Origin of the sequence: Paraburkholderia sp. MM5496-R1, from assembly GCF_050436205.1 — a bacterium.
Lineage (GTDB): Bacteria > Pseudomonadota > Gammaproteobacteria > Burkholderiales > Burkholderiaceae > Paraburkholderia > Paraburkholderia tuberum.
Genome location: NZ_JBNDLT010000001.1, coordinates 854,234 through 910,878, shown reverse-complemented (window position 1 = coordinate 910,878; position 56,645 = coordinate 854,234). Strand labels below are relative to the sequence as shown.

General features: G+C 63.1%; 51 protein-coding genes and 7 pseudogenes (1 of these 58 cut by a window edge). 36 read left to right on the top strand and 22 right to left on the bottom strand.

The window, feature by feature from the left end:
• Positions 1–40: 40 nt before the first annotated feature.
• On the top strand, positions 41–640 hold the full coding sequence (locus OKW38_RS04610) for an NUDIX domain-containing protein (protein ID WP_429360207.1): 600 nt from the start codon (positions 41–43) through the stop codon (positions 638–640).
• On the opposite strand, the gene OKW38_RS04605 is transcribed toward OKW38_RS04610, so the two are convergent.
• Positions 623–1,357 carry a haloacid dehalogenase type II gene (locus OKW38_RS04605; RefSeq protein ID WP_429360205.1) on the bottom strand — a complete coding sequence of 245 codons (735 nt, stop codon included), beginning with the start codon at positions 1,355–1,357 and terminating at the stop codon, positions 623–625. The genes OKW38_RS04610 and OKW38_RS04605 overlap by 18 nt on opposite strands.
• Before the next feature lie 83 nt (positions 1,358–1,440).
• Between OKW38_RS04605 and OKW38_RS04600 the strand changes: the two are divergent.
• Positions 1,441–1,560: pseudogene (locus OKW38_RS04600) on the top strand (IS5/IS1182 family transposase); the annotation flags it as partial.
• Positions 1,561–1,596: 36 nt separating this feature from the next.
• Here the strand turns inward: OKW38_RS04600 and OKW38_RS04595 are convergent.
• Together OKW38_RS04595 and OKW38_RS04590 are read right to left on the bottom strand one after the other, a co-directional pair.
• Positions 1,597–2,751 carry an acyltransferase family protein gene (locus tag OKW38_RS04595; RefSeq protein WP_429360203.1) on the bottom strand — a complete coding sequence of 385 codons (1,155 nt, stop codon included), beginning with the start codon at positions 2,749–2,751 and terminating at the stop codon, positions 1,597–1,599.
• Entirely contained in the window at positions 2,751–3,611 is an 861-nt protein-coding gene (locus OKW38_RS04590) for a sterol desaturase family protein (protein ID WP_429360202.1), read from the bottom strand. The genes OKW38_RS04595 and OKW38_RS04590 overlap by 1 nt, the downstream gene beginning before the upstream one ends.
• A gap of 281 nt (positions 3,612–3,892) precedes the next feature.
• Between OKW38_RS04590 and OKW38_RS04585 the strand changes: the two are divergent.
• A pseudogene (locus OKW38_RS04585) lies at positions 3,893–4,258 on the top strand (transposase); the annotation flags it as partial.
• Between the two features lie 347 nt (positions 4,259–4,605).
• Positions 4,606–5,052: an SRPBCC family protein gene (locus OKW38_RS04580; protein ID WP_429360200.1), complete on the top strand. Its 447-nt coding sequence runs from the start codon at positions 4,606–4,608 to the stop codon at positions 5,050–5,052.
• Between the two features lie 117 nt (positions 5,053–5,169).
• Here the strand turns inward: OKW38_RS04580 and OKW38_RS04575 are convergent, their stop codons facing one another.
• Complete coding sequence (locus OKW38_RS04575; RefSeq protein WP_429360198.1) at positions 5,170–6,804, bottom strand: NADP-dependent glyceraldehyde-3-phosphate dehydrogenase; 1,635 nt, start codon at positions 6,802–6,804, stop codon at positions 5,170–5,172.
• Positions 6,805–7,818: 1,014 nt separating this feature from the next.
• On the opposite strand from OKW38_RS04575, the gene OKW38_RS04570 reads away from it, so the two are divergent.
• The 3 genes from OKW38_RS04570 to OKW38_RS04560 all read left to right on the top strand — a co-directional run bounded on the left by OKW38_RS04570 (position 7,819) and on the right by OKW38_RS04560 (position 9,785).
• Complete coding sequence (locus OKW38_RS04570) at positions 7,819–8,259, top strand: hypothetical protein (RefSeq protein ID WP_429360196.1); 441 nt, start codon at positions 7,819–7,821, stop codon at positions 8,257–8,259.
• Positions 8,260–8,281: 22 nt separating this feature from the next.
• Positions 8,282–9,370, top strand: coding sequence for a hypothetical protein (locus OKW38_RS04565; RefSeq protein WP_429360195.1), 1,089 nt, complete (start codon positions 8,282–8,284; stop codon positions 9,368–9,370).
• A 109-nt stretch (positions 9,371–9,479) separates the two neighbouring features.
• Positions 9,480–9,785: an acylphosphatase gene (locus OKW38_RS04560; RefSeq protein WP_187612321.1), complete on the top strand. Its 306-nt coding sequence runs from the start codon at positions 9,480–9,482 to the stop codon at positions 9,783–9,785.
• A gap of 24 nt (positions 9,786–9,809) precedes the next feature.
• On the opposite strand, the gene OKW38_RS04555 is transcribed toward OKW38_RS04560, so the two are convergent.
• Entirely contained in the window at positions 9,810–10,625 is an 816-nt protein-coding gene (locus OKW38_RS04555) for a class I SAM-dependent methyltransferase (protein ID WP_429360193.1), read from the bottom strand.
• Between the two features lie 300 nt (positions 10,626–10,925).
• Here OKW38_RS04555 and OKW38_RS04550 point away from each other — a divergent pair, with 300 nt between their 5' ends.
• Positions 10,926–11,198, top strand: coding sequence for a hypothetical protein (locus tag OKW38_RS04550; RefSeq protein ID WP_184045046.1), 273 nt, complete (start codon positions 10,926–10,928; stop codon positions 11,196–11,198).
• A gap of 9 nt (positions 11,199–11,207) precedes the next feature.
• Here OKW38_RS04550 and OKW38_RS04545 read toward each other — a convergent pair.
• The 3 genes and pseudogenes from OKW38_RS04545 to OKW38_RS04535 form a co-directional block, all read right to left on the bottom strand.
• A pseudogene (locus OKW38_RS04545) lies at positions 11,208–11,918 on the bottom strand (cation diffusion facilitator family transporter); the annotation flags it as partial.
• A 62-nt stretch (positions 11,919–11,980) separates the two neighbouring features.
• A complete protein-coding gene (locus tag OKW38_RS04540) occupies positions 11,981–12,427 on the bottom strand; it encodes a type II 3-dehydroquinate dehydratase (RefSeq protein WP_429360192.1) in 447 nt (148 codons plus the stop codon).
• 4 nt (positions 12,428–12,431) lie between these two features.
• Positions 12,432–13,775 (bottom strand): MFS transporter, encoded by a 1,344-nt coding sequence (locus OKW38_RS04535; RefSeq protein WP_429360190.1) that lies wholly within the window; start codon positions 13,773–13,775, stop codon positions 12,432–12,434.
• A 127-nt stretch (positions 13,776–13,902) separates the two neighbouring features.
• Here OKW38_RS04535 and OKW38_RS04530 point away from each other — a divergent pair, with 127 nt between their 5' ends.
• Positions 13,903–14,688, top strand: a complete 786-nt coding sequence (locus OKW38_RS04530) for an IclR family transcriptional regulator (RefSeq protein ID WP_018422624.1) — start codon at positions 13,903–13,905, stop codon at positions 14,686–14,688.
• 315 nt (positions 14,689–15,003) lie between these two features.
• Here OKW38_RS04530 and OKW38_RS04525 read toward each other — a convergent pair whose 3' ends face one another.
• Both OKW38_RS04525 and OKW38_RS04520 read right to left on the bottom strand, forming a co-directional pair.
• Positions 15,004–15,291: a high-potential iron-sulfur protein gene (locus OKW38_RS04525; RefSeq protein ID WP_429360689.1), complete on the bottom strand. Its 288-nt coding sequence runs from the start codon at positions 15,289–15,291 to the stop codon at positions 15,004–15,006.
• A 445-nt stretch (positions 15,292–15,736) separates the two neighbouring features.
• A complete protein-coding gene (locus OKW38_RS04520; protein ID WP_429360188.1) occupies positions 15,737–16,087 on the bottom strand; it encodes a BON domain-containing protein in 351 nt (116 codons plus the stop codon).
• A gap of 208 nt (positions 16,088–16,295) precedes the next feature.
• On the opposite strand from OKW38_RS04520, the pseudogene OKW38_RS04515 reads away from it, so the two are divergent.
• The 4 genes and pseudogenes from OKW38_RS04515 to OKW38_RS04500 all read left to right on the top strand — a co-directional run.
• Positions 16,296–16,622 (top strand): annotated as a pseudogene (locus tag OKW38_RS04515) (maleylacetate reductase); the annotation flags it as partial.
• Positions 16,623–16,667: 45 nt separating this feature from the next.
• A complete protein-coding gene (locus OKW38_RS04510; RefSeq protein WP_429360186.1) occupies positions 16,668–17,540 on the top strand; it encodes an intradiol ring-cleavage dioxygenase in 873 nt (290 codons plus the stop codon).
• Positions 17,541–17,545: 5 nt separating this feature from the next.
• A complete protein-coding gene (locus OKW38_RS04505) occupies positions 17,546–17,857 on the top strand; it encodes a YciI family protein (RefSeq protein ID WP_429360184.1) in 312 nt (103 codons plus the stop codon).
• 3 nt (positions 17,858–17,860) lie between these two features.
• A pseudogene (locus OKW38_RS04500) lies at positions 17,861–18,083 on the top strand (Rieske (2Fe-2S) protein); the annotation flags it as partial.
• Positions 18,084–18,152: 69 nt separating this feature from the next.
• Here OKW38_RS04500 and OKW38_RS04495 read toward each other — a convergent pair.
• From OKW38_RS04495 to OKW38_RS04475, 5 genes are all read right to left on the bottom strand, one after another.
• A complete protein-coding gene (locus tag OKW38_RS04495) occupies positions 18,153–18,920 on the bottom strand; it encodes an ABC transporter ATP-binding protein (protein ID WP_429360182.1) in 768 nt (255 codons plus the stop codon).
• Positions 18,921–18,957: 37 nt separating this feature from the next.
• Complete coding sequence (locus OKW38_RS04490; protein ID WP_090810803.1) at positions 18,958–19,671, bottom strand: ABC transporter permease; 714 nt, start codon at positions 19,669–19,671, stop codon at positions 18,958–18,960.
• Positions 19,668–20,357, bottom strand: a complete 690-nt coding sequence (locus OKW38_RS04485; RefSeq protein ID WP_429360180.1) for an ABC transporter permease — start codon at positions 20,355–20,357, stop codon at positions 19,668–19,670. Before OKW38_RS04485 ends, OKW38_RS04490 begins: the two co-directional genes overlap by 4 nt.
• An 83-nt stretch (positions 20,358–20,440) precedes the next feature.
• Positions 20,441–21,214, bottom strand: a complete 774-nt coding sequence (locus OKW38_RS04480) for an ABC transporter substrate-binding protein (RefSeq protein ID WP_184069458.1) — start codon at positions 21,212–21,214, stop codon at positions 20,441–20,443.
• Positions 21,215–21,500: 286 nt separating this feature from the next.
• Complete coding sequence (locus tag OKW38_RS04475) at positions 21,501–22,418, bottom strand: LysR family transcriptional regulator (RefSeq protein WP_090810809.1); 918 nt, start codon at positions 22,416–22,418, stop codon at positions 21,501–21,503.
• 467 nt (positions 22,419–22,885) lie between these two features.
• Between OKW38_RS04475 and benA the strand changes: the two genes are divergently transcribed.
• Genes benA through OKW38_RS04450 form a run of 5 tightly spaced genes read left to right on the top strand, consistent with a single transcriptional unit; the run spans position 22,886 to position 27,820 of the window.
• The gene (gene benA / locus OKW38_RS04470; protein ID WP_187626927.1) at positions 22,886–24,253 is read left to right on the top strand and encodes a benzoate 1,2-dioxygenase large subunit; all 1,368 of its coding nucleotides are present in this window, start codon (positions 22,886–22,888) and stop codon (positions 24,251–24,253) included.
• Positions 24,250–24,741: a benzoate 1,2-dioxygenase small subunit gene (gene benB / locus OKW38_RS04465; RefSeq protein WP_184061809.1), complete on the top strand. Its 492-nt coding sequence runs from the start codon at positions 24,250–24,252 to the stop codon at positions 24,739–24,741. The genes benA and benB overlap by 4 nt, the downstream gene beginning before the upstream one ends.
• 25 nt (positions 24,742–24,766) lie before the next feature.
• Positions 24,767–25,789, top strand: a complete 1,023-nt coding sequence (gene benC, locus OKW38_RS04460; protein WP_429360178.1) for a benzoate 1,2-dioxygenase electron transfer component BenC — start codon at positions 24,767–24,769, stop codon at positions 25,787–25,789.
• The gene (locus OKW38_RS04455; protein WP_429360176.1) at positions 25,786–26,577 is read left to right on the top strand and encodes a 1,6-dihydroxycyclohexa-2,4-diene-1-carboxylate dehydrogenase; all 792 of its coding nucleotides are present in this window, start codon (positions 25,786–25,788) and stop codon (positions 26,575–26,577) included. Before benC ends, OKW38_RS04455 begins: the two co-directional genes overlap by 4 nt.
• Positions 26,578–26,602: 25 nt before the next feature.
• A complete protein-coding gene (locus tag OKW38_RS04450; RefSeq protein WP_429360174.1) occupies positions 26,603–27,820 on the top strand; it encodes a benzoate/H(+) symporter BenE family transporter in 1,218 nt (405 codons plus the stop codon).
• A gap of 13 nt (positions 27,821–27,833) precedes the next feature.
• Here the strand turns inward: OKW38_RS04450 and OKW38_RS04445 are convergent, their stop codons facing one another.
• The 5 genes from OKW38_RS04445 to OKW38_RS04425 all read right to left on the bottom strand — a co-directional run bounded on the left by OKW38_RS04445 (position 27,834) and on the right by OKW38_RS04425 (position 33,155).
• Positions 27,834–29,291 carry an efflux transporter outer membrane subunit gene (locus tag OKW38_RS04445; protein ID WP_429360172.1) on the bottom strand — a complete coding sequence of 486 codons (1,458 nt, stop codon included), beginning with the start codon at positions 29,289–29,291 and terminating at the stop codon, positions 27,834–27,836.
• 81 nt (positions 29,292–29,372) lie between these two features.
• Positions 29,373–30,488, bottom strand: a complete 1,116-nt coding sequence (locus OKW38_RS04440; RefSeq protein WP_429360171.1) for an ABC transporter permease — start codon at positions 30,486–30,488, stop codon at positions 29,373–29,375.
• Between the two features lie 32 nt (positions 30,489–30,520).
• Positions 30,521–31,501 carry an ABC transporter ATP-binding protein gene (locus OKW38_RS04435; protein WP_429360170.1) on the bottom strand — a complete coding sequence of 327 codons (981 nt, stop codon included), beginning with the start codon at positions 31,499–31,501 and terminating at the stop codon, positions 30,521–30,523.
• Positions 31,498–32,463 (bottom strand): HlyD family secretion protein, encoded by a 966-nt coding sequence (locus OKW38_RS04430; RefSeq protein ID WP_429360169.1) that lies wholly within the window; start codon positions 32,461–32,463, stop codon positions 31,498–31,500. Before OKW38_RS04430 ends, OKW38_RS04435 begins: the two co-directional genes overlap by 4 nt.
• Positions 32,460–33,155: a TetR/AcrR family transcriptional regulator gene (locus tag OKW38_RS04425; RefSeq protein ID WP_429360167.1), complete on the bottom strand. Its 696-nt coding sequence runs from the start codon at positions 33,153–33,155 to the stop codon at positions 32,460–32,462. Before OKW38_RS04425 ends, OKW38_RS04430 begins: the two co-directional genes overlap by 4 nt.
• 403 nt (positions 33,156–33,558) lie before the next feature.
• On the opposite strand from OKW38_RS04425, the gene OKW38_RS04420 reads away from it, so the two are divergent.
• The 13 genes from OKW38_RS04420 to OKW38_RS04360 all read left to right on the top strand — a co-directional run bounded on the left by OKW38_RS04420 (position 33,559) and on the right by OKW38_RS04360 (position 50,356).
• Positions 33,559–35,475 (top strand): potassium transporter Kup, encoded by a 1,917-nt coding sequence (locus OKW38_RS04420; protein WP_429332648.1) that lies wholly within the window; start codon positions 33,559–33,561, stop codon positions 35,473–35,475.
• A gap of 276 nt (positions 35,476–35,751) precedes the next feature.
• Positions 35,752–37,248, top strand: coding sequence for an alkaline phosphatase family protein (locus OKW38_RS04415; RefSeq protein ID WP_429360165.1), 1,497 nt, complete (start codon positions 35,752–35,754; stop codon positions 37,246–37,248).
• Between the two features lie 284 nt (positions 37,249–37,532).
• Positions 37,533–39,410 (top strand): alpha,alpha-trehalase TreA, encoded by a 1,878-nt coding sequence (gene treA / locus OKW38_RS04410; protein WP_429360163.1) that lies wholly within the window; start codon positions 37,533–37,535, stop codon positions 39,408–39,410.
• A 148-nt stretch (positions 39,411–39,558) separates the two neighbouring features.
• On the top strand, positions 39,559–40,854 hold the full coding sequence (locus OKW38_RS04405) for an MFS transporter (RefSeq protein WP_429360161.1): 1,296 nt from the start codon (positions 39,559–39,561) through the stop codon (positions 40,852–40,854).
• 261 nt (positions 40,855–41,115) lie between these two features.
• Positions 41,116–41,979 (top strand): ABC transporter permease, encoded by an 864-nt coding sequence (locus OKW38_RS04400; RefSeq protein ID WP_429360160.1) that lies wholly within the window; start codon positions 41,116–41,118, stop codon positions 41,977–41,979.
• A gap of 2 nt (positions 41,980–41,981) precedes the next feature.
• Positions 41,982–43,034 carry an ABC transporter ATP-binding protein gene (locus OKW38_RS04395; protein WP_429360158.1) on the top strand — a complete coding sequence of 351 codons (1,053 nt, stop codon included), beginning with the start codon at positions 41,982–41,984 and terminating at the stop codon, positions 43,032–43,034.
• An 11-nt stretch (positions 43,035–43,045) separates the two neighbouring features.
• Positions 43,046–44,107 carry an extracellular solute-binding protein gene (locus OKW38_RS04390; RefSeq protein WP_429360156.1) on the top strand — a complete coding sequence of 354 codons (1,062 nt, stop codon included), beginning with the start codon at positions 43,046–43,048 and terminating at the stop codon, positions 44,105–44,107.
• 3 nt (positions 44,108–44,110) lie between these two features.
• Positions 44,111–44,998: an ABC transporter permease gene (locus tag OKW38_RS04385; RefSeq protein ID WP_184005523.1), complete on the top strand. Its 888-nt coding sequence runs from the start codon at positions 44,111–44,113 to the stop codon at positions 44,996–44,998.
• 73 nt (positions 44,999–45,071) lie between these two features.
• A complete protein-coding gene (locus OKW38_RS04380; RefSeq protein ID WP_429360154.1) occupies positions 45,072–46,262 on the top strand; it encodes a M24 family metallopeptidase in 1,191 nt (396 codons plus the stop codon).
• Positions 46,263–46,328: 66 nt separating this feature from the next.
• Positions 46,329–47,576: a metal-dependent hydrolase family protein gene (locus OKW38_RS04375; protein WP_090810841.1), complete on the top strand. Its 1,248-nt coding sequence runs from the start codon at positions 46,329–46,331 to the stop codon at positions 47,574–47,576.
• A gap of 74 nt (positions 47,577–47,650) precedes the next feature.
• Entirely contained in the window at positions 47,651–48,571 is a 921-nt protein-coding gene (locus OKW38_RS04370; protein WP_429360153.1) for a LysR substrate-binding domain-containing protein, read from the top strand.
• Between the two features lie 52 nt (positions 48,572–48,623).
• Positions 48,624–49,337: an ABC transporter substrate-binding protein gene (locus tag OKW38_RS04365; RefSeq protein ID WP_429360152.1), complete on the top strand. Its 714-nt coding sequence runs from the start codon at positions 48,624–48,626 to the stop codon at positions 49,335–49,337.
• A gap of 41 nt (positions 49,338–49,378) precedes the next feature.
• A complete protein-coding gene (locus tag OKW38_RS04360) occupies positions 49,379–50,356 on the top strand; it encodes a N(4)-(beta-N-acetylglucosaminyl)-L-asparaginase (protein ID WP_429360150.1) in 978 nt (325 codons plus the stop codon).
• A 44-nt stretch (positions 50,357–50,400) separates the two neighbouring features.
• Here OKW38_RS04360 and OKW38_RS04355 read toward each other — a convergent pair whose 3' ends face one another.
• Positions 50,401–51,111 (bottom strand): FadR/GntR family transcriptional regulator, encoded by a 711-nt coding sequence (locus OKW38_RS04355; protein WP_090810849.1) that lies wholly within the window; start codon positions 51,109–51,111, stop codon positions 50,401–50,403.
• A gap of 326 nt (positions 51,112–51,437) precedes the next feature.
• Between OKW38_RS04355 and OKW38_RS04350 the strand changes: the two are divergent.
• From OKW38_RS04350 to OKW38_RS04330, 5 genes and pseudogenes are all read left to right on the top strand, one after another.
• Positions 51,438–51,593: pseudogene (locus tag OKW38_RS04350) on the top strand (mannitol dehydrogenase family protein); the annotation flags it as partial.
• A 131-nt stretch (positions 51,594–51,724) separates the two neighbouring features.
• Positions 51,725–53,014: an MFS transporter gene (locus OKW38_RS04345; RefSeq protein WP_429360148.1), complete on the top strand. Its 1,290-nt coding sequence runs from the start codon at positions 51,725–51,727 to the stop codon at positions 53,012–53,014.
• A gap of 48 nt (positions 53,015–53,062) precedes the next feature.
• Positions 53,063–54,610, top strand: a complete 1,548-nt coding sequence (locus OKW38_RS04340) for a UxaA family hydrolase (RefSeq protein ID WP_429360147.1) — start codon at positions 53,063–53,065, stop codon at positions 54,608–54,610.
• A gap of 224 nt (positions 54,611–54,834) precedes the next feature.
• On the top strand, positions 54,835–56,175 hold the full coding sequence (locus tag OKW38_RS04335; RefSeq protein WP_429360145.1) for an FAD-binding oxidoreductase: 1,341 nt from the start codon (positions 54,835–54,837) through the stop codon (positions 56,173–56,175).
• A gap of 55 nt (positions 56,176–56,230) precedes the next feature.
• Positions 56,231–56,345, top strand: a pseudogene (locus OKW38_RS04330) (RNA polymerase sigma factor); the annotation flags it as partial.
• A gap of 52 nt (positions 56,346–56,397) precedes the next feature.
• On the opposite strand, the gene OKW38_RS04325 reads toward OKW38_RS04330, so the two are convergent.
• Positions 56,398–56,645 carry the 3' portion of a DUF3564 domain-containing protein gene (locus OKW38_RS04325; protein ID WP_429360144.1) on the bottom strand. 127 nt of this gene lie beyond the right edge of the window, so only the last 248 of its 375 coding nucleotides appear in the window; its start codon lies beyond the right edge, outside the window; its stop codon occupies positions 56,398–56,400.

The window sequence follows — 56,645 nt, the reverse complement described above, 5'->3', positions numbered from 1 at the left end:
CGATACCATGAATCATTGTCCATGGTCGACAGGAGGCGCAATGACCGCAACGAAAGACCGGGTTCGCATCGTCGGAACGACCTTGCTATCCGACGACTGGTACACGCTGAAGAAGGTGACGTTCGACTTCCTGCGTCGCGATGGCACATGGCAGCGGCAGAACCGCGAGACCTACGATCGCGGCAACGGCGCGACGATCCTGCTGCACAGTCCGCGCACCGGCAACGTAATACTCACGCGACAATTCCGCATGCCCGCGTTCGTGAACGGTCACGACGGCATGATGATCGAAGCGCCGGGCGGGTTGCTCGACAACGCTTCGCCGGAAGAACGCATCCGGCTCGAAGTCGAGGAGGAAACGGGGTATCGCGTGGGTCAGGTCCACAAGATTTTCGAGGCCTACATGAGCCCGGGATCCGTAACCGAAAAGCTCTACTTCTATGTCGGCGAGTACGATGCGTCGATGCGGGTCAACGACGGCGGCGGCGTCGAGGATGAAGGGGAAGATCTCGAGGTGATCGAAATGCCGTTGCACGCCGCGTTGCGAGCGGTCGACGCAGGGGAAATCGTCGACGGCAAGACGATCATGCTGTTGCAGTACGTCGCCTTGCGTGGGTTTGCGTCAGCGCGCGCAGCCTAGTTGCGTCGCGAGTTCGTGCAGATCGTCGACGATGAAGTCCCACGCCTCGTCCGCCTTCAGATCGCTAGTCTGTTGAGGGCCATGCTCGGTGGGCCGCACGACGAACGCGGTGCTCAAGCCGACGCGCCGGGCAGCGGCGAGATCGTTGTTATGTGCGGCCACGAGGCATAATTCGCGTGGCGCAATGCCGAGAATTTCCGCCGTTTCGCTATAGACCAGCGGCGAGGGTTTATAAGCGCGGACGACTTCGGCACCGAGAATGGCATCCCAAGGCAGACCGGCACGCTTTGCCATGTCCACCATCAGGCGAATGTTGCCGTTGGATAGCGGTGCGATGATGAAGCGCGCCTTCAGGCGCCGCAATGCGTCGACGGCATCGGGCCAGGGGTCCAGCCGATGCCAGGCCAGGTTCAACTCATCGATCTCCGGTTCGGGAACATTGGCGATGCCGAAACGCGCCAGCACTTTGACGAGGTTTTCCCGGTGCAGCACGTCGAGACGCACATACGCTCTGCGTCCGCTACGCACTTCTTCCATCGCGGGCGAATACTCGCGTCGCCATGCGTCCGCGAAGTCAGATGCGTCGAGATTCGGCGCGTGCCGCTGCAGAAACGGTTGCGCTTCGCGCGCGACGCCGCTTCGCCAGTCAACCACGGTTCCGAAGACATCGAACACGAAAGCTTTGATGGCGGTTTGATGTATCGAGTCGATGCCCATGACCTTCCTTTGTGGCTCTGACGGGAACCGCCCATCTTAGATGCGTGTCAGGAACTTCGCGCCAGACCTGGTATCCTGGCGGCATGAAAAAACGCAGGCCCTACCCAACGGATGTATTGGATGAAGAGTGGTATTTCGCTGCTCCGTATCTGACCTTGATGAGCAAAGACGCCCCGCAGCGCCGCTACGAATTGCGCGAGATTGAATCTCTGCGGCTGCCTCTCCCCGCCTTCTGACAATCATTCGAGGGTCGGCGACTTCGTGATTCGGACCGCGGGCGCCGGTACGAGATATCGCCCCCCCGGCACGGCGGCGGCGATATGCAACGCACCGGTTTCGATACGGTCCAGCAAGCCGCGCAGTTTCAGGGCACGCTTTTCGACGCCATGCCAAGACATCATTGCAAAGAGAAGTGTGAGGGCGAGGGAAATCGGAAAATGAACGTACCAGGTGAGGGCGGCCGGGGCAAGCATCGCGGCCACAGTTTGCTGTATCGGGAAACCGTAAAGAAAGATGCCGTATGAGTAGTCACCGCTTGCGACAAAGCGGTGGCGTCTTGGTTGCGTGAGTCCGAGAAAGACGGTCAGATAGGTGGCGGGCAGCGCCGCGAAGTAATCCGCGCCGCGAACGGATAGGCAAATCACTGCGACGAGGCCAGATAGCACACAGAGCCATGAACTCCAGACGATCCGGTTGCGGAACTGGTATGCGCAAACGCCATAGAAGAAACAGAGAACGAGCATCGGTCCGTGTACGGTCATACCAGCCGAACCGGAACGGTGCGCAAGCGCAACGAGTAAGACGTTCGCACCAATCGATGCGGCGAGTAAAAGATGCGGTCGTTGTGCCATGCCGGCATACGACGCAATAGTCAATGCGACGTAACAGGCTAGTTCGAACGGTAACGTCCACAATTGCTGATTGATTGCATCCGGCCAAGGATTGTTGGCGAACATACCTGGCAGCGCGAAATGGACGTCTCCGAGAATGTTCAGGAAGTACGCCCGGAACTCGGGATCAGTGAAATATTGATGAAGTGGAAGCGTGGTAAAGAACGGCCCGATCAGCAATGCGGCGATCAGCGTGTCGACCGCCAATGCGGGTAGCAGCCGCAGTACCCGCAGCCCGCAGAAGGAAACGATCGTGCGGCAACGTTCGAAGCTGCCAGCAACCAGGAAACCGCTCAGAGCGAAGAACATTGGCAAAATTAGCGCGAGCGGTGCTCGTGCAGGCCCGGACCATACTGCTTGAGTGAACTTGTGACCATAACAGACGTTAATGGTGTGGCTCGCGACCACGAGGACGGCGAGCACGAGACGCATGTAGTCGAAACCCGATGGCCTGTTTTTCGCATCGGCAAGCCGCGATCCGAGTGTCGTTGCGAGTGGGGACATCACTCCGTACTCCGTGGGGATGGGTCTTGTACAGCGGTGGCGGGTAGCCTGACGGTGAATGGCATCAGCAGATAATCAACCAGACCGTCAGGTTCATCAGTGTAGTCAAGACCGACATCGGGCCATTCGCCTTTCTTCGGGAAGTGTGCGGTCCCAAACAATACGTCCCATACGGTCACGACTGCAGCGAAATTTCGGTTGTAATGGCGCAACTCGACTGAATGATGAATTCGATGAAATCGATTGTCTGGGAACAGATAGGAAATCGGGCCAAAGCTGATGCGTGTATCGGCGTGCTCGAAGGTGCCCTGAATGAGTATCACCATGCCAATCAACGACCATAGGAAAGGAGGATGGAAGTCGATCAGTAGTGCCATTGGAAGCGTGACAACCAGGGGACGGAGCAACTCCTCCGATACATGCATATTGCAGTTCCACACATTCATCTCGCGAATCGAATGGTGGACCTGGTGGAACCGCCACAAGAAACCGAACGTATGCTGCGCGCGATGGAACCAGTAGTACAGCAAATCACCAATCAGTAACGCCCCAGCGATAGCAAGTGCGATGCCGGTGGCGCGCCAGACTGGCCGCGGCGAATCCAATACGCCGTCAAGCGCTATCGAGAAAAGCGGTCGGATATGCAGTGCGACGATCACAGAATGATAAATTTCGAAGAAAAGCCCACCTATAAACAAATAACAAATGTGAAACAGAATGCCGCGCGCGCGTGATGCAAACGACACCTTGCCATACGGCAGCATTATCTCGACGGCGACGCAGAGAATAGAGGCAACAGCTACGCGCTCTCCCGCACGCAAGGTATGAGCAACATAAGTCAACACATCGAACGTTTGCATCTTTTTCCCCGATTCGAGATGTGGAGGTCTTCGAATGCTGTGCTGCACAACGCTGCTATGAGGATAGTGGGACACGGGTGCTCTCGGGGGCGCATCACACCGTCAGTTTCGGCCATCATTCAGCGGGTATTGCCTATATGTAATACGAATTATGTTTTATGGCCGTACGTAAACGGCGGTTTCAAGGTCGAAGCGCAACGGCGGGTTTAATGCTTAGAGCCTTGAGGTTGAGCTGCTGAAGCAAGTGTTGGGGCAAAGACCTCGAATGGCGAATGGAAGGCGCGTTTGATCGTTTCGTGACGGTCTACGCGGCGAAATATCCGAAGGCAACGGAAACGTTGAAGAAGGACCGGAAAGCCTGCTGGCGTTTTACGACTTCCCGGCTGGAGCACTGGCAGCATTTGCGGACCACGAATGCGATCGAGTCGACGTTCGCGACGGTGCGACACCGTACGACGCGCACGCGCAACTGTGTGTCGCGACCCACCTTCCTTGGTCTGGCATTCAGGCTGATCGAGGAAGCCGAGAAAACCTGGCGCCGCGTCAACGGGCCCGAAAAGATCAAGCTGTTGCTGGAAGGCATTGCCTTCAGGGATGGCGAACCGGTGAAAGACGATCAACCGGTTCAGCAGAAACTCGCCGCCTGAAGTCCCCGCTCATCAAGTTGCCTATACACCATGCATGGACGCCCCCGGCTTGCCAAGTCTCGTTTGCAACGGATTGAGGTAACGATTGCAGCCATGCATCCGGACTTCAATGGCCGGCGTAGGCCGGCGGTCCCTGATGCGTTGCAATCATCGATCATCTAAAAAGGACGGGGACGCTATGGCGACCGGGGACGCTTCGACCGCAACGCAGTCCGTATGGGGCGATGCATCTGCTAAACGAGTGTCAACCGTCTACGGGTTTTGCCTGGTCTCGTGCATGTCGATTCCCGCAACGCGGGCGCGTCGTGACAGTATGTCCAACCCCTCCAGTGAAAGGCACACTCATCATGGCTACCGGAACCGTCAAATTCCACCGTGTTTTGCGCACGACGCCCGAGCATATCTATCGCGCATTCCTCGAACCCGCCGCGATGGCGAAATGGCTACCGCCGTATGGCTTCACCTGCGACGTGCATCAGATGGATGCGCGCGTCGGCGGCACCTACAGGATGTCGTTTCATAACTTCGGCTCGGGCAAGGGGCACTCGTTCGGTGGCGAGTACATCGAACTGGTGCCGTTCGAGAAGATCCGCTATTCGGACCATTTCGACGACCCGAATCTGCCCGGTCAGATGCACACGACCGTTTCGTTGCGGCAGGTGTCGTGCGGGACCGAACTGAACATCGTGCAGGAAGGCATCCCCGAGATGATTCCGGTCGAGATGTGTTACCTCGGCTGGCAGGAGTCGCTCGCGCAACTGGCGAAGCTGGTCGAGCCGGAGATTGCGGACTGACATTCAATAACAGCCGCTTGCTCCCTTTCACTCAACCATGCGCGCGATGCGCTGACCTTTACGGCGTCGCGCGCTGAATCTCCGCACCGGGACTCGAGCTCGATACCCATCGAGCCGCTAAAAGATAAAACCGGTATTCACGAACTTCGAGTGATGATTCGTGACCATCGTATCGAACAGCGTCTTGTTCAGGTCGGTCTCCTTGGCCGCGACCATGGAGCGAATCGAGAACGCGCGCAACGCATCGGTGACCGATAGCGTACCTTCCGCAGAATCCTTGCGGCCGGCAAACGGAAAGACGTCTGGGCCTCGCTGGCACTGGCTGTTGAGATTGACGCGGCACACCTGATTGACGAGCGGGTCGACCAGCGAGCCAATTTGGGCAGCGTCGGTGCCGAAAATGCTGACCTGCTGACCGTGGTCCGAAGTGATGACATACTCGAGTGGTGTATCAATGTCATCGAACGGCACGACTGGGATGATCGGTCCGAACTGCTCCTCACGATAGAGCATCATCCCTTCCTTCACGGGGTACACCACGGCCGGATAGAAAAGAGTTTTGCAGAACACGCCACCCCCTTCGTTCACGACCGCCGCGCCTTTCGCTTTCGCATCGTCAATTGCCTGAGTCATGTAGGCCGTGCGATGCATGCCCGGCAGCGGTGTAATGGACACACCCTGTTCCCACGGCATGCCGACCTTGAGATTTTTGAGCGCTGCGTTAAAGCGCTGAAGAAACGTATCGGCGATCGAGCGGTGCACCATCAATATCTTGAGCGCTGTGCACCGTTGACCATTGAACGACAACGTACCGAGCAGACATTCCTTCACGGCGAGGTCTATGTCGGCGTCAGCCAACACAATCGCGGCGTTTTTGGCGTCAAGGCCGAGAACGGCGCGTAGCCGATGCGACTTTGGGTGCTGTTTTTTCAGGTGGTCTGCAACCTTGCTTGAGCCGATGAGGGCAAGCACGTCGATCTTTCCTGAGGCGAGCATGTGTGGCACCACCACCGCACCGGGTGCATAAATCGTGTTGACGACGCCTTTCGGGAAAGCAGAGCGGAAAGCCTCGAGCAGTGGAAAGAACAGCAGCGTGCCATATTGGGGCGGCTTGAACACGACGGTGTTGCCCATCAGCAATGCGGGAATGAGCGTCGCGAACGTTTCGTTCAGCGGATAGTTGTAAGGCCCCATGCACAGTACGACGCCCAGCGGGGTGCGGCGAATCTGGCCGATGGTGCCCTCGGCGATGACAAAGCGCGAGTTGCTATTGTCTAGCTCCTTTAGCGCCGAGATAGTGTCTTGCATATAGCTGATGGTGCGGTCGAACTCCTTCTGCGAATCGGCAAGGCTCTTGCCGATTTCCCACATGATCAGATTCACAATCTCATGGCGCCTGGCCGCCATGAGACGAATGAAGTCTTGCATGCAGCCGATGCGCTGCGCGACTGTCATCGTTGGCCACTCACCGCGGCCGTGATCGTAGGCTCGCACGGCCGCGTTCAGCGCGGCATCGCTCTCGACCTCGCCCATGACCGGATAACTGCCAATTACGACCTGTTCAGCGTCGCCGGAGGCTTGTCGCACGCAAACTGGCGACTGCACGCTCTTGCAGGCGCCATCCCATGCCTTCAGTTCTCCATCGACGAGCGAGACGCGCTGATGAATCGGCTCCGCGAGGCGGACGGAATCGGGAATATCGTCGGTGACTGGAAACAACTGCCGGAGGTTCTCGAAGTCAATATTTGCCACGTTTCGCTCCTATGTTCGTGCAGTACGCGGTGGTCCGCCAGGTGTTGGGCATTGCTCGAACGCAATCAATGCGACCGTGCCTGCCCGCTGGTGACGTAACGGTACCTGTCGGACCGATCATTGGGTCGTGCGCAAGCGACTGTGCCGGTGTTTGGTGGCTGTGCTTCGCGGCGGGCGCAAGACACAGAGAGAAGCATAGCTAATGGCAGAGAACAGAGTTGAAGACGAACCGTGTTCAACACCTGATAAACGGTGAAGTCGGTTCCGACAGTGATATCACGTGGCGCGGCGCGGCACCGCCGAGCTTGCGGGCGAGCTTAGTCAGTAGCTGCGGAAATGTCCTCGTAACCGGATTCGATTAGATTCGTCATCGTGGTCTGCAGTTCGACCAACGGCGTAGCGGTCACTGCGGTCGCTACCCCGTCGGATTTCGGAAGCAGTCCGGCGAATGCCGCCATTCCCGTCCCGCATGCTGTTAGGAGTATGGTGGCAGCAAGTACGGCTGCACTGCCGCGCAGCGCTTGCTTGGGAGCGAAGTCCGCAAAACATCGCATCATGGCTATCTCCGGTTGACGCAGTTTCTGGACGCAAAGACCGTGCCGACGGAGGGGCTGTCAGGCAAGCGTGCCGCTAACGGGCTGCGTAGGCGTTGAATGCGCGCGTGACAGTGGCGACGTGGACTCGGTGGTGGGACTCGCCCTACACTTTGACCGGGCAGCGACGGTCCGAAACCAACATTTCGCTGCGGAGAATTGCGCCCGCATGTTCCTGAACATTGCCCGGCAAGCGTTCAGGGATTGTCCTGTGCCGCTCGCTTGACCAACCGTATGTGCGAGGCAGCGAGGAACCCGGCGATAGTTCACTTGTTGCGAAGTCCACGTGACACTTCTGCGGCCTACGCACCGATATACTGTTTCCTCCTACCGAACAGCTGTACTAACATCGAGTAACGGTTCGAGCATTGACGACCGGGCGGGCGGGGAGGCGAGTGTGTTTTTCCCTTGGAGAGCCAGGATGAAAGAAAACTCATCTCGTGAAATCGTCGAACTGCTGACAAAAGTGGTCGGACGCAGCGCCACGCATGTACCTAGGGGGCAGAGCCGCCGCAGTGCCTCAAAAGCGATTGACCGGCTTGAAGAGATCAAACGGAACTCCGCGTTTGCTCGCCAATACGAATCAGCACCGGAACCGCTACGCGAATTGGTGATGAGGCGGGCCGTAGAAGTCCACGACCTGGCGATTGCACGAGATTACGCGAGCGCCCTCAGTGCCCTCAGTGCGGTTGTCGATTTCCTCTATCAACATCTTGTAGACGACTCCGGCTCAGCAACGCCGCCGAGCAAACTGGCAAGCATCGATTTGAATGCGGTTCACCGGGCTCTTCAATTCGGAGGTCTTCCGGGACAGTCGCAGCAGGACCCAGATGACGACAACCCACCGCCAGTGCGTCGCTGAACTTGCCAAGGGATAATCTCCGATGCTCTCGGGCCTATCGAAACTGCTGGACAAAGCATTTATCCTCGGCTTCTTTTTGCCGGCCCTGCTTGGCTTTACAGGCTTTCTCGCGGCAAACGCCGATATCCCGGCATTTTGCGATTTGCTACTCAAAGCGACCTCGGACAGCGACAAGGTTGGAAGCCTGTTCTCTTTCCTCATCATCGTATGGGTCCTATCGCTGATCCTGTTGGTATTGAACAACTGGTTTTATCAGGTCCTCGAAGGATACAAATGGCCATTCAATCGCGAGGCCTGGAAGCGCGATGAGCGAAATCGCCGCAATCGTCAACTGGACCTCATAGAACGCCTCCGTACGGAACTCGCTACAGAGAACAGTACAATCGAGCGGCTTAAAGCCTCAAAGGAATCGTTGGAATACAGAAAGGCTGAATCGAACCGAGCCACCGTAAGGGCGAGGCTGTACCGCAACCAGGAGCGGAACGCCCGTGATTTCCCCCGGCATGAAAATCTCGTTCTTCCTACGGCCTTTGGGAACACGTTGCGTGCATTCGAGGGTTACTCGAGCGAAGTCTATAAGGTTGACAGCATATTCGTATGGCCGCGTCTTCTTGCAGTCATCCCAAAGGACTATCAGGCAATCATCGCCGATGCGAGAGCGCCAGTCGACTTTCTGGTCGGACTCGTCGTTCTGGGTACCTTTACGTCCATCTTTACCTTGGTGCGAGCGATTGACATCTGGCTTGCCGACGGACTGGCCGGTAATTACCTGTTGGCGGATCTTTTTCAGAACGCTGCGATTGCGGCCGCCATTGCGGCAATTGCGTATCGGCTTGCGATTCTAGAGGCAAGAAGCTGGGGCGACGTTGTCAAATCAGCGTTTGACCTTTATCTGCCGGCACTCGCTGAGAAATTAGGTTTTGTTCTCCCGACGTCCCAGGCCGCACAGCGGGAGTTCTGGGCGGCATGGAGCACGCAGTTCCGCTTCCATGCACCGGCAAATACCGCGTGGTGGACACGTATCAAGCCGGTGACGCCAGCAGCAACGACGAAGGCGGATTGGGAGGCGACAGACTCGGCAGGCGAAACCGACGAGGTGCGCGGAGGTTGACTGTCGAACCCGCGATTCGTGTCGAGCAGAGCTTTTGTTTGCGGACTGACAGCGACAGCGACCAGAGGCAATTGCGCTGCGTCTTATCCGGCCTGGAGTTACGTGCATCATGACGCCACAGTTCGATACCGATTTACGGACCAGACTGGTCAGGGTATATGGCCACGTGCAGGGGGTAGGTTACCGGCAGGCTTGCATCAACGAGGCCACGGCTCGAGGCATCACGGGTTGGGTGCGCAACCGGATGGACGGTTCGGTCGAGGCTGTGTTGCAAGGACACGCTGAAGAACTCGAGCGAATCTGCCATTGGCTGGTTGACGGTGCCCATGCAGCTCTGGTGGACCGTCTGGAAGTCCAGGAACTATCGCCACCAGTAGCCAGGTTCGATGAATTCAAGCTCGCCGCGACGGTCTAGTTGAGTTGAGTCAACCCGCTCGCCCTAAGGCTTGAGCGCGGAAGCCAGAACGCAGCTCATCGGAAGCCTGAGGTCCCCCCTATCGCTGCGATACGCCTGCGCCTCGTGTGCGACGGCCCGTTCAATAGAAGCTAGCGCGGCCGGCGTCTGCGCGTGTAGCAACGCGGAAACCCGCACGCCACCACGCAGGAGTGCATGAAAAGGTGTAGTGGGAGCACGAAGCACGAGCGTGAGGTCCAACTCCCGCACCTCCGGTTGGACGAACCCGGCATCGAGCAACAGGCGCTTCGATTCCTCCCAATCGCTGAATCGGAAGAAGGGTGGTCCCGGCGGGACGGGTACGTCGGTCGTCCCGTGTTCCTCGATCGCCTTCAACACCATGCCGAAGCCAACCGCCTTGTTCGGTGTCGCCCATACCGTGAAGGCGATTCTGCCGTTAGGTTGCAGTACACGAAACGCCTCCGCGAGTGCGCGCTCGGGGTGCGCAAAGTGCAACATTCCGAAGCTGATCCCCACTGCCGAGAAGCTTGCGTCGGGAAATGGCAAATCCTCCGCGTCGCCGACGCGAAACTCAAGTGCCGGAAAGACGCGTCTCGCCTTGTCGACCATCGCGACCGAAAAATCCACGCCGGCGACATCCGCGCCGCTGCGCGCGGCGGCCGCCGCGAGGTAGCCCGGGCCGCAGGCGACGTCGAGAAAACGGGCTCCCCGCCGAATGCAGAGGGTCTCGAGCATGGCCTGGTTCGACTGGGCGGTCAAATCGCCAAAATACTCATGATAGGCCTGCGCGACCCGCTCCCAACCTTCGTGCTCGAAGGTACTGAAGTCGAGTTGTCCCATGCTTACCCCCACCGGTTTTACACGTTGGCAACCTTTAGCGCATGCCTATGTTCCTCGTAATCCGTATGTCTGGCTATCGGGGAAACAATCAGGCGGCGACAGAGACAGCGAACAAATGTGTGGTGCGACGCACAACCAACGTCGTCTAAAGCCGCCAGACTTTCGCGCGCGTCGGCGCTGGCTGACGCACCCCCACGAACCAATACGCCTGCTTTCTCTCTGGCGCTTCGCATTTCAGCGCCAGGTCGCGAAACGCGTCACTTGCGTTAGACTGGCTCGAGCAACCGGGAGGAGACCTGGATGATACGCAAGACGCTTAATGCCTCGCAGCTTCAGCAGGAGGTCAGTCGGCGAATCCATCGACTGCAGGAAATCGTCGAGGATGGCGTGAAGATTCGCGTGCCGCGGCCGCAATTGCAAGAGGCTGACAAGACAGGCTGCAACTGGAATATGACCCACTTCGGTAACGCGATCGGCTTCGAGCGCGACATCGAGGGCGTACTCAAGGCCATGCGTGCAGAATACAACCTCAGTACCGAAGTGAAGGACACCAACAACCCGTTCGGGGACTAGTCGCGAAAGTTACAACCAGCGCGGCTCGCGCGTGAACGCCACCGTCAGCCAGCGGTCCGGGCCCGATTCGCCGATTGCGCGCGAGATCCTGTCGCGGATCTGATCGAGCTGGCGGACGCCGGCGTGCTCCATCGCCTCGGGCAACACGATATGCACCTCGACGAACAGGCCGCGGCCGACGCGCGTCGCGTAGTGCGAGTGCTTGACGAAGCCGTAGTAGGCGGTCAGTTGTTGCATCAGGTCGCGCAGTCCGCGCTCCAGATCCGGCGGCGTGATCAGCAACACTTCCTTGACCGCGCCGATCACGGTTCCGATCGGCATCGGGATCAGGACGAGCGTCAGTAGTGCGAGCACGCCGGGGTCGATGTACGGTGTCAGGTGGCCGTGCCCGATTCGTTCGAGCAGCCATGCAATCAAAAACGCCAGCAACAGCGCCGCGCTGACGCACGCCGACATCAGCCAGCTCTTGATGTCGAGCCCTATCAGTTCGGAGTCGATCGCGCGATTCACGCGCCGCTCGCGCAAGAACATGACGAAGGCGAACGTGGCAACCACCACTGCGTAGAAGACGCCCCAGCCGAACTCGAGCTCGTGGCCGCCGTCGAGCAGGCCTTTGACCGCGTTGATGAAAGCATAAAAGCACAGCACCGACAGCAGATTGCCGTTGAACACGAGCACGAGCGGCTCGATGTGCCAGAAGCCGTGCTGGAAGCGTCGACTGCTCTCCTGCCGAAGCGGGCTCCATCGAGGAGCCCGCGTGCTTCATGAATAGAGGAGCCGGCTCAGGTCTGGTTGCACCACAGATCGTCAATCGCGCGGATTGCCAGCAAGTATCCGTTTGCGCCAGCCCCGCAAATTACCGCGGTAGCCGCCACCGAAATCGTCGAGTGACGATATTCCTCCGAGCGTCGGTGGATGTTGGTGATATGCAATTCCACTACTGGTCGGCGGATGAGCTTGACTGCGTCGAGCACCGGAATCCGACCGAATGAAAAGCCGGCTGGATTGATGATCAGCGCGGCGTCCTGCAAGAACGCTTCCTGGATCCAGTCGATCAACTCGCTTTCGCTGTTCGTTTGTCGGAATACGCAGTCGAACTCGAGGGCGTCGGCCAGCGCGAGGCAGTTCTGTTCGATGTCCTTTAGCGTAGTGCTGCCATAAAGATGAGGCTCCCGCGCGCCCAGCATGTTCAGGTTGGAGCCATTGAGGATGTAGAGTTTGCGAGTCATGGTGTCAGTGGGTAGAAGAGCGTTCCAGGGCCGTGTCTTTGGTTTCCCGGGATATTGCGATCATCAGGAAGGAGATCAGGTTCAGCGAGCCGCAGACCGCTACGATGGCCCAAGGGGAACCGTTAAAGGCATTGAGCAGCGCCACGGCGACGATTGGCATCGGGCCGCCGGTGAGCAGGTTGGCTCCCGAGTACGACAGTGCGGATCCCGTGTAGCGCGCATCGGTCGGAAATGACTCGGCGAACCACACCGGCTGGATGCCACTCTGGAACTGTGTGAAGCCGAGGAAGGCGCCCATCACGGCCATCGTCATGGCGATCGAGTTCTGGTTCAGAATCGGAAAGTAGATCAGGCAGCAGATCAGCGTGCAGAACGAGCCGATCATCAGCGCACGTTTGCGTCCGATCCGATCGCTCAGATAACCGCCCGCCAGCGCTCCCGCGATGGCACAGACATTCGCAACCATCAGCAGCATGAAACCGGTCTGCTTTGGTACGCCGAGGTGTTTCGTCAGATAGCTGAGCGAGAAAACCACGATCAGATAAAACAGTGCGGCGGGGCCACAGAAGAACAGCGTCAGGCGAAGCGCGGTGCGCCAGTGATATTTGAAAACGGTGCCTAGCGGATTGGCAGCGCGTGTGGGCGAGCCACTCTTCCTGAGCGCCTCGAAGGCCGGTGTCTCGCTAACCTTCCTGCGGATGTAGATGCCCAGCAGCACCAGCACAAAACTTGCGAGGAACGGGACTCGCCATCCCCAGGAGTCGAAATCGTCCGATGAAAGCAACGCGGCCAGTGTAAAGAGCGAGAAGTTGGCGAGAATCTGGCTGAGTGGCGAGCAGATGCCAAGCAGGCCCGAATACCAACCGCGTCGGTTAGCAGACGCATGCTCGACCGCCATCAGTTGCGCGCCCGTCGACTCGCCGCCAAGCGCGAATCCCTGGATGATGCGCAGTGTCACCAGCAACGTCGGCGCGAAGATGCCAACCTGGTGGTAAGTGGGCAACAGCCCCATCAGGAACGATGAAGCTCCCATTACCGACACGGTGATAAGCATCAGTTTGCGGCGTCCCCAACGGTCCCCGAGCATCCCGCAGATCACGGCGCCTAGCGGGCGTGCGGCCAGCCCTGCCCAGAAACTAGCCAACGACGCGAGCAGCGAGGCGGTCGGGTCCAGCGATGGAAAAAACAGCTTTGGAAAGATCGTGGCCGCGACCACACCATACAGCGCGAAGTCGAACCATTCGAGCGCCGTTCCGACGGTTGCGCCTGCCACCGCCCGACGCGCCATCAAGTGAGCCTGCGCGGACTGTTGTTCCGCGGCAAGGGCTGAATCAGCAAAAAATGACATGTTGTCTCCTGAATTCCTCATATGTCGAACCGTTCGTTTCTGGCGACGAACAAGTGCTATTGTTTGCGCTCGGAAAGCGAGGCGTTCCGCACCGGAACTGCATTGCACATAATGAAAATCACGCGAAATGTCGCTCAAAAACGGCCTGAGAATTCTTGATTTCCTGGCGACGCAAGCCGAAGGCGCGGGTCTTCTGGCGATTGCCGACGCTTTGTCCCTGCCCCGCAGCACGTGCCACCGCGTGCTCGCCGAGCTCATCGAAGGCGGCTATGTCAGGCAACTGGTCGATCACAGCCGCTACATTCTGACGATGCGTATGACGTCGAACGGGCTGGAATTCCTGAGCCTGACGGGCATCGCGGATATCGCCCAGCCGATCATCGAACGCGTCGCTGCGCAGACAGGTGAACTGGCGCGGCTGTCGTTGGTGGACGGCGAAGCAATCATCTGGGTGGGGAAGGCGGACGGACAGCGCATCGGCTTTCGCTACGATCCTGACATGGGCCAGGCAGCACGACTTTCATGCACGTCGACCGGACACGCATGGCTGATGACAATGACTGACGAACAGGCGGCGGCACTGGTTTTGAAGCAGGGTTTTGGACAGCCCAATGAGTTTGGACCCAATGCGCCGACGACGCTCAAGGCGCTGCTGGGCTTCCTGCACGCTGCGCGCGTGCGTGGCTACGCGATGATCGACGAGGTGTTTGCCCCGCGCATGTCAGCGGTGGCGGTGCCCGTGGTGAGCGGCTCGCGTTGCGTCGGCGTCATCAGTTTGGCCGGTCCGCGGGTGCGGCTGACGACCGAGAAGATTCACGAGTACTCGATGCTGCTGCGCGAGGCGGCGAATGAACTGGCCCAGCTAAGCAATATGGCGGGATTCCCGAGTCGGCCGCCGCTCGGCAAGGGATGACGAGACACAAGTGCAAAGCCATCCGAGCGGCGAACTTCGTCCGCTTCGCGCCGAACTGCGGTCTCCGATACGTTGGCGCAGATGACCGAACGTCTTCCTGCCGGATGCGCAACTGACGGTCGGGCGCCATGCTGCCATCACACTCGGGCTTCGCCCCAAAACCCGCAAGTGGCCGGACTAGACGGTCGATCCTGTTGGATATGACCAGGCGAGATGGTGCTGAACGGAGGCTAGCTTGTTATTCCTTGTCATAACGGCGCACTGGAACGCGGCTATCGGCGCGAGCTACGATGAAGCACAACGACGGCGTGTAAATTACGCCTTTTTCACGTAGGCGTTACACCACCCTTTTGCGTAGACCAGCTTGCCCCCGTAGGTCGGACACGGCCCAATCGTGGAACCGGGTTTGCCTTGATACAGTTGGCAATTGGCGCAGGTCTGCCCTGTCTGGTACCGAGGGAATTTCGTCTTGTCGACCTTCGACGCGTCCATCTTGTATCCGAGGGCCAGTGCGGTCGGATCGTTTTCGGACAGCACAGGCGCGTCCGCGTTTGACTTTGTCGAGAGAACCGTCGTTGAGGCGACGGATGCGGCAAGTATCATGAAATGACGGCGAGAGAGCGACACGATCGAAACTCCTTTCGAGACACGATCAGACGGTGGCAAAGTGACGGTGAACCGGTCAATCGCAAACCGGCCTCGTCATAACATGAGCAATCAGCATACCTGTCGATTGTCGAACACCAGTTTCGCAGCCGGCCTGTTGGGTGAAATATCACATGCGATATATTGAAAGCCGAGGCATGACCGAGCCACAGAGGATCGATCGTGGAACTGGATGTGACGCAGAAGCTGATCGGTACGAGGAGCAGGATATGAAGATGACCTTGCGCGGCCCGCTATCGTTGTGAACCGGACCAAAGCGAAGCCCGGAGAACTCCAGAAGCGGCCCTGGGTCTCGCGCCGAGTTTTCGGCTGTGAGACCGCGCTCGCTTGAGTGCGCTGTGCCGCGTTACTCTCGTGTCATCCGTCTACCGGCGAACGCATGTCATTGCGGCTTGAGGTGCAGATCGTTGCTCACGGATTGCACCCCCGGCACGCCGTGGGTCACCGCAAGTGCTTCCAGAATCTGTGCCTCTGAATCCACGTATCCCGACAACTGCACGACGCCTCGATACGTTGCCACGCTCATCGGTAACGATCGTAGCGCGGGGTCCGCGACAAGCGCCTGCTTCACCCGGCGGGCGAGCGTAGCGTCGTCGGTGGCGATTGCCCCCGGCGCGGTCGCGGACGGCGTCGCCGTCGCCGTCGACTTACAGCCGTTGGTGAACACGAACGCGGGCAACGCGAACATCGCGACGATCAGCAACCGGCCTTTGATGTATGGCGCGTTTCGCATGTCGGTTATGACATCCAAATCCGTTCATTCGTACATTCAAACGTCGACACAAAAACATCGCTGCCGTGGCGCTCGCGGCAAAGTATGCACGGACGGCATGGGCCATGCTGATACGAAACCAGGCCTTTCAGGCTAGCCATGTACCTGCACGATCCAGCGTGACGGAATGACAGATTCAGCGATTAGCAGCGAAACAGCATTCACTTACCATCACAAGCTGTGTCATACGTTGGGCGGTACGTTTAACCTGCCGTATACGGCACACTACACCCACAGCGCCGCGCCCGATGCGCTTGCGCGCGTCGCACGCGCGCTCGGCGGCAAGCGCGCGGCCGACGCGGGTCCGCTGCTGTTCGAACTGAACCGCGCGCTCGGCATTCCGATGGCGCTCGCGCAGATCGGCATGCCCGAGTAGGGACTCGACGAAGCGGCCGATCTCGCGTGCAAGAATCCGTATGCGAACCCGCGTCCCGTGGCGCGCGACGCGATCCGCGCGCTGCTGCAACGTGCGTGGCAGGGCGCCGAACTCGCCTGAGCATTGGCCAACGCAGCGCCGCCAGAACAATCGATGGAGGAAGACATGTCGACAGACAGCAAAGGGGCCGAGCAGGCCCTGACCGAGCAGGTGGTAGCAAGCTTCGCGGGCACGCCCGACGAACGGCTGCGCACGCTGATGCAAAGCCTCGTGCGGCACATGCATGCGTTCGTGCGTGAAGTCGAGCCGACCGAGGCCGAATGGATGGCGGCCATTCGCTTTCTGACCGACACCGGCAAGATGTGCGATGACCTCGTGCGTCAGGAATTCATCCTGTTGTCGGATACGCTCGGCGTATCGATGCTCGTCGACGCGATCAATCACCGTCTCGCGACGGGCGCGACCGACACCACCGTATTCGGTCCGTTCTATATTCGCGGCATGCCCGAGCGCGCGTACGGCGAGAACATCGCGTTCACGCCGGGCACGCCCGCACTCGTGCATGGGCGCGTGCTGTCGACGGACGGAGAGCCGCTTGCCAACGCGGTGCTCGACGTCTGGCAGACCGCCGATAACGGCATGTACTCGGGGCAGGACACCGAGCAGCCGCACGGCAATCTGCGTGGACGTTTTCGCACCGACGCCGAAGGCCGCTACGCGATTTCGACGATCGTGCCGGTCAGTTATCCGATTCCGACCGACGGCCCGGTCGGCCGCATGCTCGAAGCGACTGGACGGCATCCGTGGCGACCCGCGCATCTGCACTTCATGATAGATGCGCCGGGGCATCGGACACTGGTCACGCATGTGTTCGATCGCGAGGATCCGTATCTGGATTCGGACGCGGTGTTCGGCGTGAAGCCCTCGCTGATGGTCGACTATCGCGAGTGCTCCGCGGATCACGAACTCGCGCGCCGCTTCGGTTTCGATGGACCGTTCCGCGAAGCGCGCTACGACTTCATCCTCGATCGGAGTTGATGACGATGGCACGTTTTTTCGCGGTATTCGCGACCGACAAGCCCGGCATGCGCGAAGTGCGCGAACGGGTGCGTCCGGTGCATCGGACGTGGTTGCGCGGCAATCCGCATCGTGGCGTGTTCGTGCGCCTCGGCGGTCCGACGCTCGCGCCGCAATGCGATGCGATGAACGGCGTGTTGCGGGTCGTCGAAGCGGAGCGTATCGACGATGTGATGGAGTTCGTCAGCAACGATCCGTATATGCAGGCGGGGCTATTCGATTGCGTCGAGATCCGTCCGTGGGACTGGAGCCTCGGCAATCCGGAACGGAGAGTCTGAGCGATGAACGAAACACCGCTGTGCCCGCTTGCCGACGTGCCCGACGGCGGCGCGCGGGTCGTCGATGCCACGGCCGCCGGCGTGCCCGTCGTGGTCGTGCGGCGTGGCGAGCAGGTGTGGGCTTACGCGAACCGTTGCGCACATTTCGGTGCCGCTCGATTTCGAGCCCGGCGATGTGCTGTGCTATCGCGCGCAGGTGTTGATGTGCGCGCATCACAGCGCGCTGTTGTCAGGCGTGATCCTCGTGCTGCCGGAGGCCGAGAGCGAACACACGGTGTATCTGTGAACCGCGCCGCTACTTCAACCGCCCCGCCAAAAACTGCTGCAACCGCTCACTGCGCGGATTCGTCAGCACCTGATGCGGATGGCCTTGCTCCTCGATCTTGCCCTTGTGCAGGAATACGACATGATTCGACACGTTGCGCGCAAAGCCCATTTCGTGCGTGACGACGATCATCGTGCGGCCTTCTTCGGCGAGCGCCTGCATCACACGCAGCACTTCGCCGACGAGTTCGGGATCGAGCGCCGAAGTCGGTTCGTCGAACAGCATCACTTCCGGCTCCATCGCAAGCGCGCGAGCAATCGCGACGCGCTGCTGCTGACCACCGGACAGATGGGACGGATATTTTTTCTCCGTGCTGGCCGGCAAACCGAGCTTGGTCAGATACTTCCGAGCGCGTTCCTCGGCTTGCGCGCGGCTCAATCCCAGCACGCTGATCGGCGCCTCGATGATGTTCTCGAGCGCCGTCATATGCGCCCACAGATTGAAATGCTGGAACACCATCGACAGACGCGTGCGCATCGTTTGCAACTGCTTCGGATGGGTCACGCGTAGCGAGCCGTTGCGATCCCTGCTCGTGTTGATTTCCTCTCCGTTCAGCGTGATGCGCCCGGCGCACGGCGATTCGAGAAAGTTGATGCACCGCAGGAAGGTGCTTTTCCCGGAGCCGCTCGACCCGATGAGGCTAATCACGTCGCCCGCCTTCGCCTTCAGCGAGACGCCCTTCAATACCTCGTTGTCGCCGAACTTCTTGTGCAGATCGTCGACCGTCAGCTTGTACATGCTCGTATGCTCCATCATGACGCGAATGCGTCCGGGTTTAATGCGCTTGCGGTTTCAGATAAGCCAGCAATCGGATTTCCATCTTGCGGAAGCCCCAGATCAGCGCGAACACGATCGCCGCATACAGGATCGCCGCGATGCCGTACGCCTGGAACGTCGCGTAGGTCGCGGAGTTGACGTCGCGCGCCACTTTCAGAATGTCGGGGACGGTCGCCGTGAACGCGAGTGTCGTCGCGTGCAGCATCAGGATCACCTCGTTGCTGTACGAGGGCAGTGCCCGGCGCAGCGCCGAAGGCAGGATGATGCGTGTGTACAGCTTGAACTTCGACATGCCGTAAGCCTGGGCCGCCTCGATTTCACCGTGCGAGGTCTCCCGGATCGAACCCGCGAAGATCTCGGTGGCATACGCGCATTCGTTCAGCGCGAACGCGAGCAGCGTGCAGTTCATCGCATTGCGAAAGAAGCTGTCGAGCATCTGGTGCGAATGGACGAAATGCAGACTGTAGAGGCCCGTGTAGATCAACAGCAACTGAACGTATAAAGGCGTGCCCCGGAAGATGTAGGTGTAAAGCCAGACGGGTCCGGAGATGTAGCGGTTGCGCGACGCGCGCGCGATCGCGAGCGGCACGGCCAACACGAAACCCAGCACGATCGACGCAACCAGCAACCACAGCGTGATGACGAGGCCGGTGTAGTTGAAGCCGTCCGTGAACAGGTAGTTCTGCCAGTATTGACGAGTCAGTTCGATCACAGCGTGGCCCTCCGTACGCCGATCGAGTAGCGCTTCTCGAGGCGGTTCAATAGCAGATTCGAAATGGTGGTGATGGCGAGGTAGATGGCCCCGGTCGCCAGCGTGAAGAAGAAGAACGACTGCGTGCTCTTGCCGGCGTCCTGCGATGCCTTGACCACGTCCGCGAGACCGATGATCGACACGAGCGCGGTGGCCTTCACGAGCACCTGCCAGTTGTTGCCGATGCCGGGCAGCGCGAAGCGCATCATCTGCGGGAACAGGATGCGCGTGAACACGCGCCGCGCGCTCATGCCGTACGCGAAGCCCGCTTCGATCTGCCCGCGCGGCACGGAGAGAAACGCGCCGCGGAAGGTTTCGGTGAAGTACGCGCCGTAAATGAAGCCCAGCGTGATCACACCGGCGAGAAACGGATCGATGTCGATCTGCTCCATGCTGAACATGTCGGTCAGATCATTGAGCCAGATCTGGATGCTGTAGAACAGCAACAGCATCAGCACGAGATCGGGCACGGCGCGGATCAGCGTCGTGTACATCGTGCCGATGCGCGAGATCGCACGGTTGGTCGACAGCTTCGCGGCGGCGCCGAGAAGTCCCAGCGCAAACGACGCCGCGAGCGACAGCACCGCGAGCTTGATGGTTACCCACGTGCCCGCGAGGAGCAGCGGACCGAAGCCTTGAAACAGCATGGGAGCGTCCTTGTTGAAGCAGCGAGCCGCGCGCATGCGCGCGGAGCCTGGCGATCGGGTGGAGCGGGCTTGTGGGGGTGGACTCAACTGCCGTACACGTCGAAGTTGAAGTACTTCTGCTCGATCTTCTTGTAGGTGCCGTCCTTGATCATGTCGGCGATCGCCTTGTCGACCTTCGTCTTCAGATCGGCGTCTTCCTTGCGCATGCCGATGCCCGCGCCGTTGCCGAGGATCTTCGGATCGTCGATGGTCTTGCCGACGAAGTCGAAGCCCGCGCCGCGCGGCGTCTTCAGGAAACCCTGGTCAGCCTGCACGGCGTCCTGCAGCGCTGCGTCCAGACGGCCCGACTGCAGGTCGGTATAGACCGCGTCCTGGTTCTGATACGGCACGACCTTCACGCCCTTCGCCTCCCAATAGGTCTTCGCGTAGGTTTCCTGGATGGTGCCCTGTTCGACGCCCACCGTCTTGCCCTTCAGCGAGTCGGCGGTCGGCAGGATGCCCGAACCCTGCTTCGCGACGAGACGTGTCGGCGTGTTGAACAGCTTCGACGAGAAGGCGATCTGTTCGGCGCGTTGCGGCGTCATCGACATCGACGACAGCACGCCGTCGAACTTCTTTGCCTTCAGTGCCGGAATCATGCTGTCGAAGTCCTGCTCGACCCACACGCACTTCGCGTTCAAACGGCGGCAGATTTCGGTGCCGAGGTCGACGTCGAAGCCGACTAGCTTGCCATCGGTCGCTTTCGATTCGAACGGCGCGTAGCTCGCATCCACGCCGAAGCGAACCGTGGACCAATCTTTGGCGAAGGCGCCGGTGGCAGCGAGCGCGAGGGCGAGGGACAAGGCGAGTTTCTTCATAAAGTCTCCGGGAGGGAATGCTGCGAGGTGCGATGTTGTATAGACAATTATCCTGTACGAGCGATGAGCGGCAATCAGGGTTAGTGCTTACGGGCACCCGGGAAGGAGACAGGGAGTAGGCGTGAAATCCTTTGTGGACAAGCTCGGAAGGCTAATTGAAGGGCTGCGGGCGCAGCCGGAATTTTCGCGTATACCCGCGGTCTATACCGTGGCGGATATCTTGTCCATACAACTTCGTTGCGGCGAAGCCGGCGTAGGCGTCGGGCCGCGAACCGCACAATCCGCTCTACGAATGCGAAGGCGGCAGATAGGTCATGTGCTCTTCGTCGTACAGCGCGTAGATCAGTTCGAGCATGCGCTTGATGTCGGCGGATTCGTCGAGCATGCGCATGCTCATGATGATCGGCGACACGAGGTTCTGATCGTCGAGGTCCTTGTAGGCGACGTCGCCGCGCTGCAAGCCGTACACGCTCGCCGGCACGATCGAGATGCCTTCGCCCGCGCCGACGAGGCCGAGCGCGATCTGCAATTCGCGCGTCTCGTAGAGCCGCTGCGGCTTCAGACCGCGATCGTGAAACGCGGCGAGCACCTGGTCCGCGTAACTGGGCCGTGGCGCCTTCGGGAAAATGATCAGCGTTTCGCCGGTCAGGTCGTGCAGCGACAGCACCGGCTTCGCGGCGATCAGCGGATGGCCGAGCGGCAGCGCGACGATCATCCGTTCTTCGCGCAGCACGACGCGCCGGATGCTCGGGTCTTCGTGACGGATGCGGCCGAAGCCGACGTCGATGCGGCCTTCCTTGAGCGCCTTGATCTGATCCATCGTCGACATCTCGTGCAGGCTCAGCTCGACGGTGCTGTTCTCGGTACGAAAGCGCCGGATGATTTTCGGCAGCATGCCGTACAGCGTCGAGCCGACGAAGCCCACCGACAAACTGCGCTCGATCTTGCCGACGCGCCGCGTCATCGCCTCGATTTCCGTCGTTTGCGCGAGCAGTTGCACGGCGTGCGAATAGAAGAAGCGGCCAGCCTCGGTCAGCTTCAGCGGCCGCGAGTTGCGCTCGAACAACTGCACGCCGAGGATGTCTTCGAGCTGCTGGATCTGCCGGCTCAGCGGCGGCTGCGCAATATGCAGACGTTTGGCGGCCTTGGTGACATTGCATTCCTCGGCGACGGCCACGAAGTAGCGCAGATGGCGCAGTTCCATAGAAATACCTTTTAAGTATCGTCGCGATACCAAATCAGTGTTGGACGATGCAAATGGCGTGGAACTATCCTTCAGTTACCGTAGACGCCCCACAAAATTATACCTCCCGAGCATCGATAACTCGGCCCGGTCTGAAGCGTCGGTCGGCCCCTGGAGACGGCGCAGGCAAATCCTCGCGCATGGGATCCAAGACCTAGAAAGAGTTCAGGAGCAGCAATGAGACATGCTGATATCGCAACCCCGATGCAAGGGTTGTCCACCGATTCCACCGATTCCCTCAGGCACCAGGTCCCGCCTCCCGTGCCGAAGGTCGAGCGCTTGCGCGCCACGGCCTGACGCCATACGGAGGCGCACCGCCTCCGCTCCCCCACGTGAAAGACCCACCGGCCACCGGCCTCCCGGCAGGCAGGCCGCTCCCTATACGCGTGCGTCGCACGCATACCAACAGTCCGAACCAGGAGACAGGCATGATTCCGATCTACCCGGATCACACTCCACAACTGAAGAACATCGACGACTTTCTCGTCGAAGACAGCGAGCGCGGCGATTACCGCCTGCATCGCAGCGCGTTCACCGACGAGCGTCTGTTCGAGCTCGAAATGCAGCACATTTTCGAGGGCAACTGGATTTACCTGGCCCACGAAAGCCAGATTCCGAACAACAACGATTACTTCACGACCTACATGGGCCGTCAGCCGGTCGTGATCGCACGCAATCGTCAGGGCGAGCTGAACGCGTTCATCAACTCGTGCACGCATCGCGGCGCGATGCTGTGCCGCCACAAGCGTGGCAACAAGGCGACCTATACGTGCCCGTTCCACGGCTGGACCTTCAACAACAGCGGCAAGCTGCTGAAGGTCAAGGACCCCGCGGATGCCGGCTATCCCGACTGCTTCAACAAGGAAGGCTCGCACGACCTGAAGAAGCTCGCGCGCTTCGGCAACTATCGCGGCTTCCTGTTCGGCAGCTTGAGCGATGACGTGCCGCCGCTCGAAACGTTCCTCGGCGAAGCCGCGCGCATCATCGACATGATCGTCGACCAGTCGGAAGACGGTCTCGAAGTGCTGCGCGGCTCGTCGACCTATACGTACGAAGGCAACTGGAAGCTGACCGCCGAAAACGGCGCGGACGGTTATCACGTGTCGGCCGTGCACTGGAACTATGCGGCAACGACCAATCATCGCAAGGAAGAGAACGCGCGCGAAGACAAGATCCGCGCGATGGATGCCGGCAGCTGGGGCCGTCAGGGCGGCGGCTTCTACGCGTTCGAGCACGGTCACATGCTGCTGTGGACGCGCTGGGCGAATCCCGAAGACCGTCCGAATTTCAGCCGCCGCGAGGAATTCGCCGCGCGCTGCGGCGCCGAGCGCGCGGACTGGATGATCCAGAACTCGCGCAACCTGTGCCTCTACCCGAACGTGTATCTGATGGACCAGTTCGGCTCGCAGATTCGCGTGCTGCGGCCGCTGTCGGTCAACAAGACCGAGGTGACGATCTACTGCATCGCGCCGAAGGGCGAGTCCGACGAAGCGCGCTCGCGCCGCATCCGTCAATACGAGGACTTTTTCAACGTCAGCGGCATGGCCACCCCCGACGACCTCGAGGAATTCCGCGCCTGCCAGTTGGGCTATGCGGGCCGCGCGGTCGAATGGAACGACATGTGCCGCGGTTCGAAGCACTGGATCGACGGCGCGGACGAAGCCGCGCAAAAGATCGGCCTCAACCCGGTGATGAGCGGTGTGAAGACCGAGGACGAGGGCCTCTACACGGTGCAGCACCGCTACTGGATCGACACGATGAAAAAGGCACTGAATGCGCCGGGGAGCCGTGCATGAGCAACATCGCCATCACCGATATTCAGGCTTTCCTGTTTCGCGAAAGCCGCCTGCTCGACGACGAGCAATGGGACGAGTGGCTCGCCTGCTATCACCCGGACGCGTCGTTCTGGATGCCGTCGTGGGATGACGAGGACAAGCTCGTCACCGATCCGCAGCGCGAGATCTCGCTAATCTACTACCCGAACCGCCAGGGCCTCGAAGACCGCGTGTTCCGCATCAAGACCGAGCGTTCGAGCGCGACGATGCCCGACACGCGCACGAGCCACAACGTGGCCAACGTCGAAGTGGAGAGCGCGGACAACGGCGTGTACACGGTGCGCTTCAACTGGCACACGCTGAGCCATCGCTACAGGACGAACTACAGCTACTTCGGCATGTCGCGCTACGTGATCGACTTCAACGGCGCGCAGCCGCAAATCCTGAGCAAGTACGTCGTGCTGAAGAACGACTACATCAATCAGGTCATCGACATCTACCACATCTAGCCGGTGCGGTTGCAGGAGACAGGTCATGGAACACACTATTGCACTTCAGTTCGAAGACGGCGTCACGCGCTTCATCAGTTGCCGTGAGAACGAAACGCTGTCGGATGCCGCTTACCGGCAGAAGATCAACATTCCGCTCGATTGCCGTGAAGGCGCGTGCGGCACCTGTCGGGGGCTGTGCGAATCGGGTGCCTACGACATGCCCGAGTCGAGCTACGTCGAAGATGCGTTGACCTCCGAGGAAGCGAGCCAGGGCTATATCCTCGCGTGCCAGACGCGGCCGCGCTCGGATCTGGTGATTCGCGTGCAGGCGTCGTCGGCGGCGTGCAAGACCGGGGTGTCGCGTTTCGAAGGCACGCTCGCGGCGGTCGAACGGCTGTCGGATTCGACGATCCATTTCTCGATCGATATCGATGGCGCGAGCGCGCCGAGCTTTCTCGCGGGTCAATACGTGAACGTCGAGATTCCGGGCGCGAGCGGCGAGAGCCGGTCGTACTCGTTCAGCTCGGCGCCGGGCGCGACGCGCGCGGCGTTCGTCGTGCGCAACGTGCCGGACGGCAAGATGAGCGGCTTTCTGAGCAACGATGCGCAGCCTGGTCAGCAGATCGGCTTCACGGGTCCGTATGGCAGCTTCTACCTGCGCGATCCGCAGCGTCCGGTGCTGTTCCTCGCGGGCGGCACCGGCATCGCACCGTTTCTGTCGATGCTCGACGTGCTGAAGGCGAGCGGCAACCTGCAGCCGGTGCGCCTCGTGTACGGCGTGACCAACGACATCGATCTGATCGCGCTCGAACAGATCGAAGAGGCGCAGCGCTCGCTGCCGAATTTCAGCTATCGCACCTGTGTCGTCGATTCCGCGAGCAGCCACGAGCGCAAGGGCTACGTGAGCGCGCATGTGGATAGCGAATGGCTGAACGACGGCGACGTCGACGTCTACCTGTGCGGCCCGGTCGCGATGGTCGAAGCGGTGCAGGGCTGGCTGCGCGACAGCAGCGTCGAGCCCGCGAACTTCTACTACGAAAAATTCTCGGCGAGCAACGTGGCATGACTTCGACCTTTACCGATCGCTTCAAGGGCAAGGTGCTCGTCGTGACCGGCGCGGGCCAGGGCATCGGCCGTGGCGTCGCGTTGCGCGCGGCGCGCGAGGGCGCGGCTTTGGTGCTGATCGACCGTTCGCCGATCGTGCACGAGGTGGCCGAAGAGATCGCACGCACAGGCGGCGATGCGCGCGCGTTCATCGCCGACCTCGAAACCTATGCGGGCGCGGCCGCGATGACGGCCTTCGCGATCGAGGCGTTCGGCCGCATCGATGCGCTCGTCAACAACGTCGGCGGCACGATCTGGGCGAAGCCGTACGAGGAATATGAAGCAGAGCAGATCGAGGCCGAGGTGCGGCGTTCGCTGTTCCCGACGCTATGGTGCTGCCACGCGGTGTTGCCCGCGATGCTGAAGCGCGCGAGCGGCGCGATCGTCAATGTTTCGTCGATTGCGACGCGCAGTATCTATCGCGTGCCGTATGCGGCGTCGAAGGGCGGCGTCAACGCGCTGACCGCGAGCCTCGCGTTCGAGCATGCCGAACACGGCATCCGCATCAACGCGGTCGCCACCGGCGGCACCGAAGCGCCGCCGCGCCGCGTGCCGCGCAATACGGCACCGCAAAGCGAGCAGGAAGCGACGTGGTATCAGGGCATCGTCGATCAAACGATCGCGTCGAGCCTGATGCATCGCTACGGCACGATCGACGAACAGGTCGGCGCGATCCTGTTCCTCGCTTCCGATGACGCGTCGTATATCACCGGCACCGTGCTGCCGGTCGGCGGCGGCGATCAGGGCTAGCGGGCAGCCCTGACCCACATCGACGATGAATCCAACCCCTAGCCAGGCGCCGACCACGCGCGCCGTTGCGGCCGACTGGTCCCTGTCCGCCGTCGTGGCCGGCTTTCTGGCCGTGCTGATTTCGTACGCGGGCCCGCTCGTGATCTTCTTCCAGGCGGCGCAAGCCGCCCACATGCCCAACGAGATGGTCGCGTCGTGGGTATGGGGCATCTCGATCGGCGCGGCCGTCTCCGGCATCTTCGGGAGCTGGAAGCTGAAAGTGCCGGTCGTGACCGCGTGGTCGGCGCCCGGCACCGCGCTGCTGGTCGGACTGTTTCCCGCGTTGACGCTGCATCAGGCGGTGGGCGCGTATCTGAGCGCCGCCGTGATCATTCTGCTGATCGGTATCTCGGGCTATTTCGACCGCATGGTGCGCAGCATTCCGAAGGGCATCGCCTGCGGGATGATGGCCGGCATTCTGCTGCAGTTCGGCACGCATGCGTTCAAGGCGGCGGCGTCGATGCCCGCATTGGCGTTCGGCATGATCGGCGCGTACATCGTGTTCAGGCGCCTGCTGCCGCGCTATTGCATCGTGCTGGTGCTGTTGACGGGCACGGTGCTCGCCATCGCGCTCGGCGCCGCGCACCTGGGCGCGCTGCCGCTGCAAGTCACGCGGCCGATCTTCATCGAACCCGAATGGACGCTGAGTTCGACGCTGAGTCTTGCCTTGCCGCTCGTGGTCGTCAGTCTGACCGGGCAGTTTCTGCCGGGGATCTCGATTCTGCGCGTGTCCGGCTATCACACGCCGGCCCGGCCGATCATCACCGCGACGAGCATCGCGTCGATCGGCGTGGCGTTTTTCGGTGGCATCACGATCGTGATCGCCGCGATCACGGCGGCGTTGTGCACGGGCAAGGATGCGCACGACGACCCGGACAAGCGCTATATCGCGGGCATGGCGAACGGCGTGTTCTATCTGATCGGCGGCACGTTCGCCGGCGCGATCGTCGCGCTGTTCACGATGCTGCCGAAGGAGTTCGTCGCGATTCTGGCGGGCCTCGCGTTGATCGGTGCGATCACGTCGAACGTGATGGGCGCGATCGAGGACGAAGACCATCGCGAGGCCTCCGTCATCACGTTTCTCGCGACCGCATCCGGTATGACGTTCCTCGGGCTCGGCTCCGCGTTCTGGGGCATCGTGATCGGCTCGTTCGCGTACCTCGTGCTGAACAAGGTGCGGCGCGAGACGCCTGCAAACCGATGACCAACCGATCGACTCAAGGCCGCGCCCCGAGCGCCTGATAGAGCGCGGCGGTATCGGCATAACGCTGCGCGGCGGCTTTGGTGCGATCGAGTCCGGTCTGCAATTCCTGGCGCTGCGTATCGAGCAGTGTCAATTGACTGATGCCGCCCGCCGCATACCGCTGGCTGGCGATCCCTGCGCTGTGTTGTGCGCTGCGCTGCGCGGCGTCGAGTGCCTGCAATGCAATCGCGTCCTGATCGAGCGCGCGCAGCGCGTCGGCGACCTGTTGCAGTCCCTGCAGCACGGTTTGCTTGTAGACGGCGAGCGCCGCTTGCCAGGCCGCCTCCGACGAACGCTTGCGCGCCAGCAGTTCACCACCGTGGAACAGCGGCTGCGTGAGACCCGCACCGAAATTCCACACGTTGAAGCCCGTCAGCAGATCGGACACGTTGACGCGTTCGGTCGCCGCGCTGCCCGACAGCGTGATGCGCGGATACAGGTTCGCGGTCGCGACGCCGATGTTCGCGCTCGCCTGATGCAGCAGCGCCTCGGACGCGCGAATGTCGGGCCGCTGCCGCGCGAGCGTCGACGGCAAGGTCAGCGGCAGATCGGCCGGCAGCACTAGCGTGTCGAGGTCGAGCGCGGCGAGGTCGTGGGTGGTGGCCAATTCCGCCGGCGCGCGTCCCAGATAGATCGCGAGTTGATGATCGGTCTGCGCAAGCTGCGTGCGCAATGGCGGTAACGTCGCGCGGGTTTGCTGCACGAGCGTGCGCTGGCTCAGCAGATCGACCTCGGAGATGCCGCCCGCGCCATAGCGGCGTTCGGCGATATCGAGTTGCTGCATCTGGTTGGCGAGCAGCGCTTCGGTGAGGGCGATCTGCCGCGCGAGCGACGCGCGCCGGATCGCCGCCGTCACGACGTTGCCCGCGACCGTCAAACGCGCGGCTTCGAGTTCGTATTGCTGATAGTCGACCTGCGCGGCCACCGCTTCGAGCGCGCGGCGATTCGCGCCGAACAGATCGAGCGTGTACGACACCGTGACCTGTGCGCTGTACAGCGTGAACGGCGCAAACGCGCGGCCCTGCGTCAGCTGACCGAAGCCGAGCGCCTCGGGATCGATTTTCTCTCGCGTGGTCGACAGGTTCGCATCGACTTGCGGCCATAGCGTGCCGCCCGCCTGCGCGCGATAGTCCTGCTGCGCTTCGTCGAGTTTCGCGCGGGCTTGCGCGAGGGTCGGGCTATCGTCGAGCGCCTGTTGCACGAGCGCGTCCAGCGCCGGCGAGCCGAAAGCGCGCCACCAGCCGTCGCCGGGCACCTCGGTCGGCACGAAGTGTTGCGCGGCGCCGCCGGGACCATCGGCTGCGACGGTGCTCGCCGCAAGCGGCGCGGCGGTATAGCTCGACACGCTGGTCACGTCGGGTCGATGGAAATCCGGGCCGACGCTGCACGCGCACAATGCCGCGCTTGCGCAGAAGCCGGCCAGCCGGCGCATGGCGCAACGCTGGGACCAACAAGCCGCGCGATGAAAAACCGCGTCACGAAAGCCAGGAGCGGAACACATTGCAGGCCTTCCTCAATCGAGCGTGCGCCGATAGAACTTCACGGCGATACCCATGACGACGAACAGAAAGATCAGCAGCGGCCATACGTGCGGCCACATGTCGGCCCAACCGACGCCCTTGAGCAGAATGCCGCGCACCAGCCGGTTGAAGTAGGTGAGCGGCAACAGGTTGCCGATGTACTGCGCCCACTTCGGCATGCCCGCGAACGGAAACATGAAACCCGACAGCAGGATGTTGGGCAGAAAATAGAACATCGTCAGTTGCATGGCCTGCAACTGGTTCTGCGCGAGCGACGACAGCGTAATGCCGATCGTCAGATTGGCCGCAACGAACAATAGAGCGGACAGATACAGCGCGATCAGACTGCCTTCGAACGGCACGTTGAACACGAAGCGCGCCGCCGCGAGAATGATGCTGACCTGCACCAGGCCGATCGCCACGTAAGGCACGATCTTGCCGGTCATCACTTCGAGCGGCAGTACCGGCGTGGCGAGCAGATTTTCCATCGTGCCGCGCTCGCGTTCACGGGTGATCGCGAGGCCCGTCATCATCACCATCGTCATCGTCAGGATCACCCCCATCAGGCCGGGCACCACGTTGTACTGGGTCAGGCTTTCGGGGTTGTAGAGCCGGTGCAATTGAACGTCGAAAGCGGCCGGGCCGACCGCGAGCATCGACAGCGGACCCGTGAGGTCCTTCTGCAACACCGACTGCGCGATCGACGGCAGCGCGCCGAGCGCGGTGCCCACCGCGGTGGGGTCCGTCGCGTCGGCTTCGACGAGCAGCGATGGCCGCGCGCCCTTGGCCAGATCGCGCGTGAAACCGACGGGGATATTCAGCACGAACAGCACCTTGCCCTGCGCGAGCGCGCGACGACCGGATTCTTCGTCGGGCAGCGTCGATACGATGTCGAAGTAATCGGAGTTGCGCATCGCCATCAGGAAACTGCGCGTGAACTCGCTGTGATCGGCGGCGATGACGGCGGTCGGCAGATGCTTGGGGTCGGTATTGATCGCGAAGCCGAACAGCGCCATCTGCATGATCGGCAGCACGATCATCATCGCAAACGTGATGCGGTCGCGCTTCAGTTGCAAAAACTCCTTGCGCACGACGCTCCACCAACGCATCAGCGAAAAGCGTGGAAGTCGGCGCGCGGAATTCACGGTGCTTTGCCCGAAGGGGTGGCGTAATTGTCGGTCGAGCGGTTCATCATGAAGATGAACACGTCCTCGAGGCCGGTTTCCTGTGGTTCGATCCGCAACGCTGGGTCCGAATGAGCCAGCCGGTCGATCGTGGCGTGGAGCTCGGGCGTGTCGGGACCGCTCACGTGCAGCGACGAACCGAACGCCACCGTCTGCTCGACGCCGGGCGAGCGGCGTAGCCGGTCGCCGAGCTCGACGAGATTCTGGCCGTACACGGCCCACGTCACGAGCCCTTGCGAATCGATGACCTGTTTCGAGGTGCCCTGCGCGAGCAGCTTGCCGTAGGCGATATAGGCGAGCTTGTGGCAGCGTTCCGCTTCGTCCATATAGTGCGTGCTGACGAGCACCGAGATGCCGCGCGCCGCGAGGCGATGCAACTCTTCCCAGAAGTCGCGGCGCGCGCTCGGGTCAACACCTGCGGTCGGTTCGTCGAGCAGCAGCAGTTCCGGCTCATGGAGCATGCACGCGGCCAGCGCGAGACGCTGCTTCCATCCGCCCGACAGTGCGCCGGCCAACTGCTTCGCACGGCTTTGAAGGCCAAGCTGTTCGAGCGCGCGATCGACCGCCTCGCGGCGGTTCTTCATCTCGTAGATGCGCGCAACGAAGTCGAGGTTTTCGCGGATCGTCAGATCTTCCCAATAGGAGAAGCGCTGCGTCATATAACCGGTGCGCCGCTTGATCTGCGCGCTGTCCCGCACGATGTCGTAGCCGAGACACGTGCCGCTGCCGGAGTCGGGCGTCAGCAGTCCGCACATCATGCGGATGCAGGTGGTCTTGCCGCTGCCGTTGGGGCCGAGAAAGCCGAAAATCTCACCGCGCTGCACGCGCAACGTGACATCGTTGACCACGTGCTTGGTGCCGAAATGCTTGTTCAGCCCCTGCACGTCGATCGCGTACACGGGGTCGCTGGCATTGCCGGGGGGCGCGAGCGCACTCATTGCAGCGTGACCGTGACGGGCTGGCCGGGCCGCAGCTTCGGCGCATCGGCGGTCTGGGGTCGGGCTTCGACCATGAACACGAGCTTCGCGCGGCTTTCGTTGCTGAAGATCACCGGCGGCGTGTACTCCGCCTGGTCCGAAATGAAGCTGAGCACGGCCGGCACATCGGCCGCGCAACCGTCGCAATGAATCGATACGCGACGGCCCGGCGCGAGCGAACCGACCACTCCCTGGGGCACGAAAAAGCGCACCTTGACGTTCTCCGGCGGCAGCATGCGCACGACGGGGCTGCCGGCCGGCACCCATTCGCCGCTGCGATACATCGTGTCGAACACGAGGCCGGCGTGCGGCGCGTGCACGCTTTTCTGATCGAGCTTCCATTGGGCCTGGCCGAGCTGGGCCTGCGCCGCGTCGACCTGCGCCTGCTGCGCGCGGATCTGTTCGATCCGCCCAGGCAGACGCGCGACGGCCAGCTGGCTTTGCAACTCACGCACGTGCGCGGCGCTCGACAACGCGCTCGCGCGCGAGTCGTCGAGCTGGCTTTGCGCGATGCCGCCCGCGCCGAATTGCTGTTGGTCGCGGCGGAACTGCGTCGCGGCGCGCGTCGCATCGGCTTCGGCCTGCACGAGTTGCGCGCGCGTCACATCGACTTCCGGCGGACGCTTGCCGGTTCCAAGGTCGGCAAGCTGGGCGCGGGCCGAGCGCAGTTGCTCGCCCGCCTGCGCGACGGCGTCGGTTTCGTTCTGCGCTTCGAGCGCGAAGAGCGGCGTGTTCTGCGCGACGGTCTGCCCGCGCGAGACCGCGAGCTCGGTCAACTGTCCCGCCTGCGAAGACGCGAGGTACAGGAACTCGCCTTCCACATAGCCTTGCCACGTGTTCGCCGGTGGTCGCGAACAGCTTGCGCACGCGATGCACAGCGCGAGCAACGCGGCACGTCGGGATGAGCTGGCGAACCCGATCATGACGGCTTGCCCTTCGCGCGGCGTGCGGTGGACGTCGCCCCGGTTGCGGCCTTGGCGTTGGTCTCGACCGCCGTGGTTGCGCTCATGCCCTGCGCGAGCAGCGCGACGACATGGCGTTCGAGCGTCGCGCGATCGAACGAGGTACGCGGATTCAGGCGCTGCCAGATCCTCGCGGTTGCCTGCGGCAGCATCACCAGAGCGAGCACCGAGTTGAACAGCAGCAACGGTTCGAGCTGGGCGTTCAACTGACCCGACGCGCGGCCGCGCGCGATGTTCTGACCGAACGCGGCGAGCTTTTGCACGGGGATGCGCGCAAACGCGCGCTCGCGCAGCAAACCGCCTTCGTTGACGATCTCGCGCAGCCAGAGCGAAGGCAGCCACGGCATGGTTTCGGTGACATCGAACATGCGCTTGACGATGCCTTGCGTCAGCGCGAGCGGTTCGTCGTGTTCGGGATCGACCGGGTCCCAGATCGCGCCGAACGCGGCGACGAGCCTTTCCTCGAACAACGCGTCGAGCAGCTTTTCGCGCGTCTGGAACCAGTAGTGCACCATCGCGGACGTCACGCCGCTCGCCGCCGCGATCTGCGCAAGCGTCGTGTTGGCGATACCGCGCTCGGCGAACAGCGCCACCGCGACATCGAGCAGATGTTCGCGTGCGTCGAAGTCCTGCGGATGAGGACGGCGACCCATTCGGGAACGGGCGGCTTGCGGCATGGACACCAGACTAATTGATGAGTTAGTTAGTTTTAACTCATTGATACTAGGTTATTTTCCGGTATGGCGAAGGAGGGGAAACCCCTGGCGGCGGGCGGCCTTTGTTCTCTCGTTGATCCGCGTCAGGAAACGCGCGACATCACTGCCTGGGTAGCTTCGCTTTCGCCGTTCCGCCCGACGTTAAGCTGACAATGGACGGCAGCCGGCATCCCCGCGCGAAGCGCACTTTCGCCGGAAATTTCTATACTTTCTCTAGCGCACACCCGGCACGATCCAGCCCGTACGACCCAAACGAATTCACATCAACGAAACGAAAGAATCGAAGCGAACCCGCGGCGCGGCCCTCACGGCTCACGGCGATTCGTATGAGGAGGCAGACATGGCACATTCCGCATCCGCCGCGCCGGCGAAGGAAGGCCACGGCGAAGCGTCGCCGGCTCTGCCAGCGCTCGCGCTGGCCGCGCTCGGCGTGGTCTATGGCGACATCGGCACGAGCCCGCTCTATACGCTCGCCACCGTGTTCGATCCCAGCAACGGTCTCACGCTCAATGCTTTCAATATCGTCGGCATCGTCTCGCTGATCTTCTGGTCGCTGATGATCGTCGTTTCGCTCAAGTACGTCGTCTTGATCCTGCGGGCGAATAATCATGGCGAAGGCGGCATCATGGCGCTGCTCGCGCTCGCGGCGTCGTCGATCGCGTCGCGGCCGCGTTTGCGTCGCGGCCTCCTCGTGGTGGGCGTGATGGGCGCGGCGCTGTTCTTCGGCGATAGCGTGATCACGCCGGCCATTTCCGTGCTGAGCGCCGTGGAAGGGCTCGAAGTCGTCGAGCCCGGGCTCAAGACCTATGTGATTCCAGTGACGCTCGCCGCGCTCATCATCCTGTTCGTCACGCAAAAGCACGGCACGGGCGGCATCGGCGCCGTGTTCGGGCCCGTGATGGTGCTCTGGTTCGTCGTGATCGGCGTGGCGGGCGTCGCGAACATCATGTCCGCGCCGGTCGTGCTGTATGCGCTCAATCCGCTGGAAGGGCTCGGCTTCGTCATGCATCACCGCTGGCTCGCGTTCGTCGCGCTCGGCGCGGTGGTGCTCTCGCTGACGGGCGCCGAGGCGCTCTACGCCGACATGGGCCATTTCGGCAAGCGACCCATCCGCCTTACCTGGTTCGGCGTCGTTTTTCCCGCGCTCGCGCTCAACTATCTGGGCCAGGGCGCGCTGCTGCTGGCGAATCCCGGCGCGGTGCAAAACCCGTTCTACCGCTTGTTCCCGCAGTGGGCCATCGTGCCGATGATCGTGCTGGCGACGATCGCCACCGTGATCGCCTCGCAGGCCGTTATTTCGGGTACCTATTCGATGACGATGCAGGCCATGCAGCTTTCCTTCCTGCCGCGCATGAACGTCGTGCATACGTCGGAGCGCGAGATCGGGCAAATCTACGTGCCCGGCATCAACTGGATCCTGTTGATCGCCGTGGTTGCGGCGGTGTTGGGCTTCCGCTCGTCCACGGCGCTCGGGTCCGCGTATGGCATCGCCGTGACCGGCACGATGCTCATCACCACGTTCCTGACGTTCTTCGTCGTGCGTTACGCGTGGCGCTACAACTGGCTGCTGTGCCTGCTGTCCACCGCGTTCTTCTTCGTGATCGACGCGTTGTTCTTCTCGGCGAATCTGCTCAAGATTGTCGATGGCGGCTGGTTCCCGCTCGTGATCGGCGCGATCGTGTTCACGGTCATGGCGACGTGGGGACGCGGCTGGGAAATGATGCTGGCCGAAGCGCGCGTGCGGGCGGGAAAGACGCCGCTCAAGCCGTACCTCGCTGCGCTGCTCGAAAGTTCGCCGACGCGCGTGGGCGGCACGGCGATCTTCCTGACGCCGGACGCCGAAGCGGTGCCGCACGCGCTCGTCAACAACCTGCGGCACAACCGTGTGCTGCATGAGCGCACGGTTTTCCTGAGCGTGATAACGAAGAACGTGCCGTGGGTGGCCGAAACGGAGCGCGTGCAGATCAGGCCGCTGTGCACGGGTTGCTGGCACGCAACGGTGAAGTACGGATTCAAGGACGAAGTGGACTTGCCGCGCACGCTGGCCGCCTACAAATCGCCGGAACTGGCCTTCAACCTGGACGACACATCGTGGTTCCTGAGCCGCGCGGCCGTGGTGCCCAAACGCGGCCATGGCATGGCGCTATGGCGCGAGCGGCTTTTCGCGGTGATGCTGCACAACGTGGGCAATATCGCGGCGTTCTTCAAACTACCGGCCAATCGCGTGATCGAAGTCGGCGCGCGCGTGGAGATCTAGAGCGCGCCGTTCAGCAAGCATGGAGCAGCGGCCGGCCTGCTTCGATACTCCTCGGCCCCGTAACCGCCGCGCCTGCGTAGTCAGCACGCGAGGCGGAGGCGAATCGCCCTTGTCCCATGCTACCGTCGAGCGCCGCTTCGCAACGGCCCTCGGATACCTCGGGTTCGAAACTTGCTGCCCACGACCAACCCGCCGCTCGAATCGGCGCGCGCGTTTTGCTTCGCGGCAGGCTGGCATGGTCGGATGCCCGCGCCGCATCCAACCAGGAGACGTGTCATGGGCGACGAGACTCACCAGAATCACGGACACGACCGCCGCCGCTTTCTTGCGGGCGTGGCCGCGGTGGCCGGCAGCGTTGCGCTATCGGGTTGCGGAGGCGGCGGTGGATTGGGCGGAGACGGCCAACCGGGCGGCGGGAGCGCCGGCGAACCTGCGTCCTCGATTACCGACATTCCATCGCCCAACGCCGCCGACCGCTACAGCCTGCCGCGCCCGGCGTTGCCCGCGCCGGCCAGTTCGGGCATCGACTTCATCGTGCTGGTCACGATGGAAAATCGTTCCTTCGACCATTTCCTCGGCTGGGTGCCGGGGGCCGAGGGCATGCCCGCGAACCAGCAGTTCAAAGACGCGTTCGGCGCGACGCAAACGCCGTTTTCCCTCGCGGCGAATGCCGCGTACGGCTATCAGGCGTGCGCCTACCAGGACCCTAATCACAGCTTCTCGGGGGCGCGCACGCAACTGGCATCGGGTGCGATGAATGGCTGGCTGCTCACACCGGGCACGAGCCTGAACTCGGGCGACCTGCTGCCTATCGGTTACTACACGTCAGCCGATCTTCAATTTTTCAACGCCGTGGCGAGCAGTTATACGATCGGCGACTTCTACTTCAGCGGCATTCTGACCAGCACCTTTCCCAATCGCGTCTATCTGCATAGCGGCGCAACGGATCGGCTCGACGACAGCACCGACACTTCGTCGCTCGCCACGATCTGGGACAAGCTGAGCGACGGCAATATCGACTGTCACTACTACTACCATGACGTGCCGTTCACGGCGCTTTATGGCACGCGTTATCTGGGCATTTCGCGCCCGTTTGCGGATTTCCTCGTGAATGCCGCAGCCGGGACGCTGCCGCCGTTCTGCATGGTCGATCCGTCCTTCGCGGGCGAGCTGGAAGGCGTTTCCGCCGACGATCATCCGCATGCCGACATCCGCGACGGCGAGGCGTTTCTCGCGCAGGTCTACGAGGCGCTGCGCACGAGCCCGACGTGGAGCCGCACGCTGATGATCGTCGTCTACGACGAATGGGGCGGCTTTCTCGAGCACGTGGTGCCGCCCACCAGGCCGATCAGCAACAGCGAGCTCACACTCGGCAACGACGGCAAGCTCGGCTTTCGCGTGCCGCTCGCGCTGCTTGGCCCGCGCGTGCGCGCGAACTCGATCACGCGCTATCCGTTCGACCCCAGCTCGATTCACGCGCTGCTGCAATGGCGCTTCGGCTTACAGCCGCTTGGCGTGCGCGGCAGCGATCCGGCGACGTTCAATCTCGCCTACGCGCTCGATCTCGACGACGCGCCGCGCACCGACGCTCCCGCGTTCACGGTCGCCCAAGGGCCGTTCGGCGGGATCTGTCTGGGGGCGGCGGCACCTTCGCCGTCAAGCTCCATAGCGGCGATCGATCAGTCGCAAAAGCTGGCGATCAACCCGACGGCGGACCGCTTCGCGGATCTGCGCGCGAAGGCGGCGTCACTAGGATTCCGGACCGGAGGCTAAGCTGGGTTTCCGCTTAAAATGAGCGGGCCGCAAGCCGGCGCCGGACCGGGCCGCGCTGGATTCTGAATGGCAGCGCGCACGGCGCGATGCACGGCCTGATGAAGGCTCATGCCTTGAGCGCAGTTTGGTGAGAAACGCTTGCGCGCGACATCGTTTTGCGAAGCGGGCCCCGCACTTGGCGGCGAGACCGTCTCGAAGCCCCGCGGCAGCGTGCAGCATGTCATCGGCGCGCGCGGCGGGCCGCCTACGTCGACGTCACCGCGTCGTCCTCAACGGGTCCGCCGATGCCATTTCGTTACGATCTTCCCGTTTGGTATTCCCGCGAGCGGCCATACCGCCGCGTTGTAGCCAACCTGGCCGCCGCGCTGGCGCTCGCCGCAAGCACCAGCGTCATTGCGCAATCCGCGCCGACGGTCGCCCAGACCCAGCCGGCCGCGCCGGCCGTTACGCTGCCCGCATCGGCCGCCGCCGGGAATACCGCCAGCAGCGCCGCGGACCGGCACGTCGAAAACACGGATCACGCGCAGCCGTCGCCGGTCGTGCCGACGCCGCCGTCCGAGCTGTACGGCGAGCTGTATCGCGACGTCGAACTCGCGCATCTTTACCCGGACAGCAAGACGTTTGCCGATATGTCGCCAGGCGAGCCGCCGGCCCAGGTCATCGCCGACTACGACAGCCAGCGTGCTCAGCCGCGCTTCGACCTGAAACAATTTGTCGAACAGCGCTTCACGCTGCCCCCGCGCGCGCCGAAGCGCTACGCGTCCGATCCTGACGAGAGCGTCACCGCGCACATCGATACGCTGTGGAACGTGCTGCGTCGCGAACCGGATGCGAGCGCGAGCCCGTACTCGTCGCTGTTGCCGCTGCCGTCGCCGTACATCGTGCCGGGCGACCGCTTCGACGAGATCTACTACTGGGATTCGTACTTCATCCTGCTGGGGCTCGACGCGAGCGGCCAGCACGCGCTCGTCGACGACGAGCTGAACAATTTCTCGACGTTGATCGACCGCTATGGCCACATCCCCAACGGCAATCGCACGTATTACCTGAGCCGTTCGCAGCCGCCGTTCTTCGCGCAGATGGTGCAGCTCGTCGCGCGCAAGGAGGGCGATCAGGTCTACGCCCGCTATCTGCCCGAGCTGCGCCGTGAATACGCGTACTGGATGGCCGGCAGCGACCATCTCGCGCCGGGCAACGCGGCGCACCATCTCGTGCGCCTCGCCGACGGCACGCTGCTCAATCGCTACTGGGACGAGCGCGCGGCGCCGCGCGACGAGTCGTACCGCGAGGATGTGATGACGGCGCAGCGGATACCGCAACGCGATGCGCGGGATTTGTGGCGCAACCTGCGCGCGGGCGGCGAAACCGGCTGGGACTTTAGCTCGCGCTGGTTTGCCGACGGCAGGACGCTCGCGAGCATCGACGTGACCTCGCTGGTGCCGGTGGACCTGAACTGCCTGATGGTGGACCTCGAACGCACGCTCGCGAAAGCCTACCGTGTGACCGGCGATGCAGGCCACGCCGAGAACCTCGAACTACGCGCCCGGGTGCGCGCCGATGCGATCCGCCGGGTGCTGTGGGATCCGCAACTGCACGCTTTCGGCGACTACGACTTCGTGCACCGCACGCTCACGCACCGGCTTACTGCCGCGACGGTGTACCCGCTTTACGCCGGCGTCGCGACACGCAACGACGCGCGCGAAGTGGCGCAGACGATCCGGCGCGATCTGCTGCGTCCGGGCGGTCTCGCGACGACGCGGACCAACACCGGCCAGCAGTGGGACGAACCGAACGGCTGGGCGCCGCTGCAGTACCTCGCGGTGATCGGGCTGCGCCGCTATAGCGAGCCGGAGCTCGCGCGCGATATCGCGACACGCTGGATCCGCACCGACGTCGCGTACTACCAGCGCACCGGCAAGCTGGTCGAGAAGTACGACGTCGACGCGAGCGGCAAGTCGGCGGGGGGCGGCGAGTATCCGCTGCAGGACGGCTTTGGCTGGACCAATGGCGTGCTGCGCGTGCTGATGCAGCTCTATCCGGATGCGGTGAGTTCGACGAAGCCGGCCGATCTGCCGGGCGGTGCGGTGGGGGTGTCGGATGCGGCGGCATCGGCGGCGGCCGCGCCGCAGACGTCGCACAGCACGTCGCCTGCGGGCCACTAGTTGCAAAGAGGCGCGCAGCCAGGCCCGCGCGTTCCGAAGAGGTAGTAGCGATACCAGGATGATAGGTTGACTGCCTGGCGGCGGCGCAGCCCGTTACGATGCTTTGGATAGCTCGAACAGACCCTCGTCACCCTGGAAAGCCTCGAAGATGAATCGTAAGCTCGACGTACCATCGGCCGAACCGGTGCCGCCGCAGGCGCAGGTCACGGCGACAGCCAAGGCCGCCCCGCCGGCCGGCGATGAAGCCGCCGCGCATTGGCAGCGTAATCTGTGCGTGTGCGTGTTCGGCTCGTTCACGACCATCGTCGCGATGACGCTGCTGCTGCCGTTCCTGCCGCTCTATGTCGAGCAGCTCGGCGTAAAGGATCATGCGGCGATCGTGCAGTGGTCCGGCGCCGCGTTCGGCGCGACCTTCTTCAGCGCCGCGCTCGTCGCGCCCCTGTGGGGCAAGCTCGCGGACCTCTACGGCCGCAAGCTGATGCTGATCCGCTCGAGCCTCGGCATGGCGGTCGCGATGTCGCTGATCGGCATGGCGCACTCGGCGTGGCAGCTGGTCGCGTTGCGGCTGCTCGCCGGGTTGCTCGGCGGCTATGCGTCGGGCTCGATGATCCTCGTCGCGACGCAGACGCCGAAGGCGCGTTCGGGCTGGGCGCTCGGCGTGCTGTCGTCGGGGATCATGGCGGGCAATCTGGTCGGCCCGCTGATCGGCGGCTTCCTGCCGCCGTTGATCGGCATCCGCGCGACCTTTTGGGCCTCGGGCGCGGCGATCTTCGTCGCCTTTCTCGCGACGGCGTTTCTGATTCGCGAAATGCCGGTTCGCAAGCGCGCGGACAGCGCGCCGAAGCAGGGCGCGTGGGCCTCGGTGGACGACAAGCGGCCGGCCATCGCGATGCTTGCCACGGGTCTGCTGCTGATGGTCGCGAATATGTCGATCGAGCCGATCATCACCGTCTACGTCGCCCAGCTCACGAAGCCTCAAAGCGTGACGATGATCGCGGGCTTCGTGATGTCGGGCGCGGCGCTCGGCAGCGTGATCTCGTCGTCGCGTCTCGGCAAGTTCGCCGATCGCGCCGGGCACTGGAATGTGATCGTCGGCTGCCTTGCCGTATCGGCGGTGTTGCTCGTTCCGCAGGCGTTCGTCACCGCGAGCTGGCAGCTGATCGTGCTGCGTTTCCTGATGGGGATGGCACTGGGCGGCCTGCTGCCGTGCATCGCGAGCGTGATCCGCCATAGCGTGCCGGCGAGCGTGACGGGCGCGATCCTTGGCTACTCGGTGTCGTCGCAATACGCGGGGCAGGTGGCTGGCCCGCTGCTGGGCGGTTTCGTCGGCGGACACGTCGGTATGCGCGCGGTGTTTCTCGGCACCAGCGTGCTGATGGCGCTCGGCGCGCTCGCGAACTGGCGCGTGAAGTCGGGCAGGGCACGGGCAGCGGTGGCGCGCTGATCCAAGCCACCTCGACGGTCAACGCGTTTGCCATTCCGGCGCAAACACCTTTCCCCTGGGCGACCAGCGCCCGCGTAAACCCCAGCGCGCGTCTAGCCAGAACCCGCTTTGCTCCTTTTTTTATTCATGCTACTGTGAATCGCAGTTCCTCAGGCTATGCAAATTTACATTGCGACCAGCCGAGGCGAAGCGGGGGTGGCCTGAGGTCACCACTCCGCCGGACACACCCCAACGTGTAATCCCGACCAAGGAGAAAGCGCGGTGACGCAGGTTCCGATCGACGGTAGCAGCATCGTTTCCGCGCGCGCTTTGTCCCACCCACGTCTGTCCCCGGCGAAATGGTTCGTCAGGGCGGGCGTCGCGCTCATCTATCTGTTCATGCTGAGCCCGCTGATCTTCGTGATCTGGCTGAGCTTCTTCAAGGACGCGATCATCACGTTCCCGCCGTCCGGCTACACGCTGTCGTGGTACGTCAACGCATGGCGTAACGACGCGTTCGCGAACGGTTTCGTGCTGTCGCTGAAGCTCGCGGCCGGCGCCGCGATCGGCGGCGTGGTGCTCGGTGTCGCCGCCTCGCTCGCCCTTGCGCGCTACCGGTTTGCTGGGCGTCGTCTCGTCAGCAACACGCTGCTGCTGCCACTAGTCGTGCCTGGTATCGTCGCCGGCATTGCGACCTATCTGTTCTATCTGCGCGCCGAGAATGCGCTCGACACCGACATCGTCGGCACATTCGGCGGCCTGCTGCTCGCGCATATCTGCCTGACGATCCCATGGACGATCCGGCTCGTCACCGCGAGCCTGGGCCAGCTCGACACCACCGTCGAGGAGGCGGCGCGCAATCTCGGCGCCGGTGCGTGGCGCACGCTGTGGCGCGTCACGCTGCCGATGCTGCGGCCGGCGATCGTCGCCTCCACGCTGTTCGGCTTCATCGTCTCGTTCGAGAACCTCGAGATGACCTTGCCGCTCGTCGGCCCCGGCAAGACGACGTTGCCGATCGCAATCATGCAGTACCTCGAATTCAATCTCGACCCAACCATTGCGGCGGTATCGGCCGCGCAGATCGTGCTGCTTGGCATCGTAATGCTGATTACCGATCGTTTCGTGAAGCTCGGCAAGGTGATCTGATCATGGCTCAGGTATCCCTGCGCAATCTGCGCAAGCAGTACGGTGCGACGACCGCGGTCGCCGACGTGTCGGTCGATATCGCCGAGGGCGAGCTGGTCGCGTTCCTCGGCCCGAGCGGCTGCGGCAAGACGACGACGCTGCGCATGGTCGCGGGCTTCGTCGAGCCGAGCGACGGCGAAATCTGGATCGGCAACACCGAGGTCACGCGGCTCGCACCCGACAAGCGCAATACCGGCATGGTGTTTCAGCGCTACGCGTTGTTTCCGCACATGACCGTTGCGCAGAACGTCGCGTTCGGTCTGGAAATGCGGCGTGTACCGAAGGCGGAGCGCGACACGCGCATTCGCGAGGCGCTCGACATGGTGCGGCTGAGCTCGCTCGCCGAACGCTATCCCCGGCAGTTGTCCGGCGGCCAGCAGCAGCGCGTCGCGATTGCGCGCGCGCTCGCGATCCGGCCCGACGTATTTCTGCTCGACGAGCCGTTGTCGAATCTCGACGCGAAGCTGCGCGTCGAGGTTCGAGAAGAAATTCGCGCGCTCCAGCAGCGTCTCGGTCTCACGACGATCTTCGTCACGCACGATCAGGAGGAAGCACTTGCGATGGCGGACCGCGTGGCCGTCATGCACGACGGACGCGTGCAGCAGATCGGCAGCGCGGACGCGTTGTACGAGCGGCCCGCCAATCCGTTCGTCGCGAGCTTCCTGGGCCGCATGAATTTCCTCGCGGGCCACGTCGACAACGGCCAGTTCATCACCGCGAACGGCGAAAAGTTCACAGTCAACGCGGCCGCGCGCAATGCCAACACGCTCGGCATCCGACCCGAGCGCCTGCGTCTCGCCGCGGCGCCGGAGCACAGCGAAGTGTCGATCCCGGTCAGGCTGGCCGACCGGATCTATCTCGGCGCGACCGTCGAATTGCGCCTCACGAGCGAGCGCGGCCAGAGCCTCGTCGCGCTCGTGCCGAACACCGCGCATGCCGGTGCCGGCGCATGGTCGCCGGGCGACACGCTGCACGCGTGCTTCAGAACCGAAGATTGCCTGCTTTTTTCCGCCTGAAGGACCATAAAATGAGCTACCCCATCACGCGCCGCACGTTTCTGAAAGCTGCTTCCGGTCTGCTCGTCGCTCCGTCGCTCGGTTTCGATCCGCGTACGGCGTTGGCGGCCGACGCTTGCCCCAACGTCGTCGTCGGCACGTGGGGCGGCGATTATCTGAACCTGCTCGAACAGAACATCGGCAAGCCGATCATCGAGGCCGCTGGCGGTCGCGTCACGTACGACTCGGCGGATCAGATCGGCCGCATGACGAAGCTGCGCGCGGAGAAGATGTCCCGTCACGGTTCGCTCGACGTCGCCTGTCTCGCCGACATCGACATGTTCGACGTCAACCGTTCCGGGGTGCTCGAACCGCTCGACACGAAACTGGTGCCGAACTCGGCGCGCACGATCGAAGCGCTGCGCCGCCCGTATTCGATTCCGCACATCTTCAGTGCGATGGTGATCGTCTACAACCCGGAGAAGTTTCAGGCGAAGCCCGATTCGCTCGCGGTCGCGCTCGATCCGAAACTGAAGGGACGGGTGGGTTTTTCCGACATTCTGTACAACTTCAACGTGCTGCAGTCTTCGCTCGCGGCGGGCCAGCACAATGGCGACACGGCGGCCGGCATCCGGTTTCTGCGCGAGGTGCGCAAGCAGCAGCCGAAGGTCTATCCGTCGAACGAAACGGTCGCGGCGGCGCTGAAAAGCGGCGAAATCTGGATGACCTGCATGTGGAAAGCGCGCGCGCTGCAGTGGAAAAAAGGCGGCGTGCCGGTCGACTACGCGTTCCCGAAAGAGGGCGGCGTGCCGGTCACGTTCGAGGCCGCCGTGCCGAAGAACGCGCCGACGCGTGCGTGCGGCTTCAACTATCTGAACGCGATGCTCGATCCGCGCGCGCAGGTCGGCTTCGCCGAGACGATGGGCTATGCGCCGACCGTCACCGATGCGGCCTTGCCGCCGACGCTGCAACAGAGCGTCGGCTTCACGAATGCCGAGCTCGATCGCCTCGTCAAAGTCGACTACGCGCGTTTCACTGCGGAAAAACCGGCGCTGCTCGACTTCTGGAACAAGGAATTCAAGCCGGGACTTTGAACCATGACGACGAGCGCACTGAACGCCGCGCCGCGGCGCCGCGACTTCGCCGGGGGCCTGCTCGCTTCGCCCGCCGTACTGGTCGTGCTATTCGTGATCGTGCTGCCGGGCGTGCAACTGGTGCGCTACAGCTTCAATCATTTCGACTCGGTCCAGATGATGCAGGCGGCGTTCACGCTCGAGAACTACGTCCAGTTTCTGACCGATCCGTACTACCACGCGGTGCTGTGGACCACGATCAAGGTGGCCGCGCTGTGCACGGCGCTGTCGCTCGTACTCGGTTTTCCGGTCGCCTATGTGCTTGCTAAAACGCAGAGCCGCTTCAAGAGCCAACTGGTGATGCTGCTGGTGTTTCCGCTGCTGGTCGGCAACGTCGTGCGCGCGGCGGGTTGGATGGTCATGCTCGGCAACGCGGGTTTCGTCAATGCGATGCTGATGGCGCTCGGCCTCGTCGATCAACCGGTGCGGCTGCTCTATACGCCGTTCGCGGTGGTGGCCGGCACCACTGCCGTGGTTCTGCCATACATGATCCTGACCTTGCAGAGCGTGCTCGAAGGGCTCGATTTCTCGATCGAGGAAGCCGCGCGCAATCTCGGCGCGAGCTTCGCTCAGACGCTCGCGCGCGTCGTGCTGCCGATCGCGGCGCCCGGCGTCGCGGCCGGCACGATGCTCGTGTTCATTCTGTGCATGAACGCGTACGCGACACCGGTGCTGCTCGGCGGCACCGGCATCACGATGATGACGCCGGCAATCTACGACCAGATCGCCAAGGCGAACAACTGGCCGTTCGGGGCCGTGCTGTCGATCGTATCGATGGTCGTCACGTTTGCGCTGGCGCTGTTGTCGCACTGGATCATCCAGCGGCGCTACGCGAAGACGATGATGACCTGAACTGGCAGGGCGCGCCGCGGGCTGGTGTGTGGGATGCGCCTCTCCTTAATTCTTCTTCCTGAAGGAACGACAGATGCCAATCCTCACCGAAAAGACTCGCGCTTACCGTCACGACCTGATGCAAAAACTGATGGAATGTCAGCGAGTCGATGCGCTCATCTTTACGTCCGCCGACTTCTTCCAGTGGGCGAGCAATTTCCACGTCGACGTGCAGACCTGGGAGCGGCCGATCGCCGTGTGCGTGCCGCTGTCGGGCGAGCCGTTCGCGATCGTGAACGAGCTGTCGACGCATCACGTGATGATGGCGCGCGAGCGCGGACATCTGTGGCTCGACGATATCTCGTTCTACTCCGAGCATCCGCGCGTGGTCGAGCGGCAGCCGCTACTCGCGGAAGTCCCGGAGCTGATCGCCGCGCGTTTGCGTGCCGCCGGGCTTGGCGCATCGCGAATCGGCGTCGAAGCCGCCGGCGGCCCCCTCGGCCGCGCGGCGTCACTGCTGCCGGACGCGAAGTTCCTGCCGATGCTCGCCGAGCTGCGCTCGTTGCGCTGGGTCAAGCACCGGGAGGAGATTGCCATCATGCGGGCCGCCGCAAGCCTCGCCGATTGGGTGCAGGACCGCTATCGCGAGAACATTCGCCCCGGACGGCTCGTTCAGGAACTCGACTATCAGATGGCCACCCTGATGGTGACCGAAGGCGCGCGCCGCTTTCCTGGGGAGAACCTCGAAGTGATGCGTTGCTGGACCTTGTCGGGACCGGCATCGGCGTCGCCGCACGGCGACGGTGCGTCGTGCGGCGCGCAGATCAAGGCGGGCGACGGTCTCGTCAATATCGTGATTCCGCGTTTGAACGGTCTCGTGATCGAGAACGAGCGCACCTGGTTCTGCGGCAAACCGGGCGCCGAGCAGGCGCGTTTTCATGAGGTCGCGCGCGCGGCCAACGAGGCGGCCGTCGCGGCGGCCGTCACGGGTCAGCCGGTTTCGGGTATCGACGCGGCCGCGCAAGCGGTGATCGAGCAGGCCGGCTGCGCGAAGTACATCCGTCATCGCACGGGGCATGGCATGGGCATCATCGGTCACGAATATCCGGACGACATGGCGTTCAATCACCGCGCGCTGCTGGACAACGAGGTGTACTCGGCGGAGCCCGGCATCTATGTGTACGGCCTCGGCGGTTTCCGGCTCGACGATTCGGTCGTGACCGGCCCGACGCCGGAGCTGCTCACGAAGACCCCGCGCACGCTCGCGCACGCGACCATCGATTGAGTCGCGCAGCGCGCGACACCCTTCAACGTTGGAGATGACCCGGATCTTGTACCGGGAGGAGACCTGATGGAGTCGATTCTGTTCTCGCACTGCGCGCTGCTCGATCCGGCTGCCGGCGAATTGCGTGAGGACCACGCGGTGCTGGTGGAAAACGGACGCATCAAGGAGGTCTCGGACCGGCCGATCCGCAGCGCGTCCGCACGGGAAATCGACCTGCGCGGCAAGACGCTGATGCCTGGCCTGATCGATTTGCACGTGCACGTGCATGCGACGCAGCTCAATCTCGCGGCACAGGTGAACTTGCCGAACGTGCTGGTCACGCTGAAGTCGTTGCCGTTGTTGCAAGGCATGCTTCGGCGTGGCTTCACGACAGTGCGCGATGCGGGCGGCGCGGGCTTCGCGCTCAAACAGGCGTTGGAACAGGGTCTCGCCGAAGGTCCGCGCCTGTTCGTGTCGGGCCGCGCGATCAGCCAGACCGGCGGACACGGCGACATGCGCGGCCGCAGCGACTACATCGGCACCGATAGCCCGTGCGCGTGTTGTGCGCGGGTCGGCGCGATATCGCGTGTCGCCGACGGCGTCGATGCTGTGCGTCGCGCGGTGCGTGAAGAGCTGCAGATGGGTGCCGACCAGATCAAGATCATGGCCTCGGGCGGCGTCGCCTCGCCCACCGATCCGGTCGGCGCATGGGGTTATTCGGAAGACGAGATCAGGGCGATCGTCCACGAGGCGCGGGCGCGCGGCACCTACGTGCTCGCGCATGCATACACGGCCGAGGCGATCGCGCGCGCGGTACGCTGCGGCGTTCGGACGATCGAGCACGGCAATCTGGTCGACGAAGCGGCTGCGCGGGTGATGGCCGAGCACGGCGCGTTCGCGGTGCCGACGCTCGTCACCTACGACGCGCTCGCGAACGAAGGCGAAGCGCTCGGCCTGCCCGCCGACAGCGTCGCGAAGATCGGGAGCGTGCGCCAGGCGGGCCTGCGTTCGCTCGAAATCTTCCGCGCGGCGGGCGTGCCGATGGGCTTCGGTAGCGATCTGCTCGGCGAATCGCAGCGTCTGCAAAGCGATGAATTCCGCTTGCGCAGCGAAGTGCTGACGCCGCTCGAAATCCTGCGCAGCGCAACGGTGGTCGGCGCGCAGGTGCTCGGCCAGGTCGGGCAGCTCGGGCAGATCACAGCAGGCGCGCACGCCGATATGCTCGTCGTCGACGGCAATCCGCTTGCGTCGCTCGACTGTCTGCTGGGGCAGGGCGAGCGCATTCCGGTCGTGATGAAGGGCGGTAGAATCCATGCCTTTGATTTGCCGGCGTGACATGCGCAGCGCTCGCTTGCGAGCGAGGTTGACAGCGGGGAGCGCCGGCGGCCCATGCAATCCGGAGAGAACGGATGGACTTTCGGCACATCGACGCATTCAGGGCGCTGATGCTCACGCGCACGACGACCCGCGCCGCGCAGGTCATCGGCACTTCGCAGTCGGGTATCAGCCGCCTGATTACCGATCTGGAGCGCTCGACCAGTCTCACGCTGTTCGATCGCAGCCGCGGCCGGCTCGAACCGACCGTCGAAGCCCTGGCGCTGTTCGAGGAAGTCGAGCGGCGCTATGCCGGCCTGGACAACATCCGCGAGTTCGCGCTGAGCTTGCGCAATCCGTCGACCGCGGTGATTCGCGTGGGCTCGGTCGTATCGTTCGGGCTCGGCTACTTCGCGCGCGTCGTGGCGAACTTTCATCGGCGGCATCCGGCCGTGCAGATTGCGTTGACGACCGGGGCATCGTCGCTGATTCGCGATCAGGTGGTGTCGCGTCAACTCGCGCTCGGTCTCGTCACGAATACCGTCGACGTGACCGGCACCGATTCGACCGCCTTCGCGCAGCTCGACGCGATCTGCGCGTTGCCGGCCGGTCATCCGCTGGGCAAGCGCAAGGTCATCAAGGTGGCGGATCTGCGGAATCAGCCGATCGTGTCGTACGATCTGCCGGACCTCGTGCGTTGGGGCATGGATCAGGTGTTCGCGACCGGTCAGCTGCAATCGCAGGTGGTGGCGACCGCGCCGTATTCGGTCAACATCGCGACGATGGTCAAGGAAGGCCTCGGCATCGGTTTGCTGCATCCGGTGTCGGCGTACGACTTTCTCGATTCGAATCTGATCTTGCGCCGCTTCGAGCACGCAATGCCTTTCTACACGCTGAAGATCACGCCGCATGGCGCCGCGCCGGCTCCGCATCTCGACGAATTGTCGAAGGTGATGGAGGAGACGCTCGAAGAAGTGCTGGTGGCCGTGAATACGCGCTTGACGGCAGCGAGCTGACCGATTGCCGCCATGTTCCAGATGTACTCCGAACGCACGACCGCGAAACTCGATGACGCGCTGCTGCCGAACCACCAACGTGATTCCGCAATTTCGTCGCAGCTACGCGGTCCCGCACATCTTCAGCGCGCTCGCGCTCGTCTACGATACCGACAGGGTGCGCACGCGCCCGGACGGTCTCGCCGCGCTGCTGGACCCTCAATTCAAGGGCAAAATCGGCCTAGTCGATGATCAGTATGACTATCTGACGCTCGCGGGCGCGCTTGCCTCGGGTGGGCAAGCGAACGATCTTGCGCTCGGGCAGAAGTATTTGCGCGCACTGCGCGAGGCATCGCCGCGAGTGTATCCGTCGGTCGATGCACTGGCGTCGGCGCTCAAGAGCGGCGAGATCGTCGTGACCGTCACGTGGAAGGCGCGCACGCTGCAGTGGAAAAAGGCGGGCCTCGCGGTCGATTACGTGTTCCCGAAGGAGGGCGCATTACCGGCCACGTTCGAGGCCGCCGTCACCGCGGGCAGTAAATCGTCCGCCTGCGCGTTTCCCTATCTGAATGCGATGCTCGATCCGCGTTCCCAGCGCGCGTTCGCCGAATCGATGGGCTACGCGCCGACGATCACGAACGCGAACCTGCCGCCGTCGTTGCAACAGGCGGTGGGCTTCTCGGGCAAGGAGCTGGAGCGGATCGTGCCGGTCGACTTCGCGATGCTGATGAAACACAAAACGGAAATGCTCGACTTCTGGAACAAGGATTTCCGCGCTGGACTTTGACCCTGAGGCTCCGCACATTTCTGCCTGCAAGATCCAAACACATGATTATTCTGACCAACAACGAAGGTAAATCCGGCATCGGCTTGACCGCGGAACTGCTGCGCAATGGCGGTGCCGGGCTTGACGCGGTCGAGGCAGGCATCCGGCTCGTCGAAGATGACGAAGAGGTGCGCACGGTCGGGCGTGGCGGCTGGCCGAATCTGCTCGGCGAAGTCGAGCTCGATGCTTCGGTGATGGATGGCTCGACGCTGCGCACTGGCGCGGTGGGCGGTCTGAAGGGCTTCAGGCATCCGGTCAGCGTCGCGCGCGCGGTGATGGAACGGCTGCCGCACGAGTTGCTGATCGGCGAGGGCGCCGCGCGCTATGCGGCCGAAACGGGTGCGGAGCGCTGCGAGCTGCTCGCCGATCATTCGCGCAAAGCGTACGCGCGCTGGTTCGATGGCGAAGTCAGCGCGGCCGACAGGGCCGCGTGGCCGAACGTGCCGCTCGAACGCTATTGCCACGACGCGGTCGATCCGGAGATCGGCAAGGACACGACGGTTTTTCTTGCGCTCGACAGCGCCCGCAATGTCGTGAGCGGCACGAGTACATCGGGATGGGGCTGGAAATATCCGGGCCGTCTCGGCGACAGCCCCGTGATCGGCGCGGGCTCCTATGCCGATAGCCGTTACGGCGCCTGCGCATGCACGGGCGCGGGCGAGATGACGATCCGCGCCGGCACGGCGCGCGCGGTGGTGCTCTACATGAAAATGGGCATGAGCGTCGAGCGCGCGGTCAGCGAAGCGGTCGACGATATGCGCGCGCTCAAGGGCGGCTTGATCAGCCGCGTGACGATCCATGCGATCGATGCCGCGGGCAATCACCGCGTGGTGGCGGTCAATGGCTTGCCGGGCAATCACTACTGGGTGTGGACGCCAGACATGGCGCAGCCGGAGCGCCGTGCTTGCGAGCTGATCCAGATCTCGGCGGGCGCGCCGCAGAGCAAGCGGATTGCGATGCAGGTTTATACCGACGTGTGAGGGTGACGCGCACTGGTGAATCAGCGGTATTCCCGCAGCGGCACCTAAGACGTCTTCTGCCCCCCCGCAATCACCCGCTCCAACGATAGCTTCAAGTGACGCTGCATCGCCGCTTGCGCCTGAATCGCATCATGCGCCTCCAGCGCTTCGAGAATCACGAGATGTTCGTCGGGCACGGCGCCCCACGTCGTCTCGTTCTCGAAGTGGCCGCGCAGCTTTTCCGACAGCGGACTATGCCGCGCATCGAATAGCGAGCTGACGGTGCGCACGAGCACCTCATTGCCGGACATTTGCGCGATCGCGAGATGGAACGCGCGATCGGCCGCGACCGGAATTCTGCCGGCTTTTACTTCGCGCTCCATCTCGTTGTAGATGGCGCGCAGCATCTTCAGATCTTTCGGTTTGCAGAACGGTGCGACGCTCGCGATGATCGAGCCTTCGATCAGGCAGCGCGCGCCGAGGATGTCGAGCAGGCTATCGCCGAGTTCGGCCTGCGACAGCGACGCATCATTCTGCGCGGACGGCGTCGCGCACAGGTAGACGCCCGAACCCATACGAATCTCGACGAGCCCTTCCAGTTCCAGCGCGACCAGTGCCTCACGCACCGACGGCCGCGACACGCCGAGCGTCTCCGCCAGCGCGCGCTCGGGCGGCAGGCGGCCGTTCGGCGCGAAGTCCGGCTGAGCGATCAGCTCGCGCAATTTTTCCGCGATCTGAAGATAGAGGCGGCGAGTGTCGGCAGGTCTGGTGGTCACGAAACGATTCCCGGCGATGTAGCTTGTGCAAGCCCCATAAGGCGAGCGCCGATTGTAGATCGAAGCGCCCGGCGCGCAAATCGTGCGTGTTCGGCGACAGCGTTCGGGGTTTCCCCCAACTCCGTGCGAATTGGCTTGACCAGTATCGCACTCGCCATTATTTTTGCAAATTGGTAAGGCCAGATTGACGCCGAGGAGACGCCAGCCGTGCAGCCCTGCTGGTCGCTCCGCATCCCGACACCCGATCAATTTCTCCATGACGATGAAGACTGTCATTTGCGAACAACCCGGCCAACTCGCGCTCGCCGAACGCGCGAGGCCGGCGGTTCCTCGATCATCGCCTCGCCGACATCGCGCGCAATCACGAGCAAAAGAAAGAGCGGCGTTTCAAGCCGGTGATCGAACTCGCGCGCGAGCTTGGCGTGCGTGTCGAGCAACCGCGTCTAAGCGCGGCGCTTGCCGCGTGCACGCACGACGGCTAACGACGCGGGCCGCAAATCCGCAGTAGATCCGTAGCACACCCCGGCAGCACACCCCGGCAGCACACCGGCGGCCACGAGGCCGCATGGTTCATCCAAATAGAGTAGATGCCAGCCCAGGAGGAGACGGTTTCATGAAGAAGAAGATGCGTTGGGTAGTGATTTTTCTGTGCTTTCTCGCGATCGCGGTGAACTACGTCGATCGTGCGAATCTCGCGGTCGCCGCGCCGCAAATCGAAAAGGCGCTCGGCATCGGCCCCGCCGAGATGGGCTTCATCCTGAGCGGATTCTTCTGGACCTACGCGTTGATGCAGATGCCGTTCGGCTGGTTCGTCGATCGTGTCGGCGCGCGCATCGCGTTGCCGCTCGCGGTCGGGTGGTGGTCGGTGTTTACCGCGGCCACCGCGGTCACGACCAGCGTCGCGGGCATGTTCGGCTGCCGCCTGTTGCTCGGCGTCGGCGAGGCGGGCGCATATCCGTCCTGCGCGAAGCTCGTCAGCCAATGGTTCGAGCCCAAGGAGCGCGCGATCGCGACCAGCATCTTCGATAGCGGCTCGCGGGTCGGCTCCGCGCTGTCGATTCCCGTGGTCGCGCTGATCATCGGCACGCTCGGCTGGAAGGCTGCTTTTGTCCTCACCGGCTTGCTCGGCGCGGTGTGGATCGTCGGCTGGTTCGTGATCTATCGGAATCCCGTGCAGGACGCGATGGAGAGCGCGCGCAACGCTGCGCCGGCGGCTCGAGCGAGAGGCGGCCAGGACAACGTGACGTGGGCATCGCTGTTTCGCCATCGCACGCTGTGGGGCATGATGCTCGGCTTCTTCTGCCTGAACTTCGTGATCTACTTCTTCATTACGTGGTTTCCGAGCTATCTCGTGCAGACGCGCGGCTTCTCGCTGAAATCGCTCGGCACGCTCGGCATGATTCCGGCGCTGATTGCGATTCCGGGCGGCTGGCTCGGCGGCTATGTGTCCGACGCGCTGTTCCGGCGCGGCTGGAGCCTGACGGCTGCGCGCAAGACCTGCATGGTCGGTGGCATGCTGGTGTCGTCAGTGATCACGCTGTCGGCGTTCACGGAGAACACCTATCTGATGCTCGCGTTCTTCGGTATCGCCTATGGCAGCCTCGCGTTCGCCGCGGCGAGCATCTGGTCGCTGCCCTGCGACGTCGCGCCGACACCGCGCCATGTCGCGTCGATCGGCGGCATCCAGAACTTTGCGTCGAATCTGGCGGGGATCGTGATTACGACGTTCACCGGCGTGATGGTCGCGATGACGAAGGGCTCGTTCACGATCCCGCTCGTCGTCGCGGGCGGCTTCTGCTTTCTCGGCGCGTTCAGCTATCTTTTCATCGTGGGACGCATCGAGCCGCTGTCGCTGGAATCGGAAAGCCGCGATCTGCCGAAGGGCGCGCGCTCCACGATCTGACGTATTCTGTGTCAACGCATACGGATAACCCTGTTTTCGAGGCTTCTCATGTCGACTCAAGCTAGCGTCGCGTCCGCGATCATCCGCCTGCACCCCGGCGACGACGTCATCATCGCGACCCGGCAGTTGCTGCCGGGCACGCGCATCGAGGCGGAACAACTGGTCGTCGCCGGACTGATTCCACCGGGGCACAAGATCGCGACGCGCAACATCGCGCAAGGCGAGCCGGTCAAGCGCTACAACCAGATCATCGGCGTCGCGCGTGAGGCGATCGCGCGCGGCCAGCATGTCCACACGCACAATCTCGGCATGTCGGAGTTCGCGCGCGAGCACGCGTTCGGCGTCGATGCGCAGCCGACCGTCTACGTCGAGGAACCCGCGCATTTCATGGGCATTCGCCGCGACGACGGCCGCATCGCGACGCGCAATTACATCGGCATTCTGACCAGTGTGAACTGCTCGGCGACGGTCGCGCGCGCGATTGCCGATCATTTCCGGCGCGACGTGCGTCCCGACGCGCTCGCCGACTATCCGAACGTCGACGGCGTGATCGCCTTGACGCACGGGCTCGGCTGCGGCATCGACATGCAAGGCGAGGGCATTGCGATCCTGCGTCGCACGCTGGCCGGTTACGCGGTGCATCCGAACTTCGCGTCGGCGCTGTTCGTCGGCCTAGGCTGCGAGACGAATCAGATCGACGGCGTGCTCGCCGCGGGCGGTCTCGACGCCAGCACGACGAAGCTGCGCAGCTTCACGATCCAGGACAGCGGCGGTACGCGCAAGACGATCGAACTCGGTATCTCGATGGTGCGCGAGATGCTCGCCGACGCGAACCGCGTGCAGCGCGTGCCGGTGCCGGCTTCGCATCTATGCGTCGGTCTGCAATGCGGCGGTTCGGACGGCTACTCTGGCATCTCCGCGAATCCGGCGCTCGGCGCCGCGGTCGATCGGCTCGTGCGGCACGGCGGCACCGCGATCCTGTCGGAGACGCCGGAAATCTACGGCGCCGAGCATCTGCTGACGCGGCGTGCGGTGAGCGCCGCGGTCGGCGACAAGCTGCTCGCGCGCATCGCATGGTGGCAGGACTATTGCGCGCGCAATGGCGGCGCGATGGACAACAACCCATCGGCGGGCAACAAGGCGGGCGGCCTGACGACGATCCTCGAGAAATCGCTCGGCGCGGTCGCGAAGGGCGGCACGACGAATCTGGTCGACGTCTACGAATACGCGCAGCCGATCGCCGCGAAGGGCTTCGTATTCATGGATTCGCCCGGCTACGATCCGGTGTCGGCGACGGGACAGGTCGCCTCGGGCGCGAACCTGATCTGCTTCACGACCGGGCGCGGCTCCGCCTATGGCTGCGCGCCGTCGCCGTCATTGAAGCTGGCGACCAACACCGCGTTGTGGGAGCGCCAGCAGGACGACATCGATATCAATTGCGGCGGTGTGGTCGACGGCAGCGCGAGCATCGACGAACTCGGCGAAGCGATCTTTCGCATGATGCTCGACTGCGCGTCCGGCACGCGCACGAAGAGCGAGCTGCACGGCTATGGGCAAAGCGAGTTCGTGCCGTGGCAGGTCGGCGTGGTGACCTGAGCGGGTGCATTGCAGCGACACGACCGAATAGCCGAACGGATCACGCATTGGAGGATGCAATTGGAACGCCGCCTTCATTCAGGCCGCGAGGTGAAGCGCGCGCAGCGGCTCTGCCCGTCTGACGAACTGGAGATATCCGATGCAGCAGGAACCGATCTCCGCGACCCGCGGTAACGAAGCCGTCGCCGCGCTGCGCGCTGCGCGCGGCGCTCGGCGCTGACATCGTGAGCCTGCCGGCCGAATTTGGCGGGCGGCGGTTCGCGGACTGGAGCGGCACGCCATCGACCGATCCGATCGCGCTGATCCGCCCGCGCACGACCGAAGAGGTCGCCACCGCGCTCAGGATCTGCCATCAATTCCGGCAGCCGGTCGTCACGCAAGGCGGCATGACCGGGCACGCGGGCGGTGCCTGCGTGCTTGGGGAGGAGGTCGCGCTGAGCGTCGAGCGGATGAACGGCGTCATCGACATCGATCCGGTCAGCGCGACGATGACCGTGTTCGCGGGCACACCGCTGCAGGTCGTGCAGGAAGCGGCCGATCACGCCGGCTTCATGTTCGCGCTCGACCTCGGCGCGCGCGGCAGTTGCACGATCGGCGGCAACATCGCGACCAATGCGGGCGGCAATCGCGTGATCCGCTACGGGATGATGCGCGACCAGGTGCTCGACGTCGAAGCGGTGCTCGCCGACGGCAGCGTGATCGGCGGCGAGCGCAAGATGATCAAGAACAATACCGGCTACGACCTGCGCAACCTGCTAACGGGCAGCGAGGGCACGCTCGCGGTCATCACGCGCGCGGTGCTGCGCCTGCGGGCCAAGCCGCGCGCGATCTCGACCGCATGGTGCGGCATGCCGGACTACGCGGCGGTGACCACGCTGCTCGGCCGCGCGCAGGAGCGGCTGCCGGCCGGCGTGTCCGCGTTCGAGGTCATGTGGCCAAGCTATTGCGACTTCGTGCGGCAACGCCTGCCCGAACTGCGCGTGCCGCTCGCGAGCGGTCACGCCTACTACGTATTGCTCGAGACTTGCGGCGCGGACCCGGAACGGCAGTCGGCGGCTTTCGAGGAATTCCTCGCCGACATGTTGAACGCCGGCGTGATCGCCGACGCCGCAATCGCGCAATCGGACGCGGACGCCGCGGCGTTCTGGGCGATTCGCGACGCGCCAGCCGAATATCCGCGCCTGATCCCGGGACGCATCTCGTTCGACATCAGCTTCGCGGTCGCGCAGGCGGGCGACGCGGCACAGCGTTGCGACGAGCGGTTGCGCGCGCGCTGGTCGCAAGCGACGATCCTCGTCTATGGGCATCTCGGCGACGGCAATCTGCACGTAGTGGTGCAAGAACCTGGCTGGACCGACGAGGCCATCGACGACGTCAAGCGCGTCGTCTATGAACTGACGGGGGAAATGGGCGGCTCGGTATCGGCCGAGCATGGGATCGGCGAGGAGAAGCTGAGCGTGCTCGGCCTGTCACGCTCGCCGGCCGAACTCGCCGCGATGAAGGCGATCAAGCTCGCGCTCGATCCGCACAATCTCCTGAACCCTGGCAAGGTGATCGCGATGTAGTGTGCGCGGCGCGAATCTGCGTGCGCAGCCACGGCGCTTTCAGCCGCTCGGGAACGCGCGCAGCATGTTGCGCGAGTCGCTTGCTCAGGCACTCGATCTCGCGGAGCGCGACGTGTTCGAATTCGGCGGGGCGCAGCGATCGCATCGTTGCGAGCGTACTAACGAAAATATCCGGCGGCGCGTCATGGCATCGGCGACGCGGTACGCCGGAGCTGTGCCGATTCAGGCGTCTTCGCCGGTTGCGAATACGCCGTTTTCCGGTGCCGTCCGTTCGACGTCGATGCATTGCACGCGCCAGTGGCCGCTCGCGAGGATGCGGCCGAGCTCGGCGCACCACTGCACACGGCCGACCTCGCCTTCGAACGGCCCGTCGAGCTGATTCAGATCGAGTCCCTCGAGCACGCAGACCGGCGCGGAGCTATGCGGCGCGCACACGAGCGTATTGCCGCAATCCATATGCAACGCGCCCC

Excerpts from the sequence above, each read along its gene's own strand:
- OKW38_RS04610 (WP_429360207.1), top strand. The coding sequence starts at position 41 with ATGACCGCAACGAAAGACCGGGTTCGCATCGTCGGAACGACCTTGCTA.
- OKW38_RS04605 (WP_429360205.1), bottom strand. The coding sequence starts at position 1,357 with ATGGGCATCGACTCGATACATCAAACCGCCATCAAAGCTTTCGTGTTC.
- OKW38_RS04595 (WP_429360203.1), bottom strand. The coding sequence starts at position 2,751 with ATGTCCCCACTCGCAACGACACTCGGATCGCGGCTTGCCGATGCGAAA.
- OKW38_RS04590 (WP_429360202.1), bottom strand. The coding sequence starts at position 3,611 with ATGCAAACGTTCGATGTGTTGACTTATGTTGCTCATACCTTGCGTGCG.
- OKW38_RS04580 (WP_429360200.1), top strand. The coding sequence starts at position 4,606 with ATGGCTACCGGAACCGTCAAATTCCACCGTGTTTTGCGCACGACGCCC.
- OKW38_RS04570 (WP_429360196.1), top strand. The coding sequence starts at position 7,819 with ATGAAAGAAAACTCATCTCGTGAAATCGTCGAACTGCTGACAAAAGTG.
- OKW38_RS04565 (WP_429360195.1), top strand. The coding sequence starts at position 8,282 with ATGCTCTCGGGCCTATCGAAACTGCTGGACAAAGCATTTATCCTCGGC.
- OKW38_RS04560 (WP_187612321.1), top strand. The coding sequence starts at position 9,480 with ATGACGCCACAGTTCGATACCGATTTACGGACCAGACTGGTCAGGGTA.
- OKW38_RS04555 (WP_429360193.1), bottom strand. The coding sequence starts at position 10,625 with ATGGGACAACTCGACTTCAGTACCTTCGAGCACGAAGGTTGGGAGCGG.
- OKW38_RS04550 (WP_184045046.1), top strand. The coding sequence starts at position 10,926 with ATGATACGCAAGACGCTTAATGCCTCGCAGCTTCAGCAGGAGGTCAGT.
- OKW38_RS04540 (WP_429360192.1), bottom strand. The coding sequence starts at position 12,427 with ATGACTCGCAAACTCTACATCCTCAATGGCTCCAACCTGAACATGCTG.
- OKW38_RS04535 (WP_429360190.1), bottom strand. The coding sequence starts at position 13,775 with ATGTCATTTTTTGCTGATTCAGCCCTTGCCGCGGAACAACAGTCCGCG.
- OKW38_RS04530 (WP_018422624.1), top strand. The coding sequence starts at position 13,903 with ATGTCGCTCAAAAACGGCCTGAGAATTCTTGATTTCCTGGCGACGCAA.
- OKW38_RS04525 (WP_429360689.1), bottom strand. The coding sequence starts at position 15,291 with ATGATACTTGCCGCATCCGTCGCCTCAACGACGGTTCTCTCGACAAAG.
- OKW38_RS04520 (WP_429360188.1), bottom strand. The coding sequence starts at position 16,087 with ATGCGAAACGCGCCATACATCAAAGGCCGGTTGCTGATCGTCGCGATG.
- OKW38_RS04510 (WP_429360186.1), top strand. The coding sequence starts at position 16,668 with ATGTCGACAGACAGCAAAGGGGCCGAGCAGGCCCTGACCGAGCAGGTG.
- OKW38_RS04505 (WP_429360184.1), top strand. The coding sequence starts at position 17,546 with ATGGCACGTTTTTTCGCGGTATTCGCGACCGACAAGCCCGGCATGCGC.
- OKW38_RS04495 (WP_429360182.1), bottom strand. The coding sequence starts at position 18,920 with ATGTACAAGCTGACGGTCGACGATCTGCACAAGAAGTTCGGCGACAAC.
- OKW38_RS04485 (WP_429360180.1), bottom strand. The coding sequence starts at position 20,357 with ATGCTGTTTCAAGGCTTCGGTCCGCTGCTCCTCGCGGGCACGTGGGTA.
- OKW38_RS04480 (WP_184069458.1), bottom strand. The coding sequence starts at position 21,214 with ATGAAGAAACTCGCCTTGTCCCTCGCCCTCGCGCTCGCTGCCACCGGC.
- OKW38_RS04475 (WP_090810809.1), bottom strand. The coding sequence starts at position 22,418 with ATGGAACTGCGCCATCTGCGCTACTTCGTGGCCGTCGCCGAGGAATGC.
- benA (WP_187626927.1), top strand. The coding sequence starts at position 22,886 with ATGATTCCGATCTACCCGGATCACACTCCACAACTGAAGAACATCGAC.
- benB (WP_184061809.1), top strand. The coding sequence starts at position 24,250 with ATGAGCAACATCGCCATCACCGATATTCAGGCTTTCCTGTTTCGCGAA.
- benC (WP_429360178.1), top strand. The coding sequence starts at position 24,767 with ATGGAACACACTATTGCACTTCAGTTCGAAGACGGCGTCACGCGCTTC.
- OKW38_RS04455 (WP_429360176.1), top strand. The coding sequence starts at position 25,786 with ATGACTTCGACCTTTACCGATCGCTTCAAGGGCAAGGTGCTCGTCGTG.
- OKW38_RS04450 (WP_429360174.1), top strand. The coding sequence starts at position 26,603 with ATGAATCCAACCCCTAGCCAGGCGCCGACCACGCGCGCCGTTGCGGCC.
- OKW38_RS04445 (WP_429360172.1), bottom strand. The coding sequence starts at position 29,291 with ATGCGCCGGCTGGCCGGCTTCTGCGCAAGCGCGGCATTGTGCGCGTGC.
- OKW38_RS04440 (WP_429360171.1), bottom strand. The coding sequence starts at position 30,488 with ATGCGTTGGTGGAGCGTCGTGCGCAAGGAGTTTTTGCAACTGAAGCGC.
- OKW38_RS04435 (WP_429360170.1), bottom strand. The coding sequence starts at position 31,501 with ATGAGTGCGCTCGCGCCCCCCGGCAATGCCAGCGACCCCGTGTACGCG.
- OKW38_RS04430 (WP_429360169.1), bottom strand. The coding sequence starts at position 32,463 with ATGATCGGGTTCGCCAGCTCATCCCGACGTGCCGCGTTGCTCGCGCTG.
- OKW38_RS04425 (WP_429360167.1), bottom strand. The coding sequence starts at position 33,155 with ATGGGTCGCCGTCCTCATCCGCAGGACTTCGACGCACGCGAACATCTG.
- OKW38_RS04420 (WP_429332648.1), top strand. The coding sequence starts at position 33,559 with ATGGCACATTCCGCATCCGCCGCGCCGGCGAAGGAAGGCCACGGCGAA.
- OKW38_RS04415 (WP_429360165.1), top strand. The coding sequence starts at position 35,752 with ATGGGCGACGAGACTCACCAGAATCACGGACACGACCGCCGCCGCTTT.
- treA (WP_429360163.1), top strand. The coding sequence starts at position 37,533 with ATGCCATTTCGTTACGATCTTCCCGTTTGGTATTCCCGCGAGCGGCCA.
- OKW38_RS04405 (WP_429360161.1), top strand. The coding sequence starts at position 39,559 with ATGAATCGTAAGCTCGACGTACCATCGGCCGAACCGGTGCCGCCGCAG.
- OKW38_RS04395 (WP_429360158.1), top strand. The coding sequence starts at position 41,982 with ATGGCTCAGGTATCCCTGCGCAATCTGCGCAAGCAGTACGGTGCGACG.
- OKW38_RS04390 (WP_429360156.1), top strand. The coding sequence starts at position 43,046 with ATGAGCTACCCCATCACGCGCCGCACGTTTCTGAAAGCTGCTTCCGGT.
- OKW38_RS04385 (WP_184005523.1), top strand. The coding sequence starts at position 44,111 with ATGACGACGAGCGCACTGAACGCCGCGCCGCGGCGCCGCGACTTCGCC.
- OKW38_RS04380 (WP_429360154.1), top strand. The coding sequence starts at position 45,072 with ATGCCAATCCTCACCGAAAAGACTCGCGCTTACCGTCACGACCTGATG.
- OKW38_RS04375 (WP_090810841.1), top strand. The coding sequence starts at position 46,329 with ATGGAGTCGATTCTGTTCTCGCACTGCGCGCTGCTCGATCCGGCTGCC.
- OKW38_RS04370 (WP_429360153.1), top strand. The coding sequence starts at position 47,651 with ATGGACTTTCGGCACATCGACGCATTCAGGGCGCTGATGCTCACGCGC.
- OKW38_RS04365 (WP_429360152.1), top strand. The coding sequence starts at position 48,624 with ATGACGCGCTGCTGCCGAACCACCAACGTGATTCCGCAATTTCGTCGC.
- OKW38_RS04360 (WP_429360150.1), top strand. The coding sequence starts at position 49,379 with ATGATTATTCTGACCAACAACGAAGGTAAATCCGGCATCGGCTTGACC.
- OKW38_RS04345 (WP_429360148.1), top strand. The coding sequence starts at position 51,725 with ATGAAGAAGAAGATGCGTTGGGTAGTGATTTTTCTGTGCTTTCTCGCG.
- OKW38_RS04340 (WP_429360147.1), top strand. The coding sequence starts at position 53,063 with ATGTCGACTCAAGCTAGCGTCGCGTCCGCGATCATCCGCCTGCACCCC.